Genomic DNA, 57,671 nt, shown 5'->3' with positions numbered 1-57,671 from the left:
GTGGCCGTCCCGGCCGGCTGATGCGGTGGTGGATTGCCCTCGACGTAGCGCTCTACTCGCGGGGCTGGGGCACACCCCACCAGGCGGCCGTGCTCCTGGTGCCAGGCCGGCGGTCCGGCCGTACGCATGCCGTGCCGATCGTGATCGTCGACCTGGGCGGCCGTGCCCGCATCCGACGCCGCGGTCGCGACCGGCGTGTTCGGCTCACGCTCGTGCCCGTCGGTGAGCGCGCACCGATCCTGCGCCGCTATCTGGCCATCGCACCAGGCGCACGCCCTCACGTCGGCGTGCGCCGCGAGGCATCGGTCTCCGATCTCCACCAGGTCGCCGGACACCATCCGGTCTTTCGCATGGACCGGACCTGATCGCCTCGATCAACCCGGCGGGGTGACCCGATGGGTCATCCGGTGTCGACGAAGCCGTGGGTGACGTCGTACTCCTCGGCTGTGAGCGGCCATCCCCTCAGATTTCCGGGGTCGTGGCCGGCGCCTGGCCCCGGCTCACCGAGGCCGCGAGCGGCAGGCGTGACGAAGATCCCGTTCAGTGGTGTGGTGGTGCCGTTGGTGACGAGCCAGACCGCTCCGGCGGGGGAGGACCAGATCCAGATCCCGGGCGCGGGTTGGACGACTCGCCAGCGGCCTTGGTCCTTGGCGCGGTGGTGCTTGCGGCACAGTCGGTGGGTGTTGAGCGAGGCGGTCGGGCCGCCGTCGGCGTAGGGGTGCTGGTGATCGACATCGCTGACCATGGCGCGACGGTGGCAGTGCGGGAACGTGCAGTAGCCGGCGTTGAGCAGGGCGAGCTGTCGCTTCAGCTTGGGCGGCGCCACGTACCCGGTGTAGGCGAGCGGTTCGGACAGGTCCAGCACCGGCCTGATCGTGACCTGGGAATGGCCCACGATCTGGCGCGCCTGCTCCTTGCTAAGCACTCCGGCGCCCTCTTCGCACCAGGTCCCAGACGCCCGGTCCAGGTGCAGGTACAGGACCGTGGACCGCATCTTGGCGAGCTTCTCCAGCACACCTGCCGGCAACCCCGCCACCCCAGCAGCGGGAGCCGCGGGCGTCACCGCCGCAGCGCCCGCCTGGTTCGCGATCGCGTCGGGCGCGCGGCCCTCGGCCATGGCGTTGCGGTGGTAGTCGCGCATCTCGGTCAGCGCGGTAAGGAGGTCGGGGTCGGCGAGCAGCCCCAGGGCGACGGCGCGCAGGATCGTCTTCGGACGACCGTCACCGAGGTCGGTCAGCCAGCCAGCGATCTCGTCCAGCCGGGCGTCGAGGCGGGCGGCATCGGCGGTGGCGAGGCGGGCGGCGAGGTCGGTGGCGCCTCCGGCTTCGTGCACGACCTCGACATGAAGGGAGGCGGCGCCCTTGGCCTCGGCCTGCTCCACGGTGTCGGGTCCGCGCACGGTCAGCACGGCCTGATCGACCATGTGCCGCAACCGGCCCATCGGTACCAGCGCCGCCACCGGCATCGGCCCGCGTCCGGTGTCCCGCAGCTGCAGCAACCGGGCTTGCACCAGCTCGCACTCGGCGACCGTGAGGTCGCGGGTGCGGCGGGCGATCATCCGCGCCCGCACGAACGGCAACGACCCATCGCGCACGCACCCTGCGACCTGCCGCAACCGCGAGCTGAGGTCCAGCACATCGGCGCACAACCCCGTCGCGGCGGCCTGCGACAGTCCCAGCGCCCCGGCTACCTCGCACACGGTGAACTCGGCCACCTCCGGGGTCCCCACCCCACCCAGCCGCAGCAACAGCTCCTCACCGGGCAGCACCACCGGCGGCGCCACGTAGCCCTGCCGGGCCTCGGCCAGGTACTGCGCCAGATGATCGAGCCGAGCACCCTCCATGCGCGTCACCTCACGATCAGCGGCCACGGCAGCACGCAGCGCCCCGTCACCGACCAGACCAAGAGGTAGAACATCCATACGAGAACTCAACCACGCACCACCGACACACCACCCTGCCGGGACGGTCCGCGGGATCAACAGTGGGTGATCGCACGTGGCAGACGCGTCCGAGGGGCGCCTCGTGCTCCGGGTGATCACGGGAGGACTGCCGCCGAAGGCCAACGGCTTCGGATCAGCAGGAAAAGGGGGTGAGCCTGGCGTCCTCGGAGGGCGCCACCGCGGTGCGCGTCCGTGCTCGACGGGGTGACCACGGGAGGGGAGCGGCACGTGAGGCAGCAGTGGCAGGGGTGGCCAGCGGTGCGAACCGGGCCGCGCACCGCCGTCGACCGGGGTGGAACGGGGACGACCGGGCCAGGGAGCAAACCTCTCGCGCGGGTGACCACGGGTGGGCGTCGACCTCACGCCCCACCCTGCGGAGACAGTCGTGAGACCTCGCTCGGGCCGTCGCGAGAGCTCAGGCCGTCGCAAGCACCTCGTACGGGGCGAGCGGGACGACATCGGCCGCCAGGCGGGCGAGATCGCCGTCGAGAGTCACGAACGCGTCGGCCTGCAGGCGCGTCACCGCGAGGTACTCGGCCACCGGGGTGTCGTCCCAGCCGAGGTCGGCGGCGATCTTCCACGCCGTCGCCCGCGAGACGCGGTCCCCGAGGAGTCGGATCTTCGTCGTGGTGACGTGGTCGAGCACGGCCCTGGCCTCGGCCTCCTCGATCTCGCCGGCGCGCACGCCCCTGTACATCTCGCTCAGCACCTGCGAGCGCAGCAGGTTCGGCGCCACGAGCTGATGGTGCCGGTCCGGTCGCAGACCCTCGCGGGCGAGTCGGATCGCGACAGCGGCGTCGATGACGTATCTGGACATGTCTCGATCGTGCCACTGCAAAAACGGCGCGACCCGTTCGTCGGAGGAGTGAGTCGCCCCGGAACCGCCGGGGTACCAGCCGCTCGGAGGCGCATCATGTCCACCTCGACCCGCACCGCTCGCCCGCTGATCCCGACCCGTGCCGGCACCGTCAGCACCCGGGAGGCGCTGACCGCCGACCGCGTCACCAAGTCCCTGCTCGGCTACGGCGTGATCGCTGGTCCGATCTACGTCGTGGCATCGCTCGCCCAGGCAGTCCTGCGCGACGGCTTCGATCTCACCCGGCACGCGTGGAGCCAGCTCGCGCTCGGTGGCCCCGGCTGGATCCAGGTCGTCAACTTCGTGCTGACCGGCGCGATGCTGATCGCGTTCGCCGTCGGGCTCGCCCGCGCGCTCGGGCACGGACCGGCCGCACGGTGGTCACCGATCCTGGTCGGCGCCTTCGGCGTGAGCATGATCGCGGCCGGCATCGTCAAGGTCGACCCGGCAGCCGGGTTCCCGGTCGGGGTCCCCTCGCCCGCGGCCATCAGCACGAGCGGGCTCATCCACCTGGGGGCGGGCGCCATCGGCTTCTCGTGCCTGACGGCGGGGCTGCTCGTGCTCGCCCGTCGCCTCTCCCGGGAGGGCTTCTCGAGCCTGGCCGCCTGGACCAGGGTCATCGCCGTGGCGTTCTTCCTCGCGTTCGCCGGGATGGCCTCCACGGCGTTGGGCGGGGCCGGGATCATCGCCTTCGTCGTCGCCGTGGTCGCCGTGATGACGCTGCTCAGCGTGCTGGCGGTGCACCGCTACCGCCAGATGCCCAGCACGGACGGCTGAGAAGCAGCACGACGCATCCCCGACCCCCGACACAATTCCCCCATCACCGAAGGAGACTCACCATGCGTTATCTCGTCGTCCTCGAGGGCACCGCCCCCGCCACCGCCCCGCCTGCAGCCCTCATGGAAGGGATCATGCAGCTCGGAGAAGAGGCCGTCAGGGCAGGCGTCATGCTCGACAACGCCGGTCTCGCGCCGAGCGCCACGGGCGCCCTGGTCACCGCCGACGCCGACGGCGTCCGGATCACCGACGGCCCCTTCGCCGAGTCGAAGGAGATGATCAGCTACGCGCTCTACGACACGCGCACCAAGGAGGAGGCGGTGGAGTGGACACGTCGCTTCATGGCCCTGCACCACGAGCACTGGCCGGAGTGGACCGGCGCGGCACGCGTCCTCAAGATCATGGGCCCGGAGGACTTCGCCCCACCGGCCGAGCCCACGAGCTGAGTGTCCGACCCGAGCCTGGCCGAGGCCGGGCGAGCCGCCGTCGAGGCGATCTGGAGGATCGAGTCCGCCAGGTTGATCGCGGCGCTCGCCCGGTACACGGGCGACCTCTCGCTCGCCGAGGAGCTCGCCCAGGACGCACTCGTGACGGCCCTGGAGCAGTGGCCCACCACGGGCCCACCACCCAACCCAGGAGGATGGCTGATGACGACGGCGAAGCGCCGCGCGATCGACCGGTCCCGCCGTGATGCCCTGCACCACCGCACGATGCAGACCCTCGGTGCGCGAGCCGAGACCCACACCGGTGAGCGCGACGAGATCGAGAGCCGCCTTGACGATGCCGTCGGTGACGACGAGCTCGCGCTCCTGTTCGCCGCCTGCCACCCCGCCCTCAAGCGCGAGTACCGGGTCACGCTCACCCTGCGCTGCCTCGGTGGGCTGAGCACCGACGAGATCGCCCGCGCGTTCCTCATCCCCAGCAGTGCCGCGGGCCAGCGCGTCTCTCGCGCGAAGAAGGCACTGCGCGACCGCGGGATCCAGCTGGAGCTGCCCACCGCCGTCGACCTGGCGCCACGGCTGGACTCCGTGCTCGAGGTGATCTACCTCGTGTTCAACGAGGGTTACAGCGCCACCGCCGGCGACGACTGGATGCGCCCCGAGCTCAGCCATGAGGCGCTGCGGCTGGCGCGCCGGACCGCCGCGCTGCTGCCGGACGTCGCCGAGGTGCACGGTCTGCTCGCGCTGCTGGAGCTCACCGAGGCGCGCGGGCGAGCAAGGATCGACGCGAGCGGCGCACCCGTTCTGCTCCAGCACCAGGATCGACGGCGGTGGGACCGCGGGCACATCACCCGCGGTCTCGCAGCCCTGGCCAGGGTGCAGGATCTCGGCACGGTCGGGCGGTACGGCGTGCAGGCGGCGATCGCCGGCTGCCACGCGGTGGCGCCGAGCACGGCGGAGACCGACTGGCGGCAGATCGCGGCCCTGTACGACGTGCTCGCCCGGCTCTGGCCGAACCCCGTGGTCACGATCAACCGCGCGGCGGCGCACGGGCAGGCGCACGGTCCCGAGGCCGGGCTCGCGATCCTGGCCACGGTGCCCCCAGACGAACTCGTCGACTACCCGCAGCGCTCGGCCGTCGAAGGTGAGCTCCTCGAGTCAGCGGGCCGGCACGCAGCGGCTGCGGAGGCTTTCTGCCGAGCTGCGCGGGCGACCAGCAACCTCGCCGAGCGCACCCTCCTCGAGCGCCGCGCGAGAGAGGCGTCTCGGCTAGGTTGAGGGCATGCCACAGACTGTCCAGGGCGTCATCGCCCGAGCCAAGGGCGCCCCGGTCGAGGTCGTCCCGATCGTCGTCCCCGACCCGGGCCCGGGCGAGGTGATCGTCAAGGTGCAGGCGTGCGGCGTGTGCCACACCGACCTTCACTACCGCGACGGCGGCATCAACGATGAGTTCCCCTTCCTGCTCGGCCACGAGGCGGCGGGCGTGGTGGAGACGATCGGCGACGGCGTCACGGAGGTCGCCGTCGGTGACTACGTGATCCTCAACTGGCGCGCGGTCTGCGGTCAGTGCCGCGCATGCCTTCGCGGTCGCCCGTGGTACTGCTTCAACACGCACAACGCGGCGCAGAAGATGACGCTCGAGGACGGCACCGAGCTCTCCCCCGCGCTCGGCATCGGCGCCTTCATCGAGAAGACACTGGTGCACGCGGGCCAGTGCACGAAGGTGGATCCTGACGCGGCTGCCGAGGTCGCCGGCCTGCTGGGCTGCGGGGTGATGGCCGGCATCGGCGCCGCCATCAACACCGGCGGCGTGGGCCGCGGCGACAGCGTGGCGGTCTTCGGCTGCGGCGGCGTCGGTGACGCCGCGATCATGGGCTCCCGGCTCGCGGGCGCAGCCACGATCATCGCCGTCGACCTCGACGACACCAAGCTCGAGTGGGCGACCGAGATGGGTGCCACGCACACCGTCAACTCCGGTCAGACCGACCCGGTCGAAGCCATCCAGGCGCTGACAGACGGCAACGGCGCAGATGTGGTGATCGACGCCGTCGGCATCCCGAAGACCTACGAGCAGGCCTTCTACGCACGCGACCTCGCGGGCACGGTCGTGCTGGTCGGCGTGCCGAACCCGACGATGACGATCGAGCTCCCGTTGATCGACGTGTTCGGCCGCGGCGGCTCGCTGAAGTCCTCCTGGTACGGCGACTGCCTGCCGAGCCGCGACTTCCCGATGCTGATCGACCTGTACCTGCAGGGTCGCCTGCCGCTGGAGAAGTTCGTCACCGAGAGGATCGGTCTTGGCGACGTCGAGGCAGCCTTCACCAAGATGCACGACGGTGCGGTGCTGCGTTCGGTGGTGATGATCTGATGACCCTCCGCGTCGAACGCGTCGTCACCTCGGGCACCTTCTCGCTCGACGGCGGAACCTGGGACGTCGACAACAACGTCTGGGTGGTCGGGGACGAGACCGAGTGCGTCATCATCGACGCCGCGCATGACGCGACGGCGATCCTGGCGGCCGTGGGTGAGCGAGACGTTGCCGGGATCCTCCTCACGCACGCTCACGACGACCACATCGGTGCCGCCCGGCAGCTGGCTGAGACCACCGAGTCGGAGATCTGGCTGCACCCCGAGGACCGGATGCTGTGGGACGTGGTGCACGACGTCGCCCCCGACGGCGAGCTCACCGACGGGCAGCGCTTCACCGTGGCCGGTGAGGAGCTCGTGGTCCTGCACACTCCCGGCCACAGCCCGGGCGCCGTGTGCTTCCACCTGCCGGCGCTGCACCGGGTCTTCACGGGCGACACGCTGTTCAACGGCGGGCCCGGCGCGACCGGCCGCTCCTACTCCGACTTCCCCACGATCATCGACTCGATCACCGGGCGGCTGCTCACGCTGCCGCCCGAGACGGTGGTCCACACCGGCCACGGAGACGACACGAGCATCGGCGCCGAGGCACCGCACCGCCAGGAGTGGATCGACCGGGGGCACTGACCCGTCAGGTCGACTCGCGCACCACGAGCTCGGCCGGCAGGGTCACGAACTTGGGCCGACCACCCTCGACCATGCTCAGCAGCACCGAGACCATCTCGGCGCTGATGGCCCCGAAGGGTTGTCGCATCGTCGTCATCGGTGGACTGGCCTCGGCGGCCGCGGCGGTGTCGTCGAAACCGCCGACCGCCACGTCCTCCGGCACCCGCCGCCCGGCCTCCCGCAGCACCGCGAGCGCACCCGTGGCCATGAGGTCGTTGGCCGCGAAGACCGCATCGAGGTCGGGGGCACGGTCGAGGAGCTCGATCATGGCGCGCCGACCTGAGGCCACCGAGTAGTCGCCGTAGGCGATGTGGTCCTCGCCGAGCTCGAGCTCGGCGACCTCGGCTCGGTAGCCGTCGAGCCGGAACCGGCCACCGGGGGTGTCGAGCGGGCCGACGATGCACCCGATCCGCTCACGCCCCCGTGAACGCAGGTGAGCCACCATGGTCCGGGCCGCGTGCTCCTCGTCCACCGAGACCCAGGCGACGTCACGCGCGTGGCCGAGCGGCACCCCGCAGGCGACCACCGGGATCTGCTCGGTCAGCAGGCTCTCCACCAGCGGCTCGTTCTCGTGCGAGGAGATCAGCAGCACGCCGTCGACGTGACCGGCCGCCAGGTAGCTGACCACGTGCTCACGCTCGGCGGGCGTGCCGGCCACCAGCATGATCAACGTCTGCCCTCGCTGGGCGAGCGCATCCGCCGCGCCACGGAGCAACGAGGCGAAGTTCGGGTCCGCGAAGAGAAGGTGCTGCGGTTCGGTCAGCAAGAACGCCAGCGAGTTCGCACGCCCGGTGGCGAGGCTGCGTGCATGTTGGTTGACGCGATAGCCGGTCTCCTTGACGGCGCGCTCGACGGCAGCCAGCGCCGCGGGCGAGACCCATCGATCACCGTTCAGCGCGCGCGAGACCGTGCCGCGCGAGACGCCTGCTGCGGCCGCGACATCGCGGATCGTCGGTCGTCGGCGCTGCTCCACCCGCTGACTCTAGAACGGCCCGGCCGCGTTCACGCACGCATCGACGCTTGAGCCAACTGTGCACGGTCACAGTCCCATAACGATCATGTTCTGCGGTGTTGCTCGATCGCTCTCGTGGGTAAGACTGTGACCGGTCCCAGTTGGGCTGGGACGACGAACGACCCACTACCCACGACCCAACGGAGTGTCATGACCGACGGCTGGCCGCACCCTCGGATGCGGAGTCGTATCGCCTTCGGCGGCGACTACAACCCCGAGCAGTGGTCGCTCGAGAAGTGGCGCGAGGACATCGCGCTCATGCGGGAGGCCGGCGTCAGCATGGTGACGATCGGGCTGTGGAGCTGGGCCGTCGTCGAACCCCGCGAGGGTGTCTACGACTTCGACCAGCTGGACACCGTGATCGATCTCCTGCACGAGGCGGGCATCGCGATCGATCTCGGGACCCCGACGGCGTCCCCTCCTGCGTGGTTCTTCGCCACCTACCCGGGCGCCCGTGTGGTCACGCGTGAGGGTGTGCCGCTCGGGTTCGGCTCGCGGGGAATGGCCTCGCCGAGCTCACCGGAGTACCGGCGGGCCGCCGTCGGTATCGCAGGCGCGCTCGCGCGGCGGTACGCGGACCACCCTGCCGTGGTGCTGTGGCACGTGCACAACGAGTACGGCGCACCCGTGGGCGAGGACTTCTCCTCCCACGCCCGGGCAGCGTTCCGCGGCTGGCTTCAGGACCGCTACGGCTCGCTCGAGGAGCTCAACACCGCCTGGGGCACAGCGTTCTGGGGGCAGCAGTACACCGACTGGGAGCACGTCGACCTGCCCGGGCCCACGCCGTCGGCGCCGAACCCCTCCCAGCAGCTCGACTTCCACCGCTTCACCGATCACCAGCTACGCGCCTGCTACCTGGCGGAGCGGGACGCGATCCGTGCGCACGCGGCCCAGCCGATCACCACCAACTTCATGGCGGGCAGCTGCCCCACGACCGACCTGTGGGCGTGGGCAGCCGAGGTCGACGTGGTCAGCAACGACCACTACCTCACGGCCGCCGATGCCGAGCCGGAGATCGGCCTCGCGATGGCCGCCGACCTCAGCCGGTCGTTCGCGGGCGGCCGGCCGTGGCTGCTGCTCGAGCACTCCACCTCCGGTGTCAACTGGCAACCCCGCAACGTGGCCAAGCAGCCGGGTGAGATGCGCCGGAACTCGCTTGCGCACGTAGCGCGTGGCTCGGACTCGGTCATGTACTTCCAGTGGCGCGCCTCCCGGGTGGGGGCCGAGAAGTTCCACTCCGCGATGCTGCCCCACGCCGGTCGCGACACCCGGACCTGGCGCGAAGTCGTGCAGCTCGGCGCGCAGCTGGACCACCTCGGCGAGGTCGCCGGCACCCGCGTGCAGGCCGACGTCGCGATCCTGTGGGACGCCGAGTCCCACTGGGCGCAGCGGCTGCCGTGGCGCCCGAGCGTCGGGCTCGACCCGGAGGAGCGGATCCGGACCTGGTACGAGCGGCTGTGGCGCGACGGCCTCACGGTCGACTTCGCCCACCCGCGCGCCGACCTGTCCGGCTACCGGCTCGTGCTCGCGCCGGCGTCCTACCTGCTCACCCGTGCGGCCGCGGCGAACCTCACGGCGTACGTGAAGGACGGCGGCACGCTCGTGGTCGGCTGCTTCAGCGCGGTGGTGGACGAGCACGACGCCGTGCACGAGGGAGGGTTCCTGGCACCGTTGTCCGAGGTGCTCGGGATCCAGGTGCACGAGTACCTGCCGCTGCGCGAGGACGAGAGCGTCACGATCGACGTGGCGGGGCAGCCCGTGCCGGGGACGGTCTGGCAGGAGGCCGTCGTACTCACCGGCGCCACCGCCGTCGGGACGTATCGGGACGGCTACGCGCCCGGCGAGCCGGCCGTCACGCGGCACGTGCACGGCGCAGGGACCGCCTGGTACGTCAGCGCCTGCCCCGACATGGCCGGGCTCGCCGCCGTGCTCGCGCCCGCCTACCGGGATGCCGGTCTGGCCGGCACCGACCAGCCGGGCGTCGAGGTCGTCACCCGCACGGGTGCCGAGCACAGCTTCACCTTCGTCATCAACCACACAGGCCAAGCAGCGCGCGTGCCGGTCCACGGTCACGACGCTCTGCTCGGCCACGCACCGGTCGGCGGGATCCTGGCCGTGGACCCGGGTGACGTCGCTGTCATCCGGGCCGCGGTGACCAGCCTGCCGTCCGATCGCACCCGAGCCGCCGCTCATGCCTGACGGCGGCACCACCTGAGAGGAACAGCCATGCGGAAACTCATCGTCGGTGTCGCGGCCCTGTCCGCGACAGCACTGCTCGCCGCCTGCGGAGGCGGCGGAGGTGGTGGGAACGAGGCGGAACCCACCACCGGTTCCAGCGCCGAGGAGACCACCAGCGCCGCTGCCGGCGGCGCCGGCGAGATCGTCATCTGGGTCGACGCCAACCGCGAGCCCGGCGTGATCGCTGCCTCCGAGAAGTTCGAGGAGGAGACCGGCGTCGCCGTCACCGTGGTGCAGAAGGAGTTCGGCGACATCAGGAGCGACTTCCTCGCGCTCGTGCCCACGGGCGAGGGTCCCGACATCGCCGTCGGAGCGCACGACTGGCTGGGCTCCTTCATCGTCAACGGCGTGATCTCCTCGGTCGACCTCGCTGACAAGACCTCCGAGTTCTCCGACGTCTCGCTCGAGGCCTTCACCTGGGAGGGCCAGCTCTACGGGCTGCCGACGGCGGTCGAGTCCGTCGGGCTGATCCGCAACACCGAGCTCGCCCCCGACCCGGTGGGTGGCACCTTCGAGGAGATGGTCGCCAGCGGCGAGGCCACGGGCGCGCAGTACCCGTTCCTGATCAAGACCGGCCCGGAGGGCGACGCGTACACCTACTACGCGTTCCAGACCTCGTTCGGCGCCCCGGTGTTCCAGCAGAACGACGACGGCTCGTACGCCTCGGAGCTGGGCATGGGCGAAGAGGGGGGTCAGGCGTTCGCGACCTGGTTGGCCGAGAACGGGCAGACCGGCACCGGCCTGCTCAACACCGACATCACGCTCGACATCGCCGAGGCCGAGTTCATGGCGGGCAACTCCCCGTACATCATCGACGGGCCCTGGAACGTGGCGAAGTACGAGGACGCGGGCCTGACCATCGCCGTCGACCCGATCCCGGCGGCCGGCCCCGAGACCGCGGCTCCGTTCGTGGGCGTGCAGGGCTTCTATCTGAGCGCGCAGAGCCAGAACCAGCTGCTCGCGACCGACTTCCTCGTCAACTACATGGCGACGCAGGAGGCACAGACGGCCATCTACACCTCCGACCCGCGGCCGCCCGCGATGAACGCGGTGGCGGACTCCCTCGCCGACGACCCGGTGCTGACCGGCTTCCTCGCCGCGGCCGAGAACGGTGCCCCGATGCCGTCGATCCCCGAGATGAACAGCGTCTGGGACTTCTGGGGCGTGACGCAGGCCAGCATCATCTCCGGCGCGGCCGAGGCCGGCCCCGCCTGGGACAAGATGATCGCCGACATCAACGGCGCGATCGGCTGACCCCCTCCGTGGGGGCCGGTGCTGCCGGCCCCCACGGCCCACCTCAACGAGGCGAGACGATGTCAGTGACGACAACCCGCGGGGCAGAACCGCTGCCCACGACCTCCCACGCCCGGAACTGGCGACCCGGCTACGCCGTCAAGCTGCTGCTGATGGCGCTCGTGAACGCGTTCGGCGTCTACACGATCTGGGCCGCATACCTGCAGTCGTCCTGGGGCATCGCGATCGGCTCGGCCGTGATCCTCGTGGTGGTCGACTGGATCTACTTCGCCAAGCGCACGCTGCCGCTGAAGTACATCGTCCCCGGCCTGCTGTTCCTCCTGGTGTTCCAGCTCGGGTCGATGCTCTACACGGGCTACGTCGCCTTCACCAACTACAGCACCGGCCACAACACCACGATGGATCAGGCCGTGGACGCCATCATGATCCAGAACGAGCGGCGCAGCGAGGACTCCCCCAGCTACCCGCTCGTGGTGGTCCGCGACGAGGATGCGCTGGGGTTCGCGATCCTCGACGGCGAGACCGTCCGGGTGGGAACCGCCGAGGAGGCCCTGGCCGACGCCCCGGACGCGGTGGTGGACGGCACCTCGATCGTGGAGGTACCCGGCTGGGAGGTGGTGCCACGCACCGACGTGCTCACCGACCAGGAGCTGCAGGAGGCGGTGCTCGCGCTCCGCGTCCCGGTGAGCGAGGACGCCGAGGAGGGCTCGATCCGCACCCGCGAGGGCAGCACCGGCGCGGTGTACCGGTCCTCGCTGGAGTACGACCAGGACGCCGGCACCATGACCGACACAGCCTCCGGCGTCGTCTACCACGCAGATCAGCAGCAGGGGCTGTTCGTCGCCGAGGACGGCACCGCGCTGACCGTGGGCTGGCGGGTCCACGTCGGCTTCGACAACTTCACGCGCGCGTTCACCGAGGCGGACTACAGCACCGCCTTCCTGCGGATCGTGCTGTGGACCTTCGCCTTCGCCGCGCTCTCGGTGGCCAGCGCGTTCCTCGTAGGGCTGGCGCTGGCGATCGTCTTCGACGACACCCGGCTGCGCGCTCGGAAGCTGATGCGCACCCTGTTCGTGCTGCCGTACGCCTTCCCGGCGTTCCTGTCGGCGCTGCTGTGGCGAGGCATGCTCAACCCGAACCCCCAGTACGGCCTCATCAACGACTGGTTCTTCTTCGACGCCTACATCCGCTGGCTCAGCGACCCGTTCCTCGCGAAGGTCGCGCTGCTCGTGGTCAACCTGTGGCTGAGCTTCCCGTACTGGTTCGTCATCACCACCGGTGCGCTGCAGTCGCTGCCCGACGACGTGATGGAGGCGGCGCGCATCGACGGTGCCGGCGGCTGGCGCACGTGGCGCTCGATCACGCTGCCGCTGCTGCTCGTCTCGACAGCGCCGCTGCTGATCGCGTCGTTCGCCTTCAACTTCAACAACTTCGCGTTGATCTTCATGCTGACCGGGGGCGGGCCGCGCTTCACGGACACCTCGGCCGCGCTGGGGCACACCGACATCCTCATCTCGATGATCTACCAGATCTCGGGCGCGGCGGGCGGTCGCTCCGACTACGGCCTGGCGTCCGCGCTCTCGATCCTGGTGTTCCTCGTCGTGGGCACCATCTCCGCACTGGCGTTCCGGCAAACACGCAAGCTCGAGGAGATCCTCTGATGGCTGACATCGTCGTCGACCGGCGCCGCGGCGCGCGCCGAGCCCGCTGGCTGGCCGAGGTCGGCTGGAAGTACCCGCTGGCCCTCGTGGTGATCTTCCTCGCGACGTTCCCGCTGCTGTACGTGGTGTCGGTGGCCGTGGCGCAGAACAGCACGCTCACCGGCTCCACCCGGCTGTTCGGCTCGTTCTCGACGGCGAACTTCGTCGCCCTGGGAGAGACCTCGTTCTGGACGTGGTGCCTCAACACGATCATCATCGGGAGTGCGACGGCGGTGGGCTCGGTCCTCATGGGGGCTGCGGCCGCGTACGCCTTCTCACGGTTCCAGTTCCGTGGCCGCCGCTTCGCACTGACCTCGCTGCTGATCGTGCAGATGTTCCCGCAGATGCTCGCGTTCGTGGCCATCTACCTGCTGCTGCTCACGATCGGTGACGTGATCCCCGCACTCGGCATCAACTCCAAGCTCGCGCTCATCGCCGTCTACCTCGGCGGCGCCCTCGGATCGAACACCTTCCTCATGTATGGCTTCTTCAACACGATCCCGAAGTCGCTCGACGAGGCCGCGAAGATCGACGGCGCGACGCACTCCCAGATCTACTGGGGCATCATCCTGCGGCTCGTCACCCCGATCCTCGCGGTGGTGGGGCTGCTCAGCTTCATCGGCACCTTCGGCGACTTCATCCTGGCCCGGATCATCCTGACGCAGGAGAGCTCATGGACGCTCGCCGTCGGGATGTACCAGTGGGTCGCGAGCGAGCTCAACGCCAACTGGGGGCTGTTCACGGCCGGCAGCGTCATCGCGAGCCTGCCGATCCTCATTCTGTTCTTCGCCCTGCAGAAGTACATCGTCGGTGGCCTGACCGCCGGCTCCGTCAAGGGCTGACCCAACCTCACATCTGGAGCTGCAGTGAGCTACATCAACGGCGTCGACATCTCCTCGATGCTCTCGCTCGAGGAGAGCGGCGTCATCTTCCGCCGGCCCGACGGCGAGCCCGAGGACCTGCTGTCGATCCTCGCAGGCGCAGGCGTCAACTACGTGCGCGTGCGGGTCTGGAACGACCCGTTCGACGCCGAGGGCAACGGCTACGGCGGAGGCAACGTCGGCGTCGACCGTGCGGTCGAGATCGGCCGCCGCGCCACCGCGCACGGGATGCGGGTGCTGGTCGACTTCCACTACAGCGACTTCTGGGCGGACCCGCTGCGCCAGCTGGTCCCCAAGGCCTGGGCGGGCTTGGACGCTGACGGGGTCGCGGCCGCGGTCGGCGACTTCACCGCCCTCGCACTGACCCAGTTCCGGGAGGCTGGGGTCGACGTCGGCATGGTCCAGGTGGGCAACGAGACGAACGAGGCGGTCGCGGGCCTGCAGACGTGGCCGGAGATGTGCGCGGTGTTCGCAGCGGGGAGCGCCGCGGTGCGCCGCGTGCTGCCGGAGGCGCTGGTGGCGCTGCACTTCACCAACCCGGAGGAGCCCGGGCGGTACGAGCGATACGCCGCCACGCTCGCCGAGGCGGGGGTCGACTACGACGTGTTCGCCAGCTCGTACTACGCGTTCTGGCACGGGACGCTCGAGAACCTCACCACGTTGCTGCACGACATCGTGGATCGCTACGGCAAGCAGGTGATGGTCGCGGAGACCTCCTGGACCTACACCCTCGAGGAGGGCGACGGCTCGGAGAACGCGGTCACCGAGGCTCACCCTGCCTACCCGGCCACGATCGATGGCCAGGCCCAGGCCTGGGAGGACGTGCACCGCGCGGTCGCCGACGTCGGCCCCGCGGGCCTCGGCGTCTTCTACTGGGAGCCCGCGTGGCTGCCGGTCGGGCCGCCGAGCGAGCGCTCCGCCAACCAGATGCTGTGGGACCGGTTCGGCTCTGGCTGGATGTCGCGCCACGCCGCCGACTACGACCCGGTGCACGCGGGCTTCCCGCACCCCGGGTGCTCGTGGGAGAACCAGGCGTGGTTCGACTTCGCCGGACACCCGCACGCCACGCTGAGCAGGCTCGGCAGGCCGCTGGCGTCGGTGCCCACGAAGGACTGAGCGCCGAACGGCGCGCGCCCGCGCGGGCGCGTCGATAGAGTCCAGCCACGTCGAGCCGTGCTCGCCGCGACAGGAGACGTCGCCATGACCGAGAAGTCCGTCGAGGAGCTGCAGCGCGAGGTGCTGGGGCTCCAGGTCGACACGTACGAGCTCCAGCTCCGACAGCTCGAGGCCGAGTCCCCTCCGAAGCAGGACAAGCAGGATCCTGCCGCCGCGAAGGAGGCAGCCGAGGCGGCGGCTCGTGCGAAGAAGCAGGCAGCCACGGCAGCCGCCCTCACCGGGGTCGCGACCGAGCTCGGCAAGATCACCGGCGGCACGCTGACGCTGCCGGCGGAGGTGTTCCGGCAGCGGGAGCTGAGCTCGGCTGCGCTGGTTGCGGCCGCGGCACGGGTGGCGGCGACGATCGACGGCGTCGCCAAGCCTCCCGAGGCTGCCGAGGCGAAGCCGGTGCTGGTGACGGGGCGCACCGACCAGACCCAGTCGGTGCTGGCCGCTCGCTCCCTCCTCGCCGCGGTGACGAGCCTGCAGGACGCGGCAGCGGAGCTGATCGCTGAAGACCACGACGAGGTCACGCCGGCTGAGGCCAAGGAGACCGGGTCAGCTCCGCCGTCGGACCCGATCGCGGCGGCGGCCGCGCTCGCGGTGGCTGCTCTCAACCTCCTCTCGGTCGAGACCACGGTCACCGCCGCCAGCGGGACCGCCACCGAGCTCGAGACCCACGTCCCGGTGATCCAGCAGCTGCTGGTCAAGAAGGTCCCGGTGCTGCACTCCTCCCTCGGCATCCCGGCGCCCGGGAACCGCGTCATCGATGCCTTCGCCTCACTCGCGCCGGTCATCGCGCAGCTCGATGCGATCGCAGCAGCGGCCGCCCACGCCATCGCTGCGCTCGGGAAGGACCCACCGGCCGAGGAGCTCGAGCCATACCTGTTGCGCCAGACGCGCGCCGAAGCCTTGAGCGCCACGATGGTCGAGCTCACCGCAACCGTGCGGGAGATCGACCCGGCGACCGGCACCAGCCCGCTGCACTCGGCCGCCACAGCCGACCAGCTGCTGCTAGGCCCCGACGCCGCAGCGGCGTACGTCGCGATCGTCATGCCGGCACGCATCGACGCGCACCAGGTGTCGCTCAAGCGGCGACTGGGCGCGTCCCGCCTGGTGGTCTCGGCGTCGGCGACGATCGACGTCGTGGTGCTCGACATGGCGACCGGCCTGATCGTGGCCGCCGCCACCCACACGGAGGCCCGTGCCTTCCAGGTGCGGTTCCCGATGTGGTTCAGGTGGTGGGGCACGGAGGAGGACCACCCCTCGAACCCTCGTTACACGCCGGTGACGGCCCCTTCGCTCGCCTGACATCGGGACCCGGCTGCGCGACGATGGCGTGATGAACCTCGTCGTCGACTGGGCGAGCGGCTGGTTCTGGGCGACCGACCACCACGTCTCCAGGCTGGTGCTGCAGCGCGGCATCGCGCTGGTGTACGTGGTCGCGTTCGTCGCGGTGCTGCGCCAGTTCGTGCCGTTGCTGGGCGAGCGCGGGCTGCTGCCCGTACCCGCCTACCTCGACCGGGTGGGCCGCCGTGCCGGCCCGACGCTGTTCCGCTGGCGCTACTCCGACCGGCTGCTGACGGCGGTCGGCTGGACCGGCCTGCTGGTGGCGCTGTCGTTGGTGGCCGGGTTGCCGCAGACCGGTCCGCCGTGGGTGCCGATGCTCGCGTTCGGGGTGCTGTATCTGCTGTACCTGTCGGTGGTGAACGTCGGGCAGGTGTTCTACGGGTTCGGCTGGGAGTCGCTGCTGCTGGAGGCGGGGTTCCTGGCCGCGTTCCTGGGGTCCGACGACGTGCCGGTCCCCAAGCTGGTGCTGCTCGCCTTCACCTGGCTGCTGTTCCGGGTCGAGTTCGGGGCCGGGCTGATCAAGATGCGCGGGGACCGGTGCTGGCGGGACCTCACCGCGCTGTACTACCACCACGAGACCCAGCCGATGCCCGGTCCCTTCTCCGCGTACTTCCATGCGCTGCCGAAACCGCTGCACAAGGTAGAGGTGCTCGCGAACCACGTGGTGCAGCTCGGGGTGCCGTTCCTGCTGTTCGCGCCGCAGCCGGTCGCCACGTGGGCTGCCGCGCTCGTGATCGTGACCCAGCTGTGGCTCGTGATCTCCGGGAACTTCGCGTGGTTGAACTGGCTGACGCTGCTGCTGGCGTTCGCCGCCGTGTCCGACGGCGTCCTGGCGCCTGTGCTGCCGGTCTCACCGGCGACTGCCTCGGTAGGTCCGGTCTGGTTCGCGGTGACCGTGCTGGTGATGGCGAGCGCCGTCGTCGTGCTCTCCTTCTGGCCGGTGCGGAACCTGCTGTCACCACGGCAGCAGATGAACGCGTCCTTCAACCGCTGGCACCTCGTGGGCGCATACGGAGCGTTCGGCTCGATCACGAGGCGGCGCGACGAGGTGGTCGTCGAAGGATCGCTCGCAGGCGATCCCGACGACGAGAGCTCGTGGCGCGAGTACGAGTTCAAGGGCAAGCCCGGCCCGGTGACGCAGCGGCCGCGGCAGTGGGCGCCCTACCACCTGAGGCTCGACTGGGGCATGTGGTTCCTGGCGCTCGGGTCGCCGTCGCAGCATGTCTGGTTCGAGCGCTTCCTGCTGCGGCTGCTCGCGGCCGACCCCGCCACCCTGAAGCTCCTGCACCGCGACCCGTTCGACGGCGAGCGGCCCCGCTGGATCCGCGCTCGCGTGTTCCGGTACCGCTACGCCACCGGCGCCGAGCGGCGGCGAGACGGCGTCTGGTGGGTGCGTGAGGAGCGTGGGCTGCTGGTCCGGCCCAGCCCACCGCCGCTGCCCTCCTGACGGGGGCGGGTAGGGCAGCGGCGGCTTCTCCTACTGGACGCCGATCGCGCGCCGGCGGCTGATCACCACGGCGAGCGCCCCCAGCAGCACCAGAAGGAGAGCTCCGGCACCGATCCCGATCGATGCACCCGTCGATGGCAGAGCACCCGAGGGCGTGTGGTGCTCGGTCTCGCAACCCGGGTTGCCATCCGGGGCGTCGACGCACGCGCTGCGCGGGTCAGGGCTCGTGACGACGTTCCGGAACGTCGCGCCCTCCCGATCACCGACCGTCACCGAGTAGGTGATCGTGACGACCTGCCCGACGGCGAGGTCACCCTCCCAGCGCACCTCCTCCCCGAGCCGTGCGACCGTGCCGGACGACGCGGCTGCGTCGCCGTTCCACGAGGCCACGGGGAGCACGTCGGAGATGTCGTCCACCAGGTACGCCCCGGCGACCGATCCCGGTCCGACCTGTGTCACCGTCACCGTGTAGGTCACCACGTCTCCCTCGGTGACCTCGGACCCGGGTTCGGGGTCGGACGTCTTGGAGTACGTGTAACGACCCTTGTCGTGCGTGGTGACGCAGGCCTCGTCCTGACCCTCGACCGGCACGCATCGGTCGCCCGGCGGGGTCGTGACGACGTTGCGCAGGGTGAGGTCGCCAGCGGCGATCACGGTCACCGAGTAGGTGAGCGTGACCTCGTCGCCCTCTCCGAGCATGCCGCTCCACACGAGCGTGGGCTCGGTGTAGGACAGCTCGCCGGAGGTGGCCTCGGCGTCCTCGTTCCAGGTGGCGTCGTCGAGGACGTCGGTCAGATCGTCCGTCAGCTCGGCCTCGATGTCGGCAAGACCGATGTGCCACACGTTCACGGTGTAGGTCACGATGTCACCGACCTGCACCGCGGAGCCCGAGCCCGGATCGGAGGTCTTGCTCACCCGGTAGTCCCCGAGCAGGTGCTCGGTCAGGCAGTCCTCGTTCTGGTCCGGCGCAGGTATGCAGTGGTCCTCGGGGGGCGGCGGCACGTCGCAGCCGGGATCCTCCTCCGGGCAGGCCGGGATCGCGACGTTGGCGAGCCGCCAGTCGCCGCCACCGGTCACCGTCACCGAGTACGTGAGGTCGACGACCTCGCCGACGGCGAGCGGTCCGCTCCAGGTGAGCGTGGGCTCCGCGTAGGTGATCGCCCCCGAGGAGGCCTGAGCGTCGTCGTTCCAGCTCGCGTCGTCGAGCGCCCCGCTCAGATCGTCCTCGATCGCCGCGGCGGAGACCGCTCCCTCACCACGCTGGTGGATCTGGAGCTGGTACGTGACGACCTCGCCGGCACGAACGCTCTGCCCGGGAGCCGGGACCGAGGTCTTGGAGTACTCCCAGTACCCGGCGAGCTCCTCCACGAGACAGGCGTTCGGCTCGACGCACCCGGGCGAGTCGACGACGTTCGTCAGCACCGTGTCGCCGTCAGCCTTGAGGCCGGCCACGTCCTTGACGCGAACCGTGTAGGTGATGGTCGCCGTGCCTCCGACCTCGATGACACCTTCCCACCGAAAGCCCTCAGGGACCGCCGTGATGGTGCCGATGCTCGCGATCGGCTCCCCGACCACGTCGGCGTCGTCGAGGACCTCGGTGAGATCGTCGACCAGCACGGCGCCCGCCGGGACCGGACCCTGCTGGGTCACGGTGATCGTGTAGGTGACCTCGTCCCCAGGAGCAAGGCTCTCGCCGTCCGGGACGTCCGAGGTCTTCTCGACGACGTAGTCGGTCACGACAAGCGCCGCGGAGGTCCGCATCACCAGCGTGGTGTGCTCTGCTCGCGCCTGCGCGCTGTTGACGTAGACGTCCTGAGGCTGGGCTCCCTCGGTCGTGATCGGCACCTGGAAGGAATAGCTCCCGCCCGGGGCGAGCACGCCTCCGATCACCCGGATCGCCGTCGGGTTCTCAGGTCGTGTGGTGGTCCAGCCGACGGTGTTGCCGGTCACGTCACCGGCGGCACCGTTCGACGGGTCGGCCGGGTCATAGGTCAGCGTCGCCGGGTCGGCGGTGGTGTAGTACACCGTGCCGCCGTCCGGGAGCACGACGTCCCCCAGCACGTACGTTCCCGAGAACGCGGTGCCGCGCTGGTCCCCGTTGTACGGGAGGATGTCGATCGTGTCCGTGAAGGCCTGCGGGTACGGGTCGTGCGACTCGATCGTCACGGTCCAGGAACCCTCGCCGATGCCGTCACCGTTCTGGTTCGGGATGAACTCGACGTCCGAGGTCTTGAGGATCGTCGTGTAGCCGTTGCTCGAGGTGGTGACCGTCGCGTCGTCGGGCAACGACGCGCTCGGGCCGTAGGTCGAGACGACCGTGTTGGTGAGCAGCTCGCCGGGCTCGATGCTCGAGTCGGCGACAGCCTCGTACGTCAGGGTGTGCTCCGCGTTCGTCGTGACGCCGTCGAGCGTCCAGGTCAGCACCTGCTGACCGGCCTCGACCGTGACGACCGGCTCGGGATCGGCGGAGCCTGGGACATAGGTCATCCCCACGGGCAGCCGGTCCTCGATCACGTACCCGTCGACCGAGTCGGGGATCATGCCGGTGCCGTTCGCCGAGTACGTGAGGGTGTACCCCACCGGAACCCCGGCCACGACGGTCGGTCGCTCGACCTCCTTCTCGACCGCCGGGAGCACCGTCGCGATCCGCAGGATGTCACGGCGCCCGTTCGTGTCGGGGTAGCGCGCGTCAGGAGTCGGGGTGACCACGTTGCCCGCGCCCTGGCCGACCCACACGCCCTGCCCGCGCAGGATCGAGCCGAACATCCAGATGTCCTGCCCGGGCTGTGCGTCGTCGCTGATCCGGGTGTTGGCGAAGAGCGTGATCGCCTGGTTCGGGAACGGAGACGCCTCGTACTCGGAGAAGGGGTACACGATGCGCACCGCACGCACGTCCGCCAGATCGGCCGGAGGCGTGGTGCTCCACCCGGCCGGCACGCCGCAGTCGAACGCGTCGGGGTCGTAGGCGGCGTTCCCCGGCGTCGGGTCGAGCAGCGGGCTGGCTCCGGTGTAGTACTCGACCGCGATGGAGTCGGGGTCGGCCACGTTGTAGATCTCGGACGAGACGTAGGTCACCCACCGGGTGTCGAACGCGAGGCAGTTGCCGAACGGCAGCGTGGAGCCCGGGGGCGCCCAGGTGCGGTGGTTGTTGTTGACGTTCTGCTGCACCTCGGTCCCCGGGGCCACCCGGTAGGAGTCGTCCCACGGCGTGCCGCCGCTGCCGGTGAAGCCGCGGTTCCATGCCGCGACCCACGAGCCCTCGCGGATGTAGGCCTTGTTGGTGCTGTTGTTGGCGGTGTCGTCATCGACGCTCTGGCCACCCGGACCCGTGTAGGTGTGAGGCAGCACGTCGATCTGCAAGGACCCGGACTCCACCGTGTCGACGCGGAACCACAGGCCGCCAGTGGCGATCGCGTACCGGTCGGCCGGCAACGTGAGACCGTTGCCGGCGTGGGTGGGCACCTGGGTCAACGAGTAGTCGATCCCCGTGAGCACCAGGTCGTAGCGACCGGCGGCGGCGTCGACGACGACGAGCTCACAGCTGTCCACGAACGGCGCTTCCCGTGAGGCATCGCCGACGGCCGAGCCCTCGGACCACGGGTGGCTGCCACCGCCGGTCAGCCTCGGGAGGCACCCCGTCCCCGGGCTGGCCGGGTCGAAGCTGGTGCCGATGCTGATCGGCGACCCGGTCGAGGACGTCACCTGCAGCGGGAGGGTGACGTTCGGCTCCCCCTGGTCAGAGTTCCGGCCGAGGTAGAGGGTCCACGAGAAGTCCATCGTGACCGCGGTCCGGTCGCCGTTCCACTGGGCGCGCGCCGCGGGGTTGGTGACATCCACGTCCATGAGGAACGGGTTGACGATCGGGATCGGCGGGAGGTCGACCTCGAGGCCGTCGATGGCGCCGCCCAGCGTGAGCTCGCTGCCGGTCGGACCATCGGCGACCACCGGTGTCTGCACCGCGAGTGCGGTGCCCATCGCGACGGTACCGAGGTTGCAGAGCAGGACCAGGCCGTCGTCGGAGATGCTGGAGACAGGGTCCACACCGCCCGTCAGGCAGATGTCGGGGATCTCGGCGAACTCGCCGTTCCCGATCGTGAAGGTGACCACCATGTTGTCCACCGGGTCGTTGCTCGGCGGCTGCACGTCGTCGTTGACGTTGACCCGCCAGTCCGCGACGACCGGGTCGCCCGACGTCATCTCGGCGGGCGGGGTCACCCATGTCCCCGTGATCTCGGAGACCGGTGCTGCCTGCGCGGGAGGCACGTTTCCGACCGTGGCGACGACCACGGCCAGCAGCGCCATCAGCGCGATGCGCCACGAGGCCCACCGCCATCCGCTCGGCGCAGCCTCAGCGCGCCACGTCAATCCCCGTACGGCTCCCACAGCCAGGCTCCTCATGTGTCGATGCCGACAGCGTGCGTCGGCAGATCGTTCCCCGGCCCCCCTCCACAACCGGGCCGCGCGGCGTCGGTCAGTAGAGCGGACATGCCGCCCCTGCACCGAGGAGGAAGCGATGACGACGTCGCCCCGGAGCGGGGATTTCACCCTGTGGCGTGCGGGAACCTCACCCTGTGATCAGGTCGAGCTCGATGGCGGCTCGCAGCGCATCAGCACGGGTGGAGACGCCGAGCTTGCGGTAGATGCTGCGCAGCTGCGACTTCACGGTGTTCGCCGAGACCGACAGGCGAGCGGCGATGTCGTCCCTGGACGCGGTCGTCATCAGCACGGTGAGCACCACATGCTCACGTCTGCTCAACCTGACTGTCGTGACGGTTCCCGGGATGCCGGCACCACCGCGCGACCGAAGGTGGGCGACGATATCGCGGTCGCCGGCGACGAGGCCGGACAAGGCGTCGCGATCGACAGTCGGGAGAAGGTCGAGATGAGCGGTGAGCCCGTGGTTGCGGTAGAGGTCGAACGCCTCATGGACCAGCGGGCGCGCCAGCTCGGCGGCGCCGGCCCGGAGCGCGACGGCGGCGCCGAGCACCAACGTGGCTGCCCGCGAGCGGGTCGTGTGCCCCTCGAGCGCAAGCCACGTGGCGAGCCGTTCGACACCGCTCGCCGACCGGTTCGTCACCAGGGCGTGCACGAGCCGTGCCGGCACGATCTCCGCATCCCGGCGACGCTGCTCACCGATGATGCGCTCGGCCTTCGCGATCCTGCCCGCCGCCAGCCACGCGATCGCCAGCAGGTTGAGCACCGACCGAGTGCCCACGTTGTCGCCGACGCCCGGGGGTGGGAAGTGCGCGGACAGCTCCGCCTCGACCCGACGCGCCTCCGGCAGCCCGCGCCCGAGGACGAGGTTCGCGTGGAGGCCGACAGCAGTGACGAACGGCCAGAACTCGGAGAGCCTGCTCACCGTCGCCACCTTCCGCACGCGCTCGAGGGCAGCCGACGGGTCGCCGTCGTCAAGAAAGGCGTGGCCCTCCCCGACCAGGGTCATCGCGTTGAGATAGCTCTCCTCGTGGTTGCGCGGCCACGCGGAGGCGTCGATCTGGGCGCGCGCCTCTCGCAGGAACCTCAGATGACCGCGGTGCCCGCTCGCCCCCACGACGTAGGCCAGCGCATAGTTGCGTGTGGCGCGGACCCTGGTCATCGTGGCCGACCGCACCATCGTGGCAAGCGCCTCGTCGTACCGGCCACCCTGCAGCAGCGAGTAGCTGAGCTGTCGGAGCATCATCGCGATCGGCTCCCGGAACTCGTCGTGCTCGGCATCGCTCAGTGAGTCGAGCTCGCCGACCGCGACCTGGGTGAGCCGGGCAGCGTCGTCGAACCTCCCCGCGAGTCGGAGGCTGACGGCACGCACGCTCGTCGCCACGAATCTGTCGAGCCGGAGGCCGAGGATGCGACCGTCGACAGGCTGCCGCGCCGCGATCTGGAAGGTCGCCGGTGCGGCGGTGCGCAGCACGGGGTTCGCCATCTGAGCCAGGCCAAGGGCGAAGGCCAGGATCGGATGGAGCCTCAGCACGCGGCGCGGAAGCCGTTCCAGCTGCGGCAGCAGGCGATCTGTCGCATAGCTCTCCGGGTAGGTCCGCAGCAGGCTGACGAAGATCTCCCCGGCCAGCGCGTAGTCCTCGCCGAGGATCGCGAGCTCGAACGCCGACTCGTGGTCATCCTGCTCATGGAGCCAGCGCGCGGCGGTGGCGGCCGCGCGCCGGTGACCCGCGCGGTCACGCTCGCGAAGCTCGCGGCGAAAGGTGTCGCGCACGGCGTCGACATACTGGAACACGGGCCGATCGGGCGCGTAGGGGATCCACCTCCCGAAGCCCTGCCGCTCGAGCGCGGTGAGGGTCGCCACGACGTCGTTCCGGCCGGCCAACCGCGTCGCCAGCTGCGGGTCGAAGTACTGGGGCACGCTCGTGAGTGCGACGAACCGTTCGATCGATCTGTCGGGAAGCTGGGAGCGGAGATCGGCAGCAACGAGATCGCCCCAGGCGTAGCTGCTGCCCTCCGGGACACCACCTCCGGCGGACATCGCAAGGATCAGGGCGCGGACTGCGAGCGCGTACCCACCGGTGACGTCCGTAGCCTCCCGTGCCGACCGTCGCGCCTCGTCACCGAGGTGGAGCGTCATCAGGTCCTCGACCTCAGCCTCGGTCATCGCCAGGTCACGATCGTCGATCACGTGCACGCGATCACGGATCCGCAGCGAGGGGTCCGTGAGACCGGTGCCGCCTCGCGTCGCGACGATGGCGCGGAAGCCGGGAACCTCCTCGACGAGGCGGAGCAGCTCCTCGTCGATCTCCGCAGCCATCCGCTCGCCGAGCTTCTCGTAGGCGTCGACGACCAGGGTGAGCTCGCCGGCATCACGGAGGAAATCGATGACCGTACCGATCGGTTCCGGATCCGCAGCCAGTCGGCGCACCAACGACCGGGCGGCCGATGGGTCGAGCTGACCACCCCGGCGCGCCGCCTCCGCGACGCGGGTCCAGAAGGTCGCAGCCGACTCGAGCGCGGTGCTCACCGTCACCCACACGAGCCGTTCGCGCTCGCCGCGCGTCACGATCCAGGTACGCAGCAGGGTGGTCTTGCCCGCTCCGCTCGCAGCGCGGAGCACACAGATCCGGGGAGCAGGCGCTTCCAGGCGTTGTCTCAGCCGTGGCCGATCGATCACCCCCGTCATCAGTCGCTGGTCCTGCGGCGTCGCCGTGTTGCTGCCCACATCACCCTCCTGGTGATGTCCGTGCACCCGCAAGAATCGCCGAGTCCCGCCCTCACTGGACCGCGGAGTCGTCCCGCCGGGCGGGCACGTCAGACGAGCAAACGGTACCCCGATCGGGCTGCCGCCCGCCGTCACCGTGCAGTTGAATGCCAAGGGTGAGCGCACCGCCGAGAATCGTCGAGATCCGCGAGCAGACCTTCCCGATCAGCTCGCCGATCCGGAACGCCTACATCGACTTCAGCCAGATGACGCTCAGCCTGGTGGCGGTGGTCACCGACGTGATCCGCGACGGCCGACCGGTGGTGGGCTTCGGCTTCAACTCGAACGGCCGCTACGGGCAGGGGCCCATGATGCGGGACCGCTTCATCCCACGCGTGCTGGCGGCCGACCCGGAGTCGCTGCTCGACCCGACCGGGCAGAACCTCGACCCCGGCGCGGTCTGGGCGGCCATGATGACCAACGAGAAGCCGGGCGGGCACGGGGAACGGTCGGTCGCCGTCGGGACGATCGACATGGCGGTGTGGGACGCCGTGGCGAAGATCGAGCAGCAGCCGCTGTTCCGGCTGCTGGCCGAGCGTCACGGGAACGGCTCAGCCGACCCCCGCGTGTTCGTGTACGCCGCCGGCGGCTACTACTACCCCGACAAGGACCTGCGCGCGCTGCAGGACGAGATGCGCAGCTATCTCGACCTGGGCTACACGGTCGTCAAGATGAAGATCGCGGGCGCCGATCTCGATACCGATCGCCGTCGGATCGAGGCGGTGCTCGAGAAGCTCGAGCCCGGCCAGCACCTCGCGGTCGACGCCAACGGCAGGCTCGACCTGCCGGCCGCGCTCGCCTCCGCCTCGGCGCTGTCCGAGTACGACCTGTTCTGGTTCGAGGAGCCCGGCGACCCGCTCGACTACGCGCTGAACGCTGAGGTGGCGGCGGCGTACCAGGGGGCGCTCGCGACCGGCGAGAACCTGTTCTCGACCGTCGATGCCCGCAACCTCATCCGCTACGGCGGGCTGCGGGCGGACCGGGACTGGTTGCAGCTCGACTGCGCGCTCAGCTACGGGCTCGTGGAGTACCTGCGCACGCTCGAGATGCTGCAGGAGCACGGCTGGTCGCAGTCGCGCTGCATCCCGCACGGCGGGCACCAGATGTCGCTCAACATCGCGGCCGGCCTGGGGCTGGGAGGCAACGAGTCCTATCCGGACCTGTTCCAGCCGTTCGGCGGCTTTCCCGACGGCGTCGCGCTCGAGAGCGGGTACGTCACCCTGCCCGAGCTGCCCGGGATCGGGTTCGAGGGCAAGAAGGACCTGCGCGCCACGATGGCTGAGCTCGTGGCGGACCTCCGGTAGCCGTGACACGAATCGCACAACTTGTGCGGTCGACTGCTGCCCTAGCAACCGAGATGCATTAGTCTGTGCGGGATGGACAGCGCCGCCACCAACCCGACCGACTCGTTGCGCGAGGCACTCCCCTCGCTGCGCGGCGCGGCACGCCGCCTGGCCGAGCACCTGCTGCACGAACCCGAGCGTGCCGCCCGGGCCTCGGTCACCGTGCTGGCGCAGGAGTGCGGCGTGGCGCCGTCGACCGTCTCCCGGCTAGCCGCCCGCCTCGGCTACGAGGGCTTTCCTGACCTGCGCGCCGCGCTGGCCACCGAGCACGGCCGCGCCCTGCAGGGCGGCTGGGAGCGGGACATCGGCACCGAGCTGAAAGCGGACGACCCGCCGCAGCGTCTCCTCGAGGGCCTCGCCGCGCAGCAGCATCGGGCGGCACAGGCGAGCCTCGCCCGGCTCGACGCCGCGACTGCGGACACGATCGCCTCGCTGATCGCAGCGGCGCCCAGGGTGCTCCTGCACGGCGGCTGGGCCGATGCCATCGCTCTTGAGGAGCTACGGCTGCGCCTGCTGCGGCTCGGGATCGCGGTGTGGCTGCACGCCGATGCCACTGCGGCACGGGTCGCAGCAGGCATGGTGGGAGAGCACGACCTGCTGCTGGTGCTCTCCCGTTCCGGCGCCGATCCGGACTCGGCCGATCTGATCGACCGAGCTGCCGCCCGCGGCGCACACACCGCGCTGGTCACGGGAGATCCCGACGGCCCGCTCGCGGCGAAGGCCGATCACGTCCTCGGCACCGGCGTGCGCAGCACCACCTGGACGTCGGTGTTCGCCGGTCGCGCCAGCGACACCCTCGCCTGCTCGCTGCTCTGGCTGCTGGTGGCCCAACGCACGCCCGACTCGCTCGGCCGGCTCCACGACCTGCTGCACCCCGACTCGGAGAACCCACGATGACCACCGCTCGGCTCGACCAGCAGGACGTCCACACCGACCTCACCGTGGTGGGCGGTGGCCTCGCCGGCGTGTGCGCCGCGATCGCCGCGGCCCGCCAGGGCGCGACCGTCGCGCTGGTCCAGAATCGCCCCGTGCTCGGTGGCAACTCCTCCAGCGAGGTGCGCGTCTGGGTGTGCGGTGCGCTCGCGCACGGACAGCAGAGCCTCGCACGCGAGACCGGCATCATGGGTGAGCTGTTCGTCGAGAACCAGTTCCGGAACCCGCAGGGCAACCCCTACTACTGGGACCTGGTGGTGCTCGAGGCCGTGCGCGCCGAGCCGAACATCGCGCTGTACCTCAACACCGACGTGAGAGACCTGACCACCCAGGAGTCGCCGTCGGGCATCAGCATCAGCTCGGTCACCGGCTTCCAGATGGGGTCGGAGAAGGTCATCACCTTCACCTCGCCATCCTTCATCGACGCGACCGGAGATGGCCTCATCGGTTATCTCGCGGGCGCCGAGCACCGCACCGGCCGCGAGTCGCGCGCCGAGACCGGTGAGGCGTGGGCACCTGAGGTGCCTGACGGCAACACCCTCGGCTCGACGATCCTGTTCTACTCGCGCGACACCGGTCGCCCCGAGAAGTTCGTGCCGCCGTCCTTCAGCAAGGACATCAGCACGACGGCGATCCCCTCCACCCGCCCGATCCGTGTCGACGCGTACGGATGCGCCTACTGGTGGATCGAGTGGGGCGGCGAGCTGGACATCGTGGCCGACAACGAGCGGATTCGCGACGAGCTGCAGGCCGTCTGCTACGGCATCTGGGACCACATCAAGAACTCGGGCGAGTTCGACGCCGACACCCTCACCCTCGAGTGGATCGGCGCGGTCCCGGGCAAGCGCGAGTACCGACGGTTCGTGGGAGACCACGTGCTGACTCAGCACGACATCCTCGGTCAGGAGGAGTTCGAGGACCGGGTCGCGTTCGGTGGCTGGTCGATCGACCTCCACCCGGCCGGCGGTGTGTACGCGAGCGAGCCCGGGTCGCGGCACTGGTACTCCGACGGCGTCTACCACGTGCCGCTGCGCAGCTTGTACTCGCGCAACGTCGGCAACATGTGGATGGCCGGGCGCGACATCTCAGCCACGCACGTGGCGTTCGGCTCGACGCGCGTGATGGCCACGTGCGCTGTCATCGGCGAGGCCGCCGGGCTCGCGGCCGCGATCGCCGTCGAGGAACGGCTGAGCCCGCGTGAGCTCGCGACCGAGCGCTTCGACCTGGTGCGCAAGGCCCTGGTGCGGTCGGACGCCTCGGTGATGGGGCTGGAGCACACCGACGAGGCCGATCTGGCCCTGACGGCGGGGGTCACCGCGTCATCGACGCTCACCTCGATCGTGGTGGACGCACCCGGGTCCACGCACGATCTGGCCACTCCCCTGGCGGTCGTGCTACCGGCGGACCCCGCGCTCGGCGACCTGGAGCTGCTGCTCGACGCCGACGCAGCGGCCGAGCTGGTGGTCGAGATCCATACGACCAGCCGTCCGCAGAACTACCTGCCGGACGAGCTGGTGCAGCAGGTCGCGGTCCCGGTGGCTGCCGGTGAGAAGCAGTGGCTGACCGTCCCGCTCGCGTGGCAGCCGGACCGGGCGCGCAACGCGTTCGTCGTCATGCGCGGTGTTGGCCTGCGCGCGCACCTCAGCAACGACGTCCCGCCCGGCGTCGTGGCCTTCAGGTTGCGCGACGACCCGCCCGCCGACGCCAACCAGGAGTGGCGACCGTGGAAGCCGATGCGTGACGAAGGTGTGCCGTGCCTGCGCGTGGAGCACACGGCCGCGTACCGCCCGGAGCTGGTGGTGGGTGGCTATCAGCGCCCCTACGGCGGCCCGCAGCTGTGGAGCTCGCAGCCGCTCACGCAGGACCCGGAGCCGACGATCGAGCTCACGTGGCCGCAGCCGGTCATGGTCGGCGAGGTGAGCGTGGTGCTGGACGACGATGTCGACGTCGACCTCATCAACCTCCACCACCACACCACGCCGCACGAGGTGCTGCCGACGCTCGTGCGCGACTACCGGATCGAGGCCGTGATGCCCGACGGCGGTACGTCCGTTCTCGCCGACGTCGCCGGGAATCGGGCACGCCACCGCCGACACCTGCTCGACGCACCTGTGCAGGCGAGCATGGTGCGGCTCGTCGTGACCGCGACGAACGGCGCCCGCTGCGCGCACGTGGTCTCGCTGAGGACATGGCGCGCGGCGTGAGCGTTCGCGGCACCCGCTAGCGCCCGCCCGCCCCGCCGCCGTCGAGCGCCCTGCGGATCCACTCCGGGGTCGCAGCGAACGACGACGGGTGCTGCGGGTCGAGGACGAGGACGTCGAACTGCTCCCCGACCAGCCTGAGGATCTCGCCGCCCGCGCGCGCCTGCACCTGGACGGCCTTGCCGCCGTAGATCCCTTTCACGCGCTCGGAGTCGGTGAAGGCCATCAGGACTCGCTCACCCCGGCCGTTGACGATGCTGGTCGGGGTCGTGCCGTCGCCTCGCGGATCGAGCACGACGAACAGGTCCGCGGCGGCGATCTGCCGGACCACCGCCGCGTAGGTCTGGTCGTTCTGGTCGGCCGCATAGGCGTCGGTGGCTGCTTGGACCTGCGGAGCGACCACGATCGGGCCGGTGGTCACGGCCGACTGTGACTTCGGGACCCACTGCTTGAAGTAGCGCAGGTTGGGCAGCGGGGTCCACGGGCCCGGGTGGTCGAGGGTGATGCCCGTGACACCACGCGACGCGAACGATGCCAGCCAGTCGAGCGCCTGCGGCATCGGCACGGCGAGCACGGTACCGCCCTCTCCCGCCACGGCCGCCGCCCTGGCCCTGGTGCTGTACACGGCGAGCAGTCGCCCGATGCCATCGATCTCGAACCCGCTCGGGCTCGGTTGATCGGGGGTTCCGCGGTTGACGACGTGCCAGACGCCGAGCTGGGCCGCGGACTCCCAGAGCGCCATCTCGGCCTGGGGTGCGCCGGGGGCGGACGCCAGCGCGGCCTTGCGGCGATCGAGCTCCTCGATCAGGACGGGTGCGTTCTCGACCACCGAGTCATCATGCCGCAGGCAGCGTCCGCTACCGCTCACCCCGCTGGGCCCGGCGAGCGGCCTGACGCCGCTTCAGTGCGGTGCGCAGGTCGCCGACAGGCCCGAGGTGCTGCAGCTTGCTCGGTGAGGTGATCGACCGGATGCCGATCACCTTGTCGTCGAGGATCTCGAGCGTCCAGGTGCCGACGATGTCGCCGACGTGGTCGTGCATGACGGCGCCCGGGTGGCCGTTGATCTCGCGGCGTTCCATGCTGGCGCCTGCCGCCAGCAGCGGCGGCACGGCTGCCAGCAGGATCCGCGCAGCCCGCTCGGCACCAAAGGTGCCACCCGCTCCTCCGGCCACCCCACCGCCGTCGTTCACTGCCTCCACATCGGCAGCCAGCAGTGCCTGCAAGGCGTCGAGGTCACCTGCGGACAGTGCGTCGAAGAACCGGTCGGCGAGCTCCTCACGCTTGCGGCGGTCGGCCTCGAAACGAGGTTTGCCCTGCTCCATGTGGCGGCGTGCCCGAGCTGCGAGCTGGCGGCACGCGGGTTCAGACCGGCCCACGGCGGCCGCGACGTCGTCGTAGTCGAATCGGAACACCTCGCGCATCACGAAGACGGCGCGCTCCAGCGGGCTGAGTCGCTCGAGCAGCAGCAGCGCCGCCATGGAGACCGAGTCGGCGAGCTCGGCGGCGGCCGCCGGGTCACCGGTGAGCACGTCTGCCGAGCGATCACCCGGCTGCACGTCCGTGAGCACCGGCTCAGGAAACCAGGGGCCGACGTACGTCTCCCGCCTCATCCGGGCCGAGCGGAGCACGTCGATCGACACCCGCGTCACGATGGTGGCCAGATAGGACTTCAGGGAGTCCGGCTCGACGCCCGAGGCCTCGTAGCGCAGCCACGTCTCCTGCACCGCGTCCTCGGCCTCGCTCACGGTGCCGAGGATCCGGTACGCGATGGCGAAGACCAACGGGCGCAGGTCCTCGAACCCCTCGACGTCTGCCATGTCTCACCTCCTGTCGAGCTCGTGCCGCACGTGACGGGCGAGGTGTCCCGGGTGTGACATGCCGAGCCGCGTCACAGGGTTGCGCCTTGCCTCGTCTCGTCCTGACCACCCCATCGGATCCCGAGGGGTCTGTCCAGAGAGGAGCACCATGAACATCGCACTGTGGATCGCCACCGGACTGCTCGCGGTCGGCTACCTGGCAGGAGGCCTCGGCATGCTGCTGCTGCCCAAGGACCGGTTCCGCAACATCTCGGAGGGCCAGCACTACGCCGACGAGTTCAGCGCCGGGATGATCAAGGCCATCGGCGTGCTGAAGCTGCTCATCGTGGCGGGGTTGCTGCTGCCGCCGATGGTGGGCGTGGCGCACGGACTCGTGCCGCTGGCTGCCCTGGGACTGGTGCTGCTGATGACCGGCGCGGCGACCGTACGGATCACCCGCAGCGAGTGGCGCTACATGCTCGGCGACCTCGGTTTCTTCGCTGTCGCTGCGTTCGTCGCGTGGGGGCGGTTCTTCGTGGAACCGCTGGGGTAGGCCGACGCTTGAGGCCCTCACCCGCGCCCTGCGCTTCCGCGGAAGCGCGGATGTCACACCCCACTCCTAGAGTTTGGTACAAACGTACGAACGATGGACGAGGTCGATGATGACGGCGACGGCGACACTGACGGTGGCCGAGGACGAGCTCAACAGCGAGCGAGACCTGGACCAGATCGCGAGCGAGCTGGGGAGTCTGGCAGCCACCTTGGCGGCGACCACGTGTCAGTTCCTGCTGCTGCTGGCGGAGTTCGATCGGCGGGCAGGGTGGCAGGCGCAGGGGATCGCCTCGACGAGCCAATGGCTGAGCTGGCGCTGTGGCATGAGCGGTAGCACCGCCCGGGAGCAGGTCCGAGTCGCCCGCAGACTGGTCGATCTGCCCCAGACGGTCGAACGGTTCGCAGCGGGCCAGCTCTCCTACTCGAAGGTCCGCGCCATCACCCGAGTGGCCACCGCCGAGACCGAGGCGGAGCTGCTCGAGATCGCTGAGTCCGCGACCGCGAACCAGCTGGACCGGTTCGTCGCCGGTGTCGGCACGGCGACCAGCGTGGACACGATCAACGAGCGGCACAGCGCGCGCTATCTCACGTTCCGTTTCGAGGATGACGGCTCCGTCAGCTTCTCGGGGCGTTGCTCACCCGAAGATGGTGCCGCGATCCTCGAGCGGCTGCGCCTGATCCAGGACTACCTGGAGCGCACCGAGTCAGCGTGCTCGGAGACGCTCGGCGCCGAGCACACCACCGACGAGCCGCCACTGCCCGGCGAGGGCCCACGAACCGGCGCCGGCCGCAATCTGCTCGACGCCCTGGTCTTGCTCTGTGATGAGGCGGCTGTCGGTGCTGCTGAAGACCCGACGGCGGCCGACGAGGCGATCGGCTCCAGGCGGAGCGAAACCGTGCTGCACGTGACGCTCGACGAGCTCACCGAGGCCGCAGCCAGCGGTCTGAGCGCTTCCGCGGAAGCGGCACCGTCCCAGCCGGAGGTACGGATCGGGCCGCGGCTCGAGATGGGTCCTGCACTCCACCCGAGCACAGCACGACGACTGTGCTGCGACACCGGGCTGGTGCTGAACACGCACGAGGCGTCCAGCCCCAAGGTGAGGATCGTGCCCAACGCCCGCCCTGGCCGCACCCTGAACATGGGCCGACGGCGCCGCCTGGCCAGCCGCGCGCTGATGCGCGCGCTGTGGGTCCGCGACCACGGCTGCCGATTCCCCGGCTGTGAACGCCGGCGCTACCTCCATGCGCACCACATCCGGCACTGGGCTGATGGCGGCCCGACCGATCTCGACAACCTCGTGCTGCTCTGCGGCCAGCACCATCGTCTGCTCCACGAGGGTGAGTACCGCCTCGAGCTACGCGGCTCAGTGGTCACCGTCTACGACCCGGCGGGCGATCCGCTTCCCGCCGTACCACCACTTCCGCTCGTCGACCCGGGTCGATCGATCCTGACCTCGGCCGACGACGAGGCACTGGTCGACGGGCGCCTGCCGCTCGACCCCCTGCATGGCGGGTCGCTCGACCTCAAGTACGCCGTCGGCGTGGTCGCGGAACGGTGGCAGCTGCAGGGCGTCAGCTGATGGCGCTGGACTCGCCCTCGCCATAGAGTCGACGCGTGCTCGATGACCGCGAGGTGGTCCGCCGGGGCAAGGTCGACCCGCCGGGTGGCACGGTCTGGCTCATGTCGGCCATGGGGGGCGGGCCATGAGGGCCGACCTCGTGCTGCGCGGCGGCACCGTGGTGGACGGCTCCGGTGGCGAGCCCTTCGTCGCCGATATCGGGATCACAGGGGATGAGATCGCCCTGGTGGGCGACCTCGCCGCGGTCGAGGCTGCTGAGAGCGTGTCCGCCGCCGGCCGCCTCGTGATGCCGGGCTTCGTGGACGCCCACTCCCACACCGACATCCATGTCGTGGACCCGGCGGTCCAGCTCGCGTTGCTGCGGCAGGGCGTCACCACCGTGATCACGGGGCAGGACGGCGTCTCGCACGCGGGCGCAGGGCTCGACGGCGGAGCATGGGGCTCGCGTTACTTCGCCGGCATCAACGGGGTCGCACCCGCCGTTCCCACGCTCACCGCGTATCGCGACCAGCTCGCCGGTGCGCTGCGCCTCAACTCCGCTCACCTGCTCGCGCACGGCTCCCTTCGCTACCAACGCGCCCAGCTGCGCGAGGCGCTCGAGCCCACCGAGCTGATGGCCCTCCGCGACGACGTCGAGGCCGGTCTCGAGCACGGCGCCGTCGGGCTCTCCACCGGCCTTCACTACATCCCCGGCGTCTACACAGACGTCGACGAGCTTGCCACGCTGGTTGAGCCGCTCGCTGCCGCCGGCCGCCCGTACGTCACCCACATGCGTGGCTACGAGGCGGAGTCACCGGTAGGTATGGCTGAGGTGGTCGAGATCGCCCGGCGCACCCGCGTCGGAGTCCACGTCTCCCACCTGCACGGCCCGGCTGAGCTGCTGCTCACCGAGATCGCCGCGGCCGAGGCGGCGGGGGCTGACCTCACCTTCGACTCCTACCCGTACCTGTCCGGCTTCAGCCTGCTGAGCGTCCCGCTGCTGCCGTGGGAGCTGCTGCGGTTGGCGCCGGAGCAGCTGGCGGATCGCCTGTCCCGGCCGGCGGCGCTGGCGAGCATGCCGACCGGCTGGCGCGACGCCGTCGAGCAGGAGATGGACCGGATCACACTCGCCGGGGTGCCCGGCCGCTCGGTCCTGGAAGGCATGACTCTGCGCGAGGCAGCCGACTCGCTCGGGACCAGCGCGCCCGCGCTGGTGCTCGACCTGATCGCCGCCACCGCCGGCGCCGTCACGGCAGTCTTCCAGCAGCCGGCCACCAGCACCGAGGCTGACGTGCGCGCCCTGCTGCGGCACCCTGCTCACATGGGCGGCTCGGATGGGATCGTGGTGGGCGGGCGCCCTCATCCCCGCGCCTGGGGCGCCTTCCCGCGCTTCCTGGCCCGGCACGTGCGGGAGCTCGGCGACTGGACCTGGGCGCAGGCTGCGACACACCTCGCGGCGGCCCCAGCGGAGCGATTCGGCCTCGGCGGTCGTGGACGCATCCGAGAACGTGCACCCGCCGATGTGCTGCTGGTCGACCCCGAGCGGGTGGCCGACGTGGCGACCTATGACCACCCACGCCAGCTCGCCGTCGGCATCGATGACGTGTGGGTGGCCGGCCAGCAGGTACTGCGTGGCGGCGAGCTGACCGAGGCCCTTCCAGGCCGACCACTGACCTGGCAAGACTGACAACCCCGACCGAGAGGTGAGCACCATGCCCGAGACCCAGATCAGCCCCGACCTGCCCACGCCTGCAGGCCCGTACTCGCACGTCGCGAGCGCGCACGGCCTCGTGTGGACCGCGGGCTTCGGCCCGCAGGACCCGACGACCGGCACGGTCCCCGAGGGCGTCGAGGCACAGACCAACGCGACGTTGGACAACGTGGAGCGTGCGCTCGCCGTCGTCGGGCTCGACCTGAGCGACGTCATCAAGGCGACCGTGCACCTCGAGCACCTCAAGCGCGACTTCGCGGCCTTCAACTCCGTGTACGCCGAGCGGTTCGGCGAGCACCGCCCGGTCCGCACCACGGTGGGCTCGGACCTCATGGACATCCTGGTCGAGATCGACGTCGTCGCCGCCGCTCGGTCATGACCGAACGTGGCTGGGTGCTCGGCTGGGAGCACAAGGGGTTCCCGACCGCGACCCACGGCCGATCTCGCTCCGAGCTCGCCGGGCTGAACCTCCTGGTGCCCGACGATGTCAGCACGCCGTTCGCGACCCTGCGCGCCTCGGCGCTGCAGCAGAACCTCGATGCCATGGCGTCCTGGTGCCGCGAGCGCGATGTCGATCACGCACCCCACGTGAAGACCACGATGTCGCCCGAGCTGATGCAGAGGCAGCTGGAGGCAGGCGTCTGGGGCACGACGGCGGCCACCGCCTGGCAGGCGAGGGTGCAGATCGAGCTCGGGTCGCGGCGAGTGCTGATCGCCAACGAGAGCCTCGACGAGCACGGCCTGAGCTGGCTCGCCGAACGTACGAGCCAGGACGCCGGGCTCGAGGTGCTGCTGTTCGTCGACAGCGCGCCCGGCATCGAGCTGCTGCAGCGGGTGATTGCCGAGCACGGCGGCGCACTGGGCGCGGTGGTCGATCTCGGGGTGGCGGGCGGCCGCGCGGGCGTACGCACATACGACGAGGCGGTGCGGCTCGCCGAGCAGGTGGTTGCTGCCGAGGGCGTCTCGCTCGCCGGTGTTGGTGGCTATGAAGGCGTGATCGCGAGCGACCGGACACCCGAGGGGCTGACCGCGGTGCGGGACTACCTGCACGAGCTCCGCCGGCTCGGGACAGAGATGGTCTCGCGCGGCTGGATCGACCGCAGCGGCGGCGGGATCGTGACCGCCGGCGGCAGCCTGTTCTACGACCTGGTCGCGGAGGAGCTGAACGAGCTGGAGGGTCTGCGCACCGTGATCCGACCGGGTTGCTATCTGGTGCACGATCACGGCGTCTACGCCCGCAACACCGATCCAGCCGATCCTTCGCGGCCGGTTCTGCAGGCGGCGATGGAGGTGTGGGCGCGGGTGCTGTCGGCACCCGAACCGGGCCTCGCGCTGGCGGATGTGGGCCGCCGCGACATCTCCAGCGACGCCGGCATGCCCGTGGTGCTCGGCATCGTGCGGGACGGGACGAGGCACCTGCCGCACCCGGAGGTGGCGATCACCGGCTTCAACGATCAGCACACCTACCTGTCGCTCCCCACAGGAGGCGTACCGAGCGCGGCCGGGACGGTCCCTCAGGTGGGCGACGCCCTCGTGCTGGGGATCTCGCACCCCTGCACCACGATCGACAAGTGGCGCGCGATCGGGGTCGTGGACGACCAGGGCCTGCTCGTCGACGCCGTCCGCACCGCCTTCTGAGGGACCCGAGGAGAATCATGTCCACGACACCGCAGCGGGTCGTCCTGATCACCGGCGCCGCGAAGAGCGGCTCACCCGCTGGTACCACGATCATGGTCGACGGCGGACTGACCGCTGGGAATCTGCGACTCGCCGAGGACGTGCTGGGCTGAGACCGCGCTGCCGCGCTCGGGCTGCAGCGCGTGCTGCAGGTCGTCGACGACGGTGAGCCGACCACCGTCCCCGGGATCCGGGTCGGGCATGACTCGCTCCGGATCGACGAGATAGACGTCGTGCCCGTCCAACGTCAGCCGGCGTACGACCTCGAGCAGGATGCGCCGTGCCACGTCGTCGATCGAGTGGACCAGGGAGACGTCGAGGACCACCCGGGGTTCCGTGGGCGCGCTGTCGACCACCTCGCGCACGACCCGCTCGGCCCCGGCGAACCGGATCCCGCCCTGCAGCCGAAGGATCCGGGTCGCGGCGTCGCCCTCGCCTCGCACCTTGTTGGACCGGACGACCGCCCGGGCCGGCGGCGGTACCTCCATCACGTGCATCCCCATGTCCGAGGTGAACCGCTCGAACAGCGACACACCGCGGACGCTGTTCCCGTGCACGTCCAGCCGAGGTGAGAAGGTGGCGATGCCGACCTGACCCGGTAGTGCACCGATCAGTCCCCCGGCCACCCCGCTCTTGGCAGGGATCCCGACCCGGGTCGCCCAGTCCCCCGCCGCGTCATACATGCCGCACGTGGCCATGACGCTCAGCACCTGCCGCACCACCGCTGCGTCGACGACCTGCTCGTTCGTCAGCGGGTTCACGCCCCCGTTGGCCAACGTCGCGGCCATCATGGCCAGGTCCCGAGTCGTCACGAGCACCGAGCACTGGCGGGTGTAGCCGTCGACCACGCCCATCGGGTCCTCCGTGATGATCGCGTGGCTGCGGAGCATGTGGGCGATCGCCAGGTTGCGGTGCGCATGTGCCATCTCCGAGGCCCACACGGCCTCGTCGATCTCGAGCGGGCGCCCGGCGAAAGCCGACAAGCCTTCGACCACCCGCTCCACACGCTCGCCTGCGTCCAGCCGCGCTCCACCCGCCAACGTGTGGGCGGTGAGCGCCCCGGCGTTGATCATGGGATTGCGCGGGCGGCCGGTGTCGCTCTCGAGCGAGATCTCGTTGAACGCCTCCCCCGATGGCTCCACACCGATCTTCGCGAGCACCGGCTCGACCCCTCGATCGGACAACGCCAGCGCGTACGCGAACGGCTTCGAGATCGACTGGATCGTGAACTCGACGTCGACGTCACCGGAGCCGTAGACCTCGCCGTCGGCGGTGGCGAAGGCGGCAGCGAGCCGCTCGGGATCGGCGGCGGCGAGCTCGGGGATGTAGCTCGCCGTCTGCCCCGAGGCATCCGCTCGCACGCCTGCCAGCACCTCGTCCAGGTAATCAGGAATCATCGACCGCATCTGCTGTCTCCGTCCCTGCTCAGGTGCGCGGCTTGGTCAGGCGGCTGATCAGCGTGATGTCCGCACGCGTCGAGACGCGGAACACGCCGCCTGCGGCGACAAACTCGGCGCCGTTGCGCTCGAGATGGCGGGCGAACAGCGGACACAACGGGACCACTGTGCGGCCATGACTGATGCTCTCCGCCAGCGCCTCGGCCAGCAGGAGGTTCGCCAGTCCCCGGCCGCCGAACGCCGGATCCACCTCGGTATGGAAGAAGATCCGCTCACCCTCGGCTCCCGAAGGGTCGACGAACTCGGCTCGGCCCACCGGAGGACCGCCGTCGACGGCGATGGTGAAGGCGCCGACCGGGTCACCGGTCTCGAGCTCGACCGAGACGCTCACGCCGCGGTTGTCCATCAGTGCGTCAGCCGCGCGGCTGCTCGTCTCCTCGATCATGAGATCGCCTCCCAGTCATCTCGCGCGGACGTCCTGCCGCTCGATCAGTGAACACCGTGTGGCGGGAACAGTGTCAAGAGGCACCGCCGGCCCTGGCAGCGATCGGTTCCTCCGGCGTCATTGGTTCGATCGTCAGCCGGCGAAGCCGATCGGCGTCGACGTTCGCACCGAAGGCGGGCGTGCCGGGCTCGAGCCGACGCCCAGCGGCGAGATCACCGATCGCGAGCGGCTCGAGCCCGAGGGCATCGATCAGCTCCGAGACGATCGCGACGTCCTCGGGCTCGTCCCCCGCGACAGCGATCGCCTTCCGCGCGCTGCCATGAGGTCGAGCCTCGTCCTCCAGATCGTGATAGCCCATGTGGTTCAGCGCCTTCACCACCCGAGACCCATGGAGATGCTGCTGCACGACCTCGCTCGAGGAGAGCTCCGCGGGAACGATCGACTCACGGGGGCCATCGATCTCCCACCAGTGGTTCATCGCATCCACGACCAGCTTGCCGCCCAGCTGGGCTGCGGGCAGGTCGCGGTACCGGCTGAGCGGCAGCGCCAGGATGATCAGGTCCGCAGCTTCGACGGCGTCGGCGGCGGACACCGGGGCCGCACCGGGCGTGAGGACTTCGGTCGTCAGCGCGATCCTCGCGGGGTCACCCGATCCCGAGATCAGCACGCGGTAACCGGCTGCGAGCGCCAGGCGCGCCACGGTGGTACCGAACTTGCCGGCTCCCAGGATCCCGATCGTGCCCCGGGCCGTCATCGGCCCGCCACCGCGAGATCCGGCTGCTCCGCGAGCAGCTCGCGGACCCGAGGGATGACCTGGGTGCCGTACAGCTCGACCGATCGCAGCCGCGCCGTGGCGGTGACGGTGCCGGCGGCCGAGTAGATCATGTCGAACCGGCCGGCGCCGAGGGTCCGGATCGCGTGCGCGATCTTCGCGGCGACGGTCTCGACCGACCCGACGTACAGGGAGCCGTGCTCGATCTCCGCCTCGAACTCCTCCGGTCGGATCGGTGGCCAGCCGCGTTGGGCCCCGATGCGGTCACGGATCTCCTTGTAGCCGGGGTAGAAGATCTCTCGGGCCTGCTCGTCGGTGGCGGCGACGAATCCGGGCGAGTGCATGCCGACCGGCTTCACGGTGGTGCCGAGCTGCTCGGCCGCTCGCCGGTACAGGTCGACATAGGGCGCGAACCGATCGGGGGAACCGCCGATGATGGCCAGCATGAGCTCGAATCCGTAGCGGGCGGTGCGGATCACCGATTGCGGCGACCCGCCGACGCCCACCCACGTGCGCAGCCGCCCGGACTCTGTCTTCGGATACACGTCGGCCTCGTGCAGCCCAGCGCGGGTGGTTCCTTCCCAGGTGATGGGCGTCTCCTCGAGCAGTCGGTGGAAGAGGTCGATCTTCTCCTCGAACAGCACCTCGTAGTCCCGCAGGTCGTAACCGAACAAGGGGAAGGACTCGGTGAAGGATCCTCGTCCCAGGATCACCTCGGCCCGGCCGGCCGAGAGCGCGTCGACCGTGGCGAAACGTTGGAACACGCGCACCGGGTCGTCCGAGGACAGCACGGTCACGCCCGAGGCGAGGCGGATGCGCTTCGTCGCGGTCGCGATGCCGGCGAGCACCGTCTCGGGGCTGGAGATCGCGAACTCCGGCCGGTGGTGCTCGCCGAGCGCGATGACGTCGATGCCGATCTGGTCGGCGAGCACGGCCTCGGCCACGGTCGCACGGATCGCCTCCGCGTGCGAGACGACCTCCCCTCGATCGTCGCGTGGCAGGTCTCCGAAGCTGTCGATACCGAACTCGATCTGTGAAGCGTCCATGGTCGTGCGGGCTCCTCTCGAGCCTGGGTGGGGGTTGGCAACGACAGCGGTCGGGGTGCCCCCGTCACCGCCGTCGTGCCTGATGTGTGTGCTCCGCGCGATGTCGGGGCAGGGCGCTCAGGTCAGCCCCGGTCGGCCTGCCCAGCCATCGCGGCGTCGATCAGCACCTCGGCCGCCGCGCGTGCGGACATCGCCGCATCGGGAGCGCCGGCGATCGCAGCGGAGGTCTGTGCGCCCTCCGCCAGGATCGCCAGCTGTGGACCGAGGGACGGCGCGGCGCCGATCTCGACGACCTGGGCGTCCACGTATCGCTGGAAGGACGCCTTGTGGTCCCGGACCGCCGCAGCGATCCGTGGGCTGTCAGCACCGAGCTCCGCGAAGGCGTTGATGAAGCCGCAGCCGCGGAAGTCGGCCTCGTCGAACCAGCTGGCGAGGTAGTCGTACACGGCGAGGAGGCGCTCGCGCGGCTCGGTGAGCCCGACCATCGCGCTCTCGAGCCCGGCGGTCCAGAGCTGGTGCCGGTGCTCCAGCACAGCGAGCACGAGATCTTCCTTGGACGAGAACTCACGGTAGATCGCCTTGAGCGAGGCACCGGCCTCGTCCCGCACCGCATCCATCCCTACGCGACCGATGCCGTGACCGTAGAACAACCGGTCGGCGGCCTCCACGATCCGCGCGCGCACGCCCTTCTCGGTCATCTCACCACGGTACCCGCGCGGATCTCAGGCCCGGACGAAGCGCAGCAGCGCCTCGTTCACCTCGGCCGCGTGGGTCCAGAGCAGACCGTGCGGAGCGCCGTCGATCTCGATGTACTCGGCGTCCGGAACCAGCTGACGGAACCGCCGCGCCGTGGCGTCGATCGGCAGGATGTTGTCTGCAGTCCCGTGCAGGATCAGCGTGGGCACAGCCGCCTCGCGAACCGCGTCGACGTCCGGCCGGAAGTCCTCGATCCACGACGGGACGACCGCGTACGCGGCGACCGGCGCGCTGCCGACGGCGGTGATCCAGCTGGCGTGCACGACTTCCTCGCCGATGCGCTCGCCGAGCGTCTCGTCGAGGTTGTAGAAGTCCTTGTAGAACTGCGTGAACCACGCGTAGCGATCGTTGCGAGCCGCCTCGGCGATGCCGTCGAAGACCTCCTGCGGGACACCGTCAGGGTTGTCGTCGCGCTGCACGAGGAAGGGCTCGAGCGAGGCGAGGAACGCCAGCTTGGCCACTCGGTCGGCCCCGTAGGTGCGCACGTACCGCGCCAGCTCCCCGGTGCCCATGGAGAAGCCCACGAGGATGACGTCGCGGAGGTCGAGCTTCTCGAGCAGGCTGTTCAGATCTGCCGCGAAGGTGTCGTAGTCGTAGCCCACCTCGACCTTCGAGGAGCTGCCGAAGCCGCGACGGTCATACGTGATCACCCGATAGCCGGCAGCGATCAGCTCGCGTGACTGCCGCTCCCAGCTGTGGCCGTCGAGCGGGTAGCCGTGGATCAGGACGACCGGCTGACCGGCGCCGTGGTCTTCGTAGTAGAGCTCGACGGGGGTGGTGTTCTCCTCGCCGACGGTGATGTAGCCCATGATCACTTCCATCCTGTGGCCAGCGCGGAGAATCAACGTCCTCCGACGACACTGCCCATCACCGAGAACGAACGTTCTCCGCCGGGATCTATTCCCGGACGCTGTCGGAGGGGCGGGACCACACCTACCTGACCCTGCGCCGCGGCACCCAGCAGCGCACCTGCTCGCAGTACCGCCGGTACGGCGAACCGAACCGAGCCAGCAGGTCAGCCTCCTCCACGGGCCGGATGCCCACGTGCCACGCAATCGCGCCCGCCACGGCGGCGACGATCATCGTCCAGCTGCCGAACCACAGACCGACGCCGACCGACTGCACGACGCCGGCCGTGGCCATCGGGTTCCGCACCCACCGGTACGGTCCGGCGACCACCAGCTTCCGCGCGGTCCGCGACGGCAACGGCGAGCCCTCCCCACGGCGCGCCATCACCAGGCACGAGGCGAGGCCGAGCGGGCTGGCCACCAGGAACATCACCAGCCCGAGCACGGGCCACGGCGCGTGGCTCAAGGCGTCCCACTGGACCCGCAGGCGCGCCTCGAACGCAACGAGCAGCAGCGGCATCACCGCGAAGAAGCCGACCCAGAACACGACGAGCTGGAGCAGGCTGGCAGCGAGATGACGCCGTCGAGAGCTCTCCGGAGCCGGCCGGAAGCTGAAGGGGCCGATGAAGAACCACCCGGTCGGCATCCGGCCCGAACGCAGCGTCAGTGTCGCAGCGAGCGAGCCGATCGTGGCTGCTGCCATCAGCAGCACACCCCATCCGGCCGCTCGCTCGAGGAGGCCGTAGACCAGCAGAGCCACGGTCAGCAGCCCGGTCCAGAGGGTCGTGACCGCGGCCACCCGCCAGCTCGAGCGAGCCGCCGCGAGCGCGGAACCACCCACGAACAGCACGAGATCGGGACCGACGAGCAGCCTCGGGTCCCACGTCCCGAGCGTCCAGAGCCGGATGCTGTCGGATCCGAAGACGCCGATCCACCACAGAGCACCGGCGAGCGCCTGCACGCCGAGATACACGCGCGCGATGGCCGGCTGGGTCACAGGGGTGAACCTACCCATGCCCAAAGGCGCCGCCGGCTGCGCGACGGCTACCGCGCCCGAGAGGGCCGGTCCGAGTCGAGCGTCACCAGCCCGGGTCGGCCGGTCCGTCTCCGAGGTCGGGGATCTCCAGGCGCACGCCGCCCTGCTTCGCGGACTCGTACGCGATCACACCGGGCAGCGTGAACCGGGCGGCCTTCCAGGCGTTGACCGGGGGCTGCGTGCCGGTGGTGACGGCGCGCACGAAGTCGTCGGCGAGGAAGTGGTGAGCGCCCTCGTGACCGTTGTGGGCGCCGTCGAACTCCTTCGGGAGCCGCGACTTGTCGTGGACCTTCGCCAACCCGGAGGAGAAGCTCTGCATGAGGGCGGGGTCGACGTCGCCGAACTCCTCGGGCAGCTGCCCCTCCTTCGTGTAGAAGAGGTCGCTGATGTCGAGGGTGGCACCCTTGGCGTAGTCCTCGCCCTCGGTCTTGACGCTGAGCGTGGCGCCATCGCCGGTCTGCTCCATCACGGCCTCGGTGCCGTAGAAGCGGAACCGGGATTCGTGGCCCTTCCAGTACCCGACGCGACGGAACTCGTTGGTCCGCATCGCACCGCCGTCGGCGAGCTGGAAGAGGGCGGACATGTTCGAGAACGTGTTGCCCCACCTCGAGACGTCGGCGTCAAACACACCGTCACCGCGGTCGTCCTCGATACCGATGCAGCTGACGCTGGTGGCGTAGGTGGGCAACGCGCCGAGCACGCCGCCGAGCGCGTGCGTGGGGTAGAGCATCGGGGGGTAGCTCGCCGTGGCTTTCCAGTTCTCGCCGCCGCTGTACTGGTAGGCGGCGTAGAAGCCGTTGTCCATGTCGTGCACGTAGTCGCCCTCGGAGTAGAAGACGCGCCCCAGCTCACCGGCGGCGACCTTCTCGCGCGCCCACACGACGGCCGGGTTGTAGTAGCTCGTCTCGCCCATCATGTAGATGAGGCCGGTCTCCTCGACGAGACGGACGATCTCCACGATCTCTTCCTGGGTCATGGCCATCGGCACCGACGAGTACACGTTCTTGCCGGCCTTCAGGGCCTTCAGCACCATCTCGCCGTGGGTCCAGCGCTGGGTCATGACGGCGACGGAGTCGACGTCGGAGGCCATCAGCTCCTCGGCCGTGGCGAACGAGCCCGCCAGCCCGTACTTCTCCACGTGCTCAGCGGCCCGCTCCGGCACGAGGTCGCACACGTACACGGCCTCCACATCCGGATGGAGCTGCCACAGGGAGATGAAGCTGCGCGCGAACTGGCCTGTTCCGATGACACCGATCTTCATGAAGCAAACCCTACTAGATGTCTGAGGTTACTCGTGTCACCTCGGCGAGCTCTCGCAGCCGCAGCTGCGCCGGAGGACCAGCGCGGTCTCCAGCTCGGTGAACCCTGGCTCTCCCTTGAGCATCCGGTCCACGGCCAGCCCCACCATCGCCTCGAGCGGCTGCGCCACGGTGGTCAGCGGCGGCCAGCAGTACGCAGCCTCCTGGGACCCGTCGAAGGAGACGATCGCGATGTCCTCCGGTACCCGCACGCCGGCCTCGTGCAGCGCGAGCAGGACCCCGATCGACTGCTCGTCGGAGCTGATGAACACCGCGGTGGGCCGGTCGGGCATCTCCGCGAGCGCGCGCCCCGCCTGGTAGCCCTGCTCCCGGCTGAAGTCGGTCGGCAGCAGCGGCCCGGGCGGGTATCCGGCCTCGGCGAGGACGTCCTCCCACGCCCGCCGGCGCCGACCCTCGAACGCAGGGCCCACGAAGCCGATGTGCCGGTGCCCGTGGCCCACGAGGTGCTCGACGGCCAGCCGCCCACCCTGGTAGCGGTCGGAGTCGACGCTCGCGACGCCGTCGAGCCTGGTGGTCAGGGTGCCGACCGGGATGCCGGATGCCCGCAACGGGGAAAGATCATCCGGTTCCACGCGGACGGCGAGCAGCACCCCGTCCACCTGCCGCGCGGCGAGCTGCTCGACCGCGACCGCGGCGCCCTGGCGGGCACTCGTGACCACGAGGGCGAGCCCGCGCGCCGCCGCCGCCAGCTCGGCACGATCGGTGATCTCGGCGAAGAACCGATTGAGGACGCCAGGCACCACCAGGCCGAGCTGCGCTGTGCTCCCGAGCTTGAGCGCCCGCGCCGCCTGGTTGGGCTGGTAGCCGAGCGTCGCTGCCGCCTCGAGCACCCGCGCCCGGGTGGCGTCGGAGACCTTCGTAGAGGTGTCGTTGAGCGCGTAGCTCACCGCCGCGGTGCTGACGCCGGCCAGCCGCGCCACGTCCGCGCGGGTGACGCGGCGTCGCACGCCGCCCGGCGGGACTGGTTCCATGCCGGTCATCTTGACAGCAGGCTCACGCGCTCCCGCGCAGGTATCGCCCGAAGTGGGGCACGGTGAATGCGATCTTGCCGCGCTCGCCGGAGTAGATGAGGCCCTTCTTGAGCAGGGCGTCACGCGCGGGCGAGAGCGACTGCGGGGTCCGGTCCAGGAGCTTGGCGACGGCGGCTGTGGGCACCGCTTCCACGTCACCTTCGGCCTCCCCCTCGTGGGCGACGTCGGCCATCGCTCGCAGGTACTCGCGCTCGGCCGGGGTGGCGCGCTCGTAGCGCGAGCCGAAGAACCCGACCGCCAGCTCGGCCTCGGCCTCGGGGGCGGCGACGCCGATGTCGTCGGCGCTGATCGGCGAGCGCGGGGCGACGTCCCACGCGACCTTGCCGTAGGCCTGCACGAAGTAGGGGTAGCCGGCGGTGAGCTCGTAGAGGGTGGCGAGTGCGCCGTCGTCGAACTCCGCGCCCTCGTCGGAGGCGGGAGCGGTGAGGGCGAGGTCGGCGGCAGCGCGGTCGAGCCGATCGATGCGGGTGTAGCGGAACAGCCGCTCGCTGTAGGACTTCGACGCCGAGAGCACCGCGGGCAGGTGCGGCAGCCCGGCGCCGACGACGATCAGCGGCAGCCCCGACTGCGACAGCTCGTGGCACGCCGCGCACAGCGCGGAGACGTCCTCGGGCTCGAGATCCTGCATCTCGTCGATGAAGATCGCGACACCCTTGCCCGCATCGGCGCCCAGACCGGCCACGTCCGTGAGCAGCTCCACGAGGTCGATCTCGATGTCGCCGGAGTCGGCCCGGCCGGTGGTGGCGGGCACGTCGATGCCTGGGTTCCAGCGGTCGCGCATCGCCGCCTTGGCAGGAGCGGCCTTCATCGCGAACGCCTTGATCGTGCCCAGTACGGCGTCGGAGTCGGCCGGGCGACCGAGCTCGCGCACCGCCGTGTGCAGGGCCGCCGAGAGCGGACGGCGCAGCGACTGGTCCGGGCGCGCCTCCAGCTTGCCGGTCCCCCACCGCGCCCGCACGGCCGCCGACCGCAGCGCGTTGAGCAGCACAGTCTTGCCCACCCCGCGCAGCCCGGTCAGCACGATCGAGCGCTCGGGTCGGCCGCGGGCGACCCGTTCGAGCACCACGTCGAAGGCGTCGAGCACAGCGTCACGGCCGGCCAGCTCGGGAGGGCGCTGCCCCGCCCCGGGGGCGTACGGGTTCCTGATCGGGTCCACGCTCGCACAGTATCTGCGTGTCTAGCATCGATCGCAGATGCGGGCAGACAAGGCAATGGTGTGTCGCCGGTGCGGCCGAGGAGACCGGTCAGGGCTGCGGTCCTCGCGGGTGGCGCTGCGCGAAGTCCCAGAGGATGGCGCTCACATCCGGGCCCGCGCGGTCGGTGAAGAGCCCGTCCGCAGCCGGGCCGGACCAGGCGTGACCCATGCCGTCGACGAGGTAGTGCTCGACCACGGACGTGCCGTCCGGAAGCGAGGTGGACTGCAGCGTGTAGGCATGGCGATCCTGCTCCGCGGGCACAGCCGCCGTGTCGACGACCAGGTCCAGGGAGTCGTTGAGCAAGCCGTCGTCCACGAGGTCGCTGACCGCGACCCACTGCGCAGCGAGACGGTCACCGACGAGGGGCGGGACGACGTCGTCGTCCGTGCCCTGGACCACGAGAAGCGGCACGTGCCGCGCGCGATCGCCCATCTGCGACCAGGCCTGGCGTGCGGTGTAGCTCACGGGAGTGGCGTCGGGATTCTCGGGATCCACCTGGTTCAGCGCGTACTCGCCGCCCGCCACGGACGTCGCGGTCGCGAAGACATCCGGATACGTCGCCGCGAGGATGACCGCCGCACCCGCCCCGGACGAGGCGCCCGCGACGTGCACCTGGTCGGGATCGGCGTCGTAGCTCTCGACCACCTCTCGTGCCACGCCGGCCAGGAGCGCGGGCTCGCCGTCGATGCGGTGCTGCTCACGCGGATCGGCCGAGTTCCAGCAGTTGATCGCGCTGCGAAACATGCGTTGTGTCGGGTAGACGACCAGGAAGCCCTCACGATCGGCGAGGTCGTTCAGCTGTGTCGTGAACTTCATCGAGTTCCAGCCGTAGCCGGTCATCCCGCAACCGTGGATCGCCATGATCACCGGCAGCCGTGCAGTGCCGTCCTGCTGCGGCGGGACGTGCACCTGGTAGCGCATCGACCCTGCGGCGCTCTCGTGCACATGGTTGTGATCCCCGTCAGCCATCCACCAGGGAAGACCGAGCTGGAACACCGCGGTGAGCGCGGTCACGATGGCCGGCACCCCGACGAGCGCGCCAACGAGGATCCGAGGCCATCGCCGCCGGCGAACCGGGTCGGGCGCGGCCGTCGGGTGCTGGCTGCTGGGGGCCGAGTGCTCCTGAGTGCTTGACACCGTCCCAGCCTCACCTCGAGAGCGAGACCTTCGCGTCGGTGAAAAGCCCGTAGCGGTCACCGATCAGTGGGCCGCTCCCGGTCGGCTGCGTCTCAGATCGGGGTGCTGAAGCCGCCCGTGGTCGCGAGCTCCAGCAGCAGGCTGCGCGCCCTGGCGATACCGGCCTCGTCCTCATCGCCCGCCAGGGCCGCAGCGGCCACGCCCTCGGCCGCTCGTCTGACGATCTGGATGCGCTCGGCGCCCAGTCCATCGGCGGCCAGCTGCTCCTTCCACCACGCGTGCTGCTGCTCAGCGATGGCGGCGACCTCGGTGATCGTATGCAGCCCGCCCCAGGCAGCGGCTGCCGTGACGCTACCGGCAACAGTGCCCGGGACCGGGTCGCACAGCGCTCGCACGTAGGCGCGGAGCATCTTGCCGGGGATGTTCTCCGACAGGTCGAGATGACTCAGGACCACCTCACGGAAGCGTTCGTGCACATCCTTGACCACCTCGAGGACGAGCTGGTCGCGCGTGCCGAAGTGGTGGATGAGGCCGCTCTTCGAGACGCCCGCGAGCGCCGCCACCTCAGCCAGACTGATGGCGGCGCCCTTCTCCAGCATGACCTGCATGGCCGCGTCGAGCACGGCGCGGCGCGTCCGCTGCGTGCTTCGTGTCGCCCGTGCGTCAGCCACCGAGAACCCACCCCTCACCACGAGATCCGACCGATCGGTCTTCAGGACGGCACGAACGTACCGCTGCGCCATCCTGCGCGCACACGAGCTCATGCCGCCCGTCGTCGCCCGATCGACTCACGCCACCGGCTCCTTCTCGTTCGCGCTCTCGACCGCGAGGTCCTCGTGGGGTGACGCGCCCCGCAGCGTGACGAGAGCCCAGATTGCGGCAATCATCATGACGCCGGCGCCGGCGATACCGGTGACCGTGATCGCGTCGGTGAATGCCGCCTGCGCGATCCCAAGGATCGCGGCTCCCGCGCTGCCGCCGAGCTCGGCCGCGACCAGCAGCGCCTCGGCCATGGTCGACGCCGCCCGCTCAGCGAGCGAGGCGGGAAGATCGAGCGCCGCCGCTTCAGCCGTCACGGTTCGGGTGTACCAGGAGACCAGCACGCTGCCGAGGACGGCGGTGCCGAGCGTGGTGCCGAGCTCGTAGGCGGTCTCGGAGATGGCTGCCGCCTGCCCCGCACGTCTCGGCTCGACCGAGCTCATGATGATGTCGTTGCTCAGCGCCAGGCCCATGCCCGCCCCCAGCGCCACCAGGGCGAGCGACGTCGCGATCAGCGCTGGGCTCGATGTCGGCGTCAGGAACACGGTCAGCCCGAACCCGGCCGCCGCGACCAGCAGCCCCACGGCCACGACCCGGGCGGGGGCGAACCGCTTGACCAGCATCGCCGCGGCGAACGCGGCCGCAGCGGCGAAGATCGCCTGGGGGATCAGCCAGACCGACGCCTGGATCGGCGTGAGCCCGAGCACCAGCTGGAGATGCTGGACGAGCGCGACGAGGGCGCCGACCATCGCGAAGATCGACAACAGGTCACCGATCACGGCGCCGCGGAAGTAGCGCACCGCGAACAGCCGGACATCCAGCAGCGGTGCGGGGAGCACCAGCTGACGACGGACGAACACTACGACGGCGGCCAGCCCGACCGCGAGCACTGCGAGCCCGAGCCCCACGCCCTTGCCACCGGCCAGCGTCTTGATGGCGTAGACGACGCCGACCATGCCGACGAGGGACAGCACGATGCTGGGCACGTCGACACGGTGCAGATCGGGGTTCCGGCTCTCGGGCAGCAAAGCCGGGCCGAGGATGAGCAGAGCGATCATGACGGGGATGTTCATCAGCAGCGCGGCCTGCCAGCTGAAGGTCTCGATGACCCAGCCACCGACGAGGGGGCCGGCGGCAGCACCGACCGATGCCATCGCGGCCCACACCGCCATCGCGTATCGACGCTGCTGCCGGTCGAGGAACATGGTCCGCACGAGCGCGAGCGTGGAGGGCATCATGATCGCGCCGCCGACGCCGAGAAGGGCGCGGGCGCCGATCAGCATCCACGGCTCCGTGGCGAGCGCGCCGCTCACGGAGGCGATCGCGAAGATGACGGCGCCGATGAGCAGGTTCCGCCGTCGCCCGAACCGGTCACCCAGCGCGCTCATCGCCACGAGCAGGCCGGCGAGGACCAGCGAGTAGATGTCGATCATCCACAGCTGCTCGACACCGGTGGGACTCAGCTCGGCAGAGATCGCCGGCAATCCCAGAACCAGCACCGTTCCGTCGATCGTGATCAGCAGGAGCGGAAGCGCCAGCACAGCGAGTCCGATCCAGCTCTTCAGGGTTGCCCTAGGAGGGGCGTCAGTCATGGGGAGCTCCTTCGTCGAGGATCGGTCTGCCGACCGGCACGTCTAACAGTACCGACTATATGGTCGGTAGAGTCAACCGCGCGTGCGGCTAACTATTCCCCTGGCACCCTGGGTGTTCTCGTACCCACTTGACCCTCACGCGACGTGAGGCCCCACCATCGAGGACATGACCGCGATGACAAGCACAGAACGGGACGCGCTGACGGTCGGCCAGGTGGCCGACCGCTTCGGGGTGACGGTGCGCACGCTCCATCACTACGACGAGATCGGCCTGCTCAGCCCGAGCGAACGCAGCTACTCCGGCTACCGGCTCTACACGCCGGCCGACCTGGAGCGGATGCAGCAGGTCGTCGTCTACCGGCGGCTCGGCTTCCCCCTCGACGAGGTCGCCGAGCTTCTCGCCGGTGACGCCGACCCGGTCGAGCACCTGAGGCGGCAGCGCGATGCGGTCAGGTCCCGGATGGACGAGCTCGACACGCTCGTTCATGCCCTCGATGAAGCACTGGAGAAGGAAATGAACCACCAACCGTTGTCCCACGAGGAGATGCGCGAGCTGTTCGGCGACTCCTTCAAGGACGAGTACCAGCAGGAGGCGCAGGAGCGCTGGGGCGACAGCCCGCGGTGGAAGCAGTCAGCGGCGCGTACCAAGAGGTACACGAAGCAGGACTGGGTCGAGATCAAGGCCGAGGCCGACGCGGTCAACGCCGGGCTTCTCGAGGTGTTCCGCACCGGAGTGGCGCCGGACTCGGCCGGCGCCACCGAGGCCGCGGAGGCACACCGCCTCCACATCGATCGCCGGTACTACGACTGCCCGCCGGACTTCCACACCAAGCTGGCCGACCTGTACGTCGCCGACCCGAGGTACCTCGCCAGCATGGGTGGCAGCGAGCTGCCCGGCTACGGCGAGTGGATCCGCGACGCCTTCGTCGCCAACGCTGCCCAGCGCAGCTAGGCATCGCCGTCGGAGAGGTCAGCCGCGCACGCGGCGCTCGGCCTCTTCGACGGCGTCCTTGGCCTCCTTGAGGCCGACGCCGAAGTGCGCCCGGTAGACCTTGATCGCCACGATCTTGCGGTCGGCGAGGATGAGTTGCACGATCTCGGGCCAGGGCGGCACCGACCAGGGGTCGACGGCGTCGCTCACCTCGGGCTGCACGCTCCCGTAGGGCGAGCTCGAGGTCGCGCCGCCGCAGCCGGGCTCGAGCGCGTCCAGCCGGCGCTGCAGGTCAGCGACCGCGGCCTCCAGCGCTGCGATTCTGGCTTCCGCCCCGCCCCGTGAGCTGGCATCTGAGGTCCACACCATGAGGCATTCCTACCGCACGGGCGCCCGCGGGCCGCTACAGCGCGGGCGCGATCCGCACCAGCACCGCCCGGTGGTCACCACCGCTCGGCGCGTCGAAGACGCGCGAGGCCACCGGCCGCCACGACCCGGGGTCCATGAGCACGTGGTCGATCGGCGCACCGATCAGCGGTGAGGACCCGGCGGGCCACGTGCCGTGACCACCGGTGTCGACCGAGCCGTCGGCACAGGCGCCGTCGCGCATCGTGGCGTGATCCATGGTGGCGTTGAAGTCGCCCGCGAGCACGACACCCTCGACCCGATCGCACAGCTCGGTGAGCGCGCCGAGCTCCTCCCGCCACGTCGGCACGTTGCTGGGCACCGGCGGCACCGGGTGCACCGACAGCAGCTCGGGCCCCTCACCGTCGACAGGTCTCGCCCACACGCCGCCGAACCTCGTGGCGGGAGCCTCGCTCTGCGCGTACTCGCCGAGATCGGTCGAGACCAGCAGCGCCGTCGCCTGCACGGGGTCCGGACCGGTGCTCGCGGTGAACAGCTGGTACTCCCCCGCCACCTGGTCGACCACTCGCTGCGCGTCGTCGGCCGGGGTCTCCTGGAGCGCGACGACATGGGGCGCGACCTCGTCGATCAGCGCGACCAGCCCGCTCAGGTTCCCGCGGGCACCCAGCGTGTTGAGGGTGAGCACGTCGATCGCACCCTCGGGAGCGGCCCCGAAAGCCCCGCCCGCGCCGCTCCCGCGCTCGATCAGCACCCCGGCGTGACCGGCGCCGACCAGCAGCGCGACCACGCCGACCACCAGCGTGCGCCGCGCCCTGCCCTCGGTCCTGCGCGCGAGCACAGCGATCAGCACGAGCACCAGCCCGAGCACCAGCGCCGCGGCCGCCAGCACACCACGCAGCGCGATCGCCTGCGCCACCGGGGTGACCTCCGAGAGCCCCACGATCGCGGGGTCGAGGGTCAGCACCGCGGCGATCCCGAGGACGGCGACGACGCCCCACCCGACCGCCTTCACAGGCTCAGCCTCCCACGGTCACGACCCGGCGGGCGCGCCCGAAGCAGCTCACGCTCTTCGACTGCAGGTGCTGAACAGGGGGTTCTGCCCGCGTTCCGGCACCCAACAGGGGGTTATGCCCGGAATGTGCCCGCTATTCGGGCGGAACCACCTGATCGGCGGGTACGACCGGGCAGTACCACCTGTTCGACCACCGCTGAATCTCCACGCGACCTCTGCCACCCGACGATCGTGCGGTGAAACCGGGTCGTGGTCGGGTGTGCGGCGAATCGGGCTGGACACCTCAGCGAGAATGGGTGGTCGTGACCACCAATGCCCAGACACCGCAGGCCGACGCCGGCCGCGGGTCGGGCGACCCCGCGACCCGGAGCCGTGGTCGACGACGGCGCAGCGGGGCGCGGCGCTCGGGTGGCCCCCGCCGAGAGGCCTGGGTGGCGCCGTCGGAGGAGCTGCTGGCCAAGCGCCGCGCCGCGATCCCGAGCATCAGCTATTCCGAGCAGCTGCCGGTCTCGGCGCGGCGCGAGGACATCGCGGCGGCCATCCGCGACCACCAGGTGGTGATCGTCGCCGGCGAGACCGGGTCGGGGAAGACCACGCAGATCCCGAAGATCTGCCTCGAGCTCGGTTACGGCATCGAGGGGTCGATCGGGCACACGCAGCCGCGGCGGCTCGCGGCGCGCACCGTCGCGGAGCGGATCGCCGAGGAGCTCGGCGTCCAGATGGGCGGCGCCGTCGGGTACCAGGTGCGCTTCACCGACCACGTCAGCGAGACCACGCTCGTCAAGCTGATGACCGACGGCATCCTGCTGGCCGAGATCCAGCGCGACCCGCTGCTGCGCCGCTACCAGGTGATCATCGTCGACGAGGCGCACGAGCGGTCCCTCAACATCGACTTCATCCTGGGCTACCTGAAGCGGCTGCTCCCGCAGCGCCCCGACCTCAAGGTCGTCATCACCTCGGCGACGATCGACTCGGCACGCTTCGCCGAGCACTTCGGCCCCCGGGACAGGCCCGCGCCCGTCATCGAGGTCTCCGGCCGCACCTACCCGGTCGAGCTCCGCTACCGCCCGCTCGTTCCCGATGTCGGTGACGAGAGCGAGCAGGGCGAGGCCCCGCCGCCCGGCAGGGAAGAGGCGATCGACCAGACCACCGGCATCGTGCAGGCCTGCGACGAGCTGATGGCCGAGGGCCCGGGCGACATCCTCGTGTTCTGCTCGGGCGAGCGGGAGATCCGCGACGGCGCCGACGCGCTCGCCGAGCATCTCGGCGCGCGGTACACCAGGCCCGGCGAACGCAGCACGGTGCCGGGCGCCGTCGAGGTGCTGCCGCTGTACGCGCGGCTCTCGGCAGCCGAGCAGCACCGCGTGTTCGAGGCGCACACCACGCGGCGCATCGTGCTGGCGACCAACGTGGCCGAGACCTCGCTGACCGTGCCCGGCATCCGGTACGTGGTCGACCCCGGTACCGCACGCATCTCGCGCTACTCCAGCCGCACCAAGGTGCAGCGGCTGCCGATCGAGGCGGTCTCGCAGGCGAGCGCGAACCAACGCGCCGGCCGCTGCGGCCGCGTGGCCGACGGCATCTGCATCCGCCTCTACTCGCAGGCGGACTACGACTCGCGCCCCGAGTTCACCGAGCCGGAGATCCTGCGCACCTCGCTCGCGAGCGTGATCCTTCAGATGACGGCGCTCGGCCTGGGTGACGTGGCCGCGTTCCCGTTCGTGGACGCACCCGACGCGCGAGCTGTGCGTGATGGCATGCAGCTGCTGACCGAGCTCCATGCCCTCGAGGTGACCGCCTCCGCGCGGCGCGGCGGGGATGCCTCGGGGAACCGGCTGACCGACGTCGGCCGCAAGCTCGCGCAGCTCCCGATCGACCCGCGGCTGGGCCGGATGCTGGTGGAGGCGGAGCGGCTCGGGTGCGTGCGCGAGGTGATGGTGATCGTCGCGGCGCTGAGCGTGCAGGATGTGCGCGAGCGCCCCGCCGACGCCCAGCAGCAGGCCGACGAGAAGCACCGCCGCTTCGCCGACCCCACGTCCGACTTCCTCAGCCTGCTCAAGCTGTGGGACTACCTGCGGGAGCAGCAGAACGAGCTGTCCGGCAGCGCCTTCCGGCGGCTGTGCAGGGCCGAGTTCCTTCACCACCTGCGCGTGCGGGAGTGGCAGGACGTGCACAGCCAGCTCCGCCAGCTCGCGAAGCCGCTCGGCATGCACGTCAACCCGCGCGACCGCGGCGCCACCGACCCCGACCGCGTGCACCAGGCCCTGCTCGCCGGGCTGCTCTCGCACATCGGCGCCTACGACGAGCGCAAGCGCGACTACCTCGGCGCCCGCGGCACCCGGTTCGTGATCTTCCCCGGATCCGGGCTCGCCAAGAAGGCACCGGCCTGGGTGATGGCCTCCGAGCTGGTGGAGACCTCACGGCTGTTCGCGCGCACGGTCGCGCGGATCCAGCCCGAGTGGGTCGAGCCGCTCGCCGAGCACCTCCTCAAGCGCACCTACTCCGAGCCGCACTGGTCCTCCAAGCAGGGCGCAGCGATGGTGAAGGAGAAGGTGCTGCTCTACGGCATCGCGATCATCGCGGACCGGTCTGTCCCCTACGCCCGCGTGGACCCAGCAGACGCGCGTGACCTCTTCATCCGCCACGCCCTCGTCGAGGGCGACTGGCGCACCCACCACCGGTTCGTGAAGGACAACGAGGCGGTGCGCGCCGAGGCGGAGGAGCTCGAAGCGCGCTCCCGTCGCCGCGACCTGATGGTGGACGACGACGCCCTGGTCGCCTTCTACGACGCCCGCCTCCCGGCGTCGGTCACCGGAGCACGATCCTTCGACGCCTGGTGGAAGAAGGTACGTCAGGAGACCCCGGACCTGCTCACGCTGACGCTCGAGGACCTCATCCCCGACGCGGGGTCAGCATCCGACCCACACCTCTTCCCCGACTCGTGGCGCCAGGGCGACCTCGAGCTGCCGCTCACGTATCAGTTCGCCCCTGGTGACGACGCCGACGGCGTCACCGTGCACGTGCCGATCGCGGTGCTGCCACGGCTGCGACCGAACGGGTTCGACTGGCTCGTGCCCGGGCTCGCCGATGAGCTGGCGGTCGCCACGATCCGCGCGTTCCCCAAGCCGGTGCGGGTGCAGCTGGTGCCGGCGCCAGACGTCGCGGCCGCCATCGGGGGCCGGCTGCCCGCGTGGGCGAGCGTCGCCCCGGCGCCGGACGGGGCGCCGTCGTACATCGAGGCGTTCACCGATGCCGCGAGGCGGCTGCGGGATGTCGACATCCCCGCCGAGGCGTGGGACCCCACCAAGCTGCCCGCGCACCTGCGCATGACGTTCCGCGTGCACGCCGAGCGCGGCGCCGTGCTCGGTGAGGGCAAGAACCTCGCCGAGCTCCAGCGCACCCTCGCGCGGCACTCGGGCGAGGCGGTGCAGCACGCCGTGCGCGCCGCCGTCCGCAAGGCCGGCAAGACCCCCCAGCAGGAGGTACCGGCCGATCAGAGCCCCGACACGGGGGAGAAGCCCCTGGTCGGTGACTGGGTGGTCGAGGAGTCGGTCGCCGGCCGCTCGCACGGGCAGGAGGTGGTCGGGTTCCCCTCCCTGGTGCTCGACGGCGCCCCTGCCACGGGCGCAGCCGTCACCATCCGGGTGCTCGCCACGGCGGACCAGCAGGCCACCGAGCACCCGCGCGCGGTGCGGCACCTGGTCACGGAGATGCTGGCGCTGCCGGTCGCGCGGGTGACGAGCCGCTGGTCGACGAGCGAGACGCTCGCACTGGCGGCCAGCCCGTACGCCAGCACCGATGCCCTCGTCGCCGACATCCAGCTCGCCGCCACCTCGATGCTGACGGCCGATCACAGCCTGCGCGAGCTGCGCAGCCGCACCGAGGTCGAGTCGCTGGCCGCCTCGCTGCGCGAGCGGTTCGAGGACGCAGTCCTCCAGGTGTCGCGGCAGGCGGCGGCCGCGCTGACCGCCTCCCGCGAGCTCGACGGCGAGGTCCGGCGTGCGACGTCGATGGCGCTGCTCGCCACGCTCGAGGACGTCCGCGCGCACCAGTCGTCCCTCCTCGGTGACGGCTTCATCTCACGGACACCCTCCGACCAGCTGCCACATCTTGCGCGGTACCTGAAGGCGGATGTGGTGCGTATCGGACGGGCCGAGTCCAGCCCTGCTCGCGACGCCCAGCTCGCGTGGCAGGTCCGCGAGCTCGTCGATGCCTGGTGGGCAGCCAACGCCGCGGCCGAGCACGCACCGCTGGCGCGCCGGAGCAATCTCGCCCGGGTCCGCTGGCTGATCGAGGAGCTCCGCGTGAGCCTCTTCGCCCAGCAGCTCGGCACCGCCGTGACCGTGAGCGAGAAGCGGATCCGCAAGGCACTGGCCGAGGCGTAGGCCTGCCATGCCTGCTCTCAGGCAGCGTCCACCGATGCCTGCCGGGGACCCTCGAGGAGCGCGCGCCGGACCAGGGCGACGATCAGGTCGATCTCGGCCGTTGTCACCTCGAAGCGGGGCGTGAAGCGCAGCGAGTTCTCGCCGCCGTGGATCACGCCGAGCCCGTGCATGCGCAGCCACTCCTCGGTGGAGCCGGCGCCGTAGCCCTTGAACTGCGAGTCCAGCTCGCACGAGAACAGCAGACCGGTCCCCTGGACCTGGCTGATCAGGCCACCGAGCTCGTCCTTCAGCGCCTCCAGGCGCTCGACGGCGTAGCTCCCCATGTCCCGGATGTTCGCCCGCCGCTGCGGTGTGAGCAGGCCGAGGACGGCGCACGCGACGTCGAGGGCGCGCGGGTTCGCCGTCATGGTGTTGCCGTAGGAGCCCCGGCGGTAGATCACGGCGGCCCGCTCGGTGAGCGCGAGCACCGAGAGCGGATACTGACCCGCGTTGAGCGCCTTCGAGTACGTCTCCATGTCGGGCGCCTGCTGGCCCTCGAAGCCCGGGTAGTCGACGATCGAGAGAGATCCGGTCGCTCGCAGGCCG

At 70.5% G+C, this 57,671-nt stretch carries 46 protein-coding genes (2 of these 46 only partly in view); 23 read left to right on the top strand and 23 right to left on the bottom strand.

The annotated features are described in order from the left end of the window. Positions 1-365: the 3' portion of a nitroreductase family deazaflavin-dependent oxidoreductase gene (locus GPA03_RS15085; protein WP_206673585.1), read on the top strand. The gene continues 40 nt to the left of window position 1, outside the view; the window shows 365 of its 405 coding nt (coding positions 41-405); the start codon falls outside the window, past its left edge; the stop codon is at positions 363-365. Between the two features lie 35 nt (positions 366-400). Here GPA03_RS15085 and GPA03_RS15080 read toward each other — a convergent pair whose 3' ends face one another. Beyond that, positions 401-1,921, bottom strand: a complete 1,521-nt coding sequence (locus tag GPA03_RS15080) for an HNH endonuclease signature motif containing protein (RefSeq protein ID WP_162458390.1) — start codon at positions 1,919-1,921, stop codon at positions 401-403. 436 nt (positions 1,922-2,357) lie between these two features. Beyond that, a complete protein-coding gene (locus GPA03_RS15075) occupies positions 2,358-2,759 on the bottom strand; it encodes a PIN domain-containing protein (RefSeq protein WP_156252847.1) in 402 nt (133 codons plus the stop codon). 96 nt (positions 2,760-2,855) lie between these two features. Between GPA03_RS15075 and GPA03_RS15070 the strand changes: the two genes are divergently transcribed. The 5 genes from GPA03_RS15070 to GPA03_RS15050 all read left to right on the top strand — a co-directional run bounded on the left by GPA03_RS15070 (position 2,856) and on the right by GPA03_RS15050 (position 7,009). Further along, on the top strand, positions 2,856-3,575 hold the full coding sequence (locus GPA03_RS15070; RefSeq protein ID WP_156252846.1) for a DUF998 domain-containing protein: 720 nt from the start codon (positions 2,856-2,858) through the stop codon (positions 3,573-3,575). Between the two features lie 62 nt (positions 3,576-3,637). Continuing rightward, entirely contained in the window at positions 3,638-4,021 is a 384-nt protein-coding gene (locus tag GPA03_RS15065; protein ID WP_156252845.1) for a YciI family protein, read from the top strand. Beyond that, positions 4,022-5,293, top strand: a complete 1,272-nt coding sequence (locus GPA03_RS15060) for an RNA polymerase sigma factor (RefSeq protein ID WP_206673584.1) — start codon at positions 4,022-4,024, stop codon at positions 5,291-5,293. It begins immediately after the preceding gene. 4 nt (positions 5,294-5,297) lie between these two features. Beyond that, positions 5,298-6,383 carry an S-(hydroxymethyl)mycothiol dehydrogenase gene (locus GPA03_RS15055; RefSeq protein WP_156252844.1) on the top strand — a complete coding sequence of 362 codons (1,086 nt, stop codon included), beginning with the start codon at positions 5,298-5,300 and terminating at the stop codon, positions 6,381-6,383. Then, positions 6,383-7,009, top strand: coding sequence for an MBL fold metallo-hydrolase (locus GPA03_RS15050; RefSeq protein ID WP_156252843.1), 627 nt, complete (start codon positions 6,383-6,385; stop codon positions 7,007-7,009). The genes GPA03_RS15055 and GPA03_RS15050 overlap by 1 nt, the downstream gene beginning before the upstream one ends. Before the next feature lie 4 nt (positions 7,010-7,013). Here GPA03_RS15050 and GPA03_RS15045 read toward each other — a convergent pair whose 3' ends face one another. Next, on the bottom strand, positions 7,014-8,021 hold the full coding sequence (locus tag GPA03_RS15045) for a LacI family DNA-binding transcriptional regulator (protein ID WP_156252842.1): 1,008 nt from the start codon (positions 8,019-8,021) through the stop codon (positions 7,014-7,016). 189 nt (positions 8,022-8,210) lie between these two features. Between GPA03_RS15045 and GPA03_RS15040 the strand changes: the two genes are divergently transcribed. From GPA03_RS15040 to GPA03_RS15010, 7 genes are all read left to right on the top strand, one after another. Next, a complete protein-coding gene (locus tag GPA03_RS15040) occupies positions 8,211-10,259 on the top strand; it encodes a beta-galactosidase (RefSeq protein ID WP_194239529.1) in 2,049 nt (682 codons plus the stop codon). A 27-nt stretch (positions 10,260-10,286) separates the two neighbouring features. Next, entirely contained in the window at positions 10,287-11,552 is a 1,266-nt protein-coding gene (locus tag GPA03_RS15035) for a sugar ABC transporter substrate-binding protein (protein ID WP_156252841.1), read from the top strand. Positions 11,553-11,611: 59 nt separating this feature from the next. Beyond that, a complete protein-coding gene (locus GPA03_RS15030; protein WP_156252840.1) occupies positions 11,612-13,213 on the top strand; it encodes an ABC transporter permease subunit in 1,602 nt (533 codons plus the stop codon). Then, complete coding sequence (locus GPA03_RS15025) at positions 13,213-14,094, top strand: sugar ABC transporter permease (protein ID WP_156252839.1); 882 nt, start codon at positions 13,213-13,215, stop codon at positions 14,092-14,094. The genes GPA03_RS15030 and GPA03_RS15025 overlap by 1 nt, the downstream gene beginning before the upstream one ends. A gap of 24 nt (positions 14,095-14,118) precedes the next feature. Next, positions 14,119-15,249: a glycosyl hydrolase 53 family protein gene (locus GPA03_RS15020; protein ID WP_241681321.1), complete on the top strand. Its 1,131-nt coding sequence runs from the start codon at positions 14,119-14,121 to the stop codon at positions 15,247-15,249. 84 nt (positions 15,250-15,333) lie between these two features. Further along, entirely contained in the window at positions 15,334-16,599 is a 1,266-nt protein-coding gene (locus GPA03_RS15015; protein WP_156252838.1) for a hypothetical protein, read from the top strand. A 31-nt stretch (positions 16,600-16,630) separates the two neighbouring features. After that, positions 16,631-18,085 (top strand): lipase maturation factor family protein, encoded by a 1,455-nt coding sequence (locus tag GPA03_RS15010; protein ID WP_156252837.1) that lies wholly within the window; start codon positions 16,631-16,633, stop codon positions 18,083-18,085. A 30-nt stretch (positions 18,086-18,115) separates the two neighbouring features. Here the strand turns inward: GPA03_RS15010 and GPA03_RS15005 are convergent, their stop codons facing one another. Continuing rightward, positions 18,116-22,468 (bottom strand): DUF7927 domain-containing protein, encoded by a 4,353-nt coding sequence (locus GPA03_RS15005; protein WP_162458389.1) that lies wholly within the window; start codon positions 22,466-22,468, stop codon positions 18,116-18,118. A gap of 181 nt (positions 22,469-22,649) precedes the next feature. Beyond that, complete coding sequence (locus GPA03_RS15000) at positions 22,650-25,247, bottom strand: LuxR C-terminal-related transcriptional regulator (RefSeq protein WP_156252835.1); 2,598 nt, start codon at positions 25,245-25,247, stop codon at positions 22,650-22,652. A gap of 155 nt (positions 25,248-25,402) precedes the next feature. Here GPA03_RS15000 and GPA03_RS14995 point away from each other — a divergent pair, with 155 nt between their 5' ends. The 3 genes from GPA03_RS14995 to GPA03_RS14985 all read left to right on the top strand — a co-directional run bounded on the left by GPA03_RS14995 (position 25,403) and on the right by GPA03_RS14985 (position 29,766). Further along, positions 25,403-26,590 (top strand): mandelate racemase/muconate lactonizing enzyme family protein, encoded by a 1,188-nt coding sequence (locus tag GPA03_RS14995; RefSeq protein WP_241681320.1) that lies wholly within the window; start codon positions 25,403-25,405, stop codon positions 26,588-26,590. A gap of 72 nt (positions 26,591-26,662) precedes the next feature. Continuing rightward, positions 26,663-27,526, top strand: coding sequence for a MurR/RpiR family transcriptional regulator (locus GPA03_RS14990; protein ID WP_156252833.1), 864 nt, complete (start codon positions 26,663-26,665; stop codon positions 27,524-27,526). Continuing rightward, positions 27,523-29,766, top strand: a complete 2,244-nt coding sequence (locus GPA03_RS14985) for an FAD-dependent oxidoreductase (RefSeq protein WP_156252832.1) — start codon at positions 27,523-27,525, stop codon at positions 29,764-29,766. The genes GPA03_RS14990 and GPA03_RS14985 overlap by 4 nt, the downstream gene beginning before the upstream one ends. Positions 29,767-29,782: 16 nt before the next feature. Here the strand turns inward: GPA03_RS14985 and GPA03_RS14980 are convergent, their stop codons facing one another. Continuing rightward, entirely contained in the window at positions 29,783-30,592 is an 810-nt protein-coding gene (locus tag GPA03_RS14980) for an SseB family protein (RefSeq protein ID WP_156252831.1), read from the bottom strand. 28 nt (positions 30,593-30,620) lie between these two features. Continuing rightward, positions 30,621-31,580: an RNA polymerase sigma factor SigJ gene (gene sigJ, locus GPA03_RS14975; RefSeq protein WP_156252830.1), complete on the bottom strand. Its 960-nt coding sequence runs from the start codon at positions 31,578-31,580 to the stop codon at positions 30,621-30,623. 148 nt (positions 31,581-31,728) lie between these two features. On the opposite strand from sigJ, the gene GPA03_RS14970 reads away from it, so the two are divergent. The 5 genes from GPA03_RS14970 (at position 31,729) to GPA03_RS14950 (ending at position 37,019) form a co-directional block, all read left to right on the top strand. Further along, the gene (locus GPA03_RS14970) at positions 31,729-32,112 is read left to right on the top strand and encodes a DoxX family protein (RefSeq protein WP_156252829.1); all 384 of its coding nucleotides are present in this window, start codon (positions 31,729-31,731) and stop codon (positions 32,110-32,112) included. Positions 32,113-32,218: 106 nt separating this feature from the next. Beyond that, positions 32,219-33,691 carry an HNH endonuclease signature motif containing protein gene (locus GPA03_RS14965; protein ID WP_156252828.1) on the top strand — a complete coding sequence of 491 codons (1,473 nt, stop codon included), beginning with the start codon at positions 32,219-32,221 and terminating at the stop codon, positions 33,689-33,691. Positions 33,692-33,815: 124 nt separating this feature from the next. Further along, positions 33,816-35,357, top strand: a complete 1,542-nt coding sequence (locus tag GPA03_RS14960) for an N-acyl-D-amino-acid deacylase family protein (protein WP_156252827.1) — start codon at positions 33,816-33,818, stop codon at positions 35,355-35,357. 25 nt (positions 35,358-35,382) lie between these two features. Continuing rightward, on the top strand, positions 35,383-35,760 hold the full coding sequence (locus tag GPA03_RS14955; RefSeq protein ID WP_156252826.1) for a RidA family protein: 378 nt from the start codon (positions 35,383-35,385) through the stop codon (positions 35,758-35,760). Continuing rightward, positions 35,757-37,019: an alanine racemase gene (locus GPA03_RS14950; protein WP_156252825.1), complete on the top strand. Its 1,263-nt coding sequence runs from the start codon at positions 35,757-35,759 to the stop codon at positions 37,017-37,019. The genes GPA03_RS14955 and GPA03_RS14950 overlap by 4 nt, the downstream gene beginning before the upstream one ends. 71 nt (positions 37,020-37,090) lie before the next feature. On the opposite strand, the gene GPA03_RS14945 is transcribed toward GPA03_RS14950, so the two are convergent. The 13 genes from GPA03_RS14945 to GPA03_RS14885 all read right to left on the bottom strand — a co-directional run bounded on the left by GPA03_RS14945 (position 37,091) and on the right by GPA03_RS14885 (position 50,392). Further along, a complete protein-coding gene (locus GPA03_RS14945; RefSeq protein WP_156252824.1) occupies positions 37,091-38,464 on the bottom strand; it encodes a glutaminase in 1,374 nt (457 codons plus the stop codon). A gap of 19 nt (positions 38,465-38,483) precedes the next feature. Beyond that, complete coding sequence (locus tag GPA03_RS14940) at positions 38,484-38,900, bottom strand: N-acetyltransferase (RefSeq protein ID WP_241681319.1); 417 nt, start codon at positions 38,898-38,900, stop codon at positions 38,484-38,486. Positions 38,901-38,973: 73 nt separating this feature from the next. Next, complete coding sequence (locus GPA03_RS14935) at positions 38,974-39,654, bottom strand: NADPH-dependent F420 reductase (protein ID WP_156252823.1); 681 nt, start codon at positions 39,652-39,654, stop codon at positions 38,974-38,976. Next, positions 39,651-40,718 (bottom strand): LLM class flavin-dependent oxidoreductase, encoded by a 1,068-nt coding sequence (locus GPA03_RS14930; RefSeq protein ID WP_156252822.1) that lies wholly within the window; start codon positions 40,716-40,718, stop codon positions 39,651-39,653. The genes GPA03_RS14935 and GPA03_RS14930 overlap by 4 nt, the downstream gene beginning before the upstream one ends. Before the next feature lie 122 nt (positions 40,719-40,840). After that, complete coding sequence (locus GPA03_RS14925) at positions 40,841-41,416, bottom strand: TetR/AcrR family transcriptional regulator (RefSeq protein ID WP_156252821.1); 576 nt, start codon at positions 41,414-41,416, stop codon at positions 40,841-40,843. Positions 41,417-41,440: 24 nt separating this feature from the next. After that, positions 41,441-42,283 (bottom strand): alpha/beta fold hydrolase, encoded by an 843-nt coding sequence (locus GPA03_RS14920; protein WP_156252820.1) that lies wholly within the window; start codon positions 42,281-42,283, stop codon positions 41,441-41,443. 124 nt (positions 42,284-42,407) lie between these two features. Further along, complete coding sequence (locus GPA03_RS14915) at positions 42,408-43,319, bottom strand: methyltransferase family protein (protein ID WP_241681318.1); 912 nt, start codon at positions 43,317-43,319, stop codon at positions 42,408-42,410. Positions 43,320-43,401: 82 nt separating this feature from the next. Continuing rightward, entirely contained in the window at positions 43,402-44,619 is a 1,218-nt protein-coding gene (locus tag GPA03_RS14910; protein ID WP_156252818.1) for a Gfo/Idh/MocA family protein, read from the bottom strand. 36 nt (positions 44,620-44,655) lie between these two features. Next, on the bottom strand, positions 44,656-45,648 hold the full coding sequence (locus GPA03_RS14905; RefSeq protein ID WP_156252817.1) for a LacI family DNA-binding transcriptional regulator: 993 nt from the start codon (positions 45,646-45,648) through the stop codon (positions 44,656-44,658). A 22-nt stretch (positions 45,649-45,670) separates the two neighbouring features. Next, positions 45,671-46,864 (bottom strand): ATP-binding protein, encoded by a 1,194-nt coding sequence (locus GPA03_RS14900; protein ID WP_156252816.1) that lies wholly within the window; start codon positions 46,862-46,864, stop codon positions 45,671-45,673. An 88-nt stretch (positions 46,865-46,952) separates the two neighbouring features. After that, positions 46,953-48,041, bottom strand: coding sequence for an extracellular catalytic domain type 1 short-chain-length polyhydroxyalkanoate depolymerase (locus GPA03_RS14895; RefSeq protein WP_156252815.1), 1,089 nt, complete (start codon positions 48,039-48,041; stop codon positions 46,953-46,955). A 92-nt stretch (positions 48,042-48,133) separates the two neighbouring features. Continuing rightward, the gene (locus tag GPA03_RS14890) at positions 48,134-48,712 is read right to left on the bottom strand and encodes a TetR/AcrR family transcriptional regulator (protein WP_162458388.1); all 579 of its coding nucleotides are present in this window, start codon (positions 48,710-48,712) and stop codon (positions 48,134-48,136) included. Positions 48,713-48,829: 117 nt separating this feature from the next. Next, complete coding sequence (locus GPA03_RS14885) at positions 48,830-50,392, bottom strand: MFS transporter (protein WP_156252813.1); 1,563 nt, start codon at positions 50,390-50,392, stop codon at positions 48,830-48,832. 166 nt (positions 50,393-50,558) lie between these two features. Here GPA03_RS14885 and GPA03_RS14880 point away from each other — a divergent pair, with 166 nt between their 5' ends. Then, positions 50,559-51,344 carry a TipAS antibiotic-recognition domain-containing protein gene (locus GPA03_RS14880; RefSeq protein WP_156252812.1) on the top strand — a complete coding sequence of 262 codons (786 nt, stop codon included), beginning with the start codon at positions 50,559-50,561 and terminating at the stop codon, positions 51,342-51,344. Between the two features lie 18 nt (positions 51,345-51,362). On the opposite strand, the gene GPA03_RS14875 is transcribed toward GPA03_RS14880, so the two are convergent. Both GPA03_RS14875 and GPA03_RS14870 read right to left on the bottom strand, forming a co-directional pair. Then, positions 51,363-51,692, bottom strand: coding sequence for a ribosomal protein L7/L12 (locus GPA03_RS14875; RefSeq protein ID WP_194239528.1), 330 nt, complete (start codon positions 51,690-51,692; stop codon positions 51,363-51,365). Between the two features lie 34 nt (positions 51,693-51,726). Then, positions 51,727-52,701: an endonuclease/exonuclease/phosphatase family protein gene (locus GPA03_RS14870; protein ID WP_156252811.1), complete on the bottom strand. Its 975-nt coding sequence runs from the start codon at positions 52,699-52,701 to the stop codon at positions 51,727-51,729. Between the two features lie 302 nt (positions 52,702-53,003). Here GPA03_RS14870 and hrpA point away from each other — a divergent pair, with 302 nt between their 5' ends. Continuing rightward, entirely contained in the window at positions 53,004-57,086 is a 4,083-nt protein-coding gene (gene hrpA, locus GPA03_RS14865) for an ATP-dependent RNA helicase HrpA (protein WP_206673583.1), read from the top strand. A 17-nt stretch (positions 57,087-57,103) separates the two neighbouring features. Here hrpA and GPA03_RS14860 read toward each other — a convergent pair whose 3' ends face one another. Continuing rightward, a protein-coding gene (locus GPA03_RS14860) for an aminotransferase class III-fold pyridoxal phosphate-dependent enzyme (protein WP_206673582.1) crosses the window boundary here: on the bottom strand, positions 57,104-57,671 show its 3' end. Its footprint extends 956 nt past the window's final position; the window shows 568 of its 1,524 coding nt (coding positions 957-1,524); its start codon lies off the right edge, out of view — the gene reads right to left on this strand; it ends in the stop codon at positions 57,104-57,106.

It is taken from the genome of Pseudactinotalea terrae (assembly GCF_009733845.1).
GTDB lineage: Bacteria > Actinomycetota > Actinomycetes > Actinomycetales > Beutenbergiaceae > Pseudactinotalea > Pseudactinotalea terrae.
Note: the sequence above shows the minus strand (reverse complement) of the source record. Positions and strands in the feature narration are given on the sequence as shown.

Excerpts from the sequence above, each read along its gene's own strand:
- GPA03_RS15080 (WP_162458390.1), bottom strand. The coding sequence starts at position 1,921 with ATGGATGTTCTACCTCTTGGTCTGGTCGGTGACGGGGCGCTGCGTGCT.
- GPA03_RS15075 (WP_156252847.1), bottom strand. The coding sequence starts at position 2,759 with ATGTCCAGATACGTCATCGACGCCGCTGTCGCGATCCGACTCGCCCGC.
- GPA03_RS15070 (WP_156252846.1), top strand. The coding sequence starts at position 2,856 with ATGTCCACCTCGACCCGCACCGCTCGCCCGCTGATCCCGACCCGTGCC.
- GPA03_RS15065 (WP_156252845.1), top strand. The coding sequence starts at position 3,638 with ATGCGTTATCTCGTCGTCCTCGAGGGCACCGCCCCCGCCACCGCCCCG.
- GPA03_RS15055 (WP_156252844.1), top strand. The coding sequence starts at position 5,298 with ATGCCACAGACTGTCCAGGGCGTCATCGCCCGAGCCAAGGGCGCCCCG.
- GPA03_RS15050 (WP_156252843.1), top strand. The coding sequence starts at position 6,383 with ATGACCCTCCGCGTCGAACGCGTCGTCACCTCGGGCACCTTCTCGCTC.
- GPA03_RS15040 (WP_194239529.1), top strand. The coding sequence starts at position 8,211 with ATGACCGACGGCTGGCCGCACCCTCGGATGCGGAGTCGTATCGCCTTC.
- GPA03_RS15035 (WP_156252841.1), top strand. The coding sequence starts at position 10,287 with ATGCGGAAACTCATCGTCGGTGTCGCGGCCCTGTCCGCGACAGCACTG.
- GPA03_RS15030 (WP_156252840.1), top strand. The coding sequence starts at position 11,612 with ATGTCAGTGACGACAACCCGCGGGGCAGAACCGCTGCCCACGACCTCC.
- GPA03_RS15025 (WP_156252839.1), top strand. The coding sequence starts at position 13,213 with ATGGCTGACATCGTCGTCGACCGGCGCCGCGGCGCGCGCCGAGCCCGC.
- GPA03_RS15015 (WP_156252838.1), top strand. The coding sequence starts at position 15,334 with ATGACCGAGAAGTCCGTCGAGGAGCTGCAGCGCGAGGTGCTGGGGCTC.
- GPA03_RS15010 (WP_156252837.1), top strand. The coding sequence starts at position 16,631 with ATGAACCTCGTCGTCGACTGGGCGAGCGGCTGGTTCTGGGCGACCGAC.
- GPA03_RS14990 (WP_156252833.1), top strand. The coding sequence starts at position 26,663 with ATGGACAGCGCCGCCACCAACCCGACCGACTCGTTGCGCGAGGCACTC.
- GPA03_RS14985 (WP_156252832.1), top strand. The coding sequence starts at position 27,523 with ATGACCACCGCTCGGCTCGACCAGCAGGACGTCCACACCGACCTCACC.
- sigJ (WP_156252830.1), bottom strand. The coding sequence starts at position 31,580 with ATGGCAGACGTCGAGGGGTTCGAGGACCTGCGCCCGTTGGTCTTCGCC.
- GPA03_RS14970 (WP_156252829.1), top strand. The coding sequence starts at position 31,729 with ATGAACATCGCACTGTGGATCGCCACCGGACTGCTCGCGGTCGGCTAC.
- GPA03_RS14965 (WP_156252828.1), top strand. The coding sequence starts at position 32,219 with ATGATGACGGCGACGGCGACACTGACGGTGGCCGAGGACGAGCTCAAC.
- GPA03_RS14960 (WP_156252827.1), top strand. The coding sequence starts at position 33,816 with ATGAGGGCCGACCTCGTGCTGCGCGGCGGCACCGTGGTGGACGGCTCC.
- GPA03_RS14955 (WP_156252826.1), top strand. The coding sequence starts at position 35,383 with ATGCCCGAGACCCAGATCAGCCCCGACCTGCCCACGCCTGCAGGCCCG.
- GPA03_RS14950 (WP_156252825.1), top strand. The coding sequence starts at position 35,757 with ATGACCGAACGTGGCTGGGTGCTCGGCTGGGAGCACAAGGGGTTCCCG.
- GPA03_RS14945 (WP_156252824.1), bottom strand. The coding sequence starts at position 38,464 with ATGCGGTCGATGATTCCTGATTACCTGGACGAGGTGCTGGCAGGCGTG.
- GPA03_RS14940 (WP_241681319.1), bottom strand. The coding sequence starts at position 38,900 with ATGATCGAGGAGACGAGCAGCCGCGCGGCTGACGCACTGATGGACAAC.
- GPA03_RS14935 (WP_156252823.1), bottom strand. The coding sequence starts at position 39,654 with ATGACGGCCCGGGGCACGATCGGGATCCTGGGAGCCGGCAAGTTCGGT.
- GPA03_RS14930 (WP_156252822.1), bottom strand. The coding sequence starts at position 40,718 with ATGGACGCTTCACAGATCGAGTTCGGTATCGACAGCTTCGGAGACCTG.
- GPA03_RS14925 (WP_156252821.1), bottom strand. The coding sequence starts at position 41,416 with ATGACCGAGAAGGGCGTGCGCGCGCGGATCGTGGAGGCCGCCGACCGG.
- GPA03_RS14920 (WP_156252820.1), bottom strand. The coding sequence starts at position 42,283 with ATGGGCTACATCACCGTCGGCGAGGAGAACACCACCCCCGTCGAGCTC.
- GPA03_RS14910 (WP_156252818.1), bottom strand. The coding sequence starts at position 44,619 with ATGAAGATCGGTGTCATCGGAACAGGCCAGTTCGCGCGCAGCTTCATC.
- GPA03_RS14905 (WP_156252817.1), bottom strand. The coding sequence starts at position 45,648 with ATGGAACCAGTCCCGCCGGGCGGCGTGCGACGCCGCGTCACCCGCGCG.
- GPA03_RS14885 (WP_156252813.1), bottom strand. The coding sequence starts at position 50,392 with ATGACTGACGCCCCTCCTAGGGCAACCCTGAAGAGCTGGATCGGACTC.
- GPA03_RS14880 (WP_156252812.1), top strand. The coding sequence starts at position 50,559 with ATGACCGCGATGACAAGCACAGAACGGGACGCGCTGACGGTCGGCCAG.
- GPA03_RS14875 (WP_194239528.1), bottom strand. The coding sequence starts at position 51,692 with ATGGTGTGGACCTCAGATGCCAGCTCACGGGGCGGGGCGGAAGCCAGA.